We start from the raw sequence: 57,671 nt of genomic DNA, 5'->3' as shown, positions 1-57,671 counted from the left end.
TTTGACGGCGAAGTGCCGCCCGCTGTGCTGCCTGCCTGCGACCACTACGCCGGCAGTGAAAAACTGATGCTGAAATCGCTCGCGTTGCAGCAGCAACTGGGGCCGGTGTTCGATATCACGCTCGATTGCGAAGACGGCGCGCAAGTCGGCCGCGAAGCGGAACACGCGGAGCTGGTCGCATCGCTGCTGGGCAGCGAGCATGACCGCTTCGGCCGCGTCGGCGTGCGGATTCACGACTTCGCTCACGCGCATTGGCGCGACGACGTCCGCCTCATCCTCCGCGCCGCGAAGCGAGCACCCGCTTACATCACCCTGCCGAAAATCCGCAGCGTGCCCGATGCCGCCGAAATGGTCGCGTTCATCGAGGCCATGCGGCGCGAACTCGGCATCGCGCAGCCGGTGCCGGTGCAACTGCTGGTCGAAACCCACGGCGCGCTCACGCGCGTGTTCGATCTGGCCGCGCTGCCGGGCGTCGAATCACTCAGCTTCGGCCTGATGGATTTCGTCTCCGCGCACGACGGCGCGATTCCCGACACCGCCATGCGCTCGCCGGGCCAGTTCGATCATCCGCTGGTGCGGCGCGCGAAGCTGGAAATCTCGGCTGCCTGCCATGCGCATGGCAAAGTGCCGTCGCACAATGTCAGCACGGAAGTGCGCGACATGAGCGTGGTCGCCAACGACGCCGCGCGCGCCCGCAACGAGTTCGGCTACACGCGGATGTGGAGCATCCACCCGGCGCAGATCGAGGCGATCGTCGCCGCGTTTGCGCCGCGCGACGACGAGATCGCCACCGCTACCGAGATCCTGCTGGCCGCGCAATCCGCGCAGTGGGGACCGACGCGCTATCACGATACGCTGCACGATCGCGCGAGCTACCGCTATTACTGGTCGGTGCTGCGCCGTGCGCAATCCACGGGCCGCGCTGTGCCGCAAGACGCCGCGCCGCTATTCGCGGAAGTGGGCGCTAACGGACAGTCGGCACCGTGAGTGGCAAGGTTCAGGCAGCAGCGACGAACAGGCACATAGGAGAACGCGGGAGATGAGCGAGACGACGCAAGCCGGTGGTGCACAAGGCGGCAACGAACCCCAAAGCGGCTTCAAACCGAAGAAATCCGTCGCGCTGTCCGGCGTGACCGCGGGCAACACCGCGCTGTGCACGGTCGGCAAGACCGGCAACGACCTGCACTATCGCGGCTACGACATTCTCGATATCGCGAGCGCGTGCGAATTCGAAGAGATCGCCTATCTGCTGGTCCACGAAAAGCTGCCGACCCAGGCCGAACTGACTGCCTACAAGACCAAACTCAAGGGCCTGCGCGGCCTGCCCGCGAACGTCAAGGCCGCGCTCGAATGGATTCCCGCCGCCGCGCATCCGATGGACGTGATGCGCACCGGCGTGTCGGTGCTCGGCACCGTGCTGCCGGAGAAGGACGATCACAACCTGCCGGGCTCACGCGACATCGCCGACAAGCTGATGGCCTCGCTCGGCTCGATGCTGCTGTACTGGTATCACTATTCGCACAACGGCAAGCGCATCGAAGTCGAGACCGACGACGATTCGATCGGCGGCCACTTCCTGCATCTGCTGCATGGCGTCGAGCCGTCGAAGTCGTGGGTCGATGCCATGCACGTATCGCTGAACCTGTACGCCGAGCACGAGTTCAACGCATCGACGTTCACCGGCCGCGTGATCGCGGGCACGGGCTCGGACCTCTACTCGGCGATCACCGGTGCGATCGGCGCGCTGCGCGGGCCGAAGCACGGCGGCGCCAATGAAGTCGCGTTCGAGATCCAGTCGCGCTATCAGAGCCCGGACGAAGCCGAGGCCGATATTCGCCGCCGCGTCGAGAACAAGGAAGTGGTGATCGGCTTCGGCCACCCGGTGTACACGATCTCCGATCCGCGCAACAAGGTCATCAAGGAAGTCGCGAAGAAGCTCTCGAAGGAAGCGGGCAACACCAAGCTGTTTTCGATTGCCGAGCGGCTCGAATCGGTGATGTGGGACGCGAAGAAGATGTTCCCGAATCTCGACTGGTTCAGCGCGGTCTCGTATCACATGATGGGCGTGCCGACGGCAATGTTCACGCCGATCTTCGTGATCGCGCGCACGGCCGGCTGGAGCGCGCACATCATCGAGCAGCGCGTCGACAACAAGATCATCCGGCCGAGCGCGAATTACACCGGACCGGAGAATTTGAAGTACCTGCCGCTAAATAGGAGAAAATAGCGGTCGCTGTGCGCTTTCTAAGCGCGTGCAGTTCAACCCGCGCGGCCGCCAGGACCGGTAGCCCGCGCAATGTTTAACTGAAATTAGATAGAAAGGTTTTCTCCATGAAAAAGCTGATGATCGCCGCCGTGATTGGCGCCCTGTCCACGACGATGCTGACCGTCGCGACTGACGCCGCCGCGCAAACGGCGACCACCACCAAGCCGGCTGCCAAGGCCGTCGCAAAGCGCCCGCAGCCGCGCCGCCTGATCAAGCGTAAGGAAAACCCCGCCAAGGAAGCGAAGGTCGATCCGGTACCGGACGGCGCGGAAAAGTGGGCGTGCAAGGACGGTCTGGCTTTCGAAATGAAAGGCGACATGAAGCGTGACCAGATCGTCACGGTTCACTGGGCGAACAAAAATTACAATCTGCCGCGCGAAGCGACCACCACGGGCGCAGACCGTTTCCACGATGCCGCCACGGGCATGGATCTGGTCGTGATCCCGACCAAGGCCATGCTGTTCCAGGACAAGGACAGCTCGCGTCTGGCCGACGAATGCAAAACGATGGCAATGATGCAAGGCGCACCGGCTCCGACGCAATCGAACGCGATCAACAAGGCTAACTAATCACCGTCGTCAGGAACAGCTCCCCGATGTCCGCTCCGATCTCCAACGTGCGACCCGACCCGGACCCCGTCCTCGTCGATATCGTCGATTACGTTCTGGATTTTCCGATCGACAGCACGCTCGCGCTGGAAACCGCGCGTCACTGTCTGGTCGATACGCTCGGCTGTGGACTCGAGGCGCTTTCCTACCCGGCCTGCGCCAAGCTGTTGGGACCGATCGTGCCGGGCACGATCGTCCCCAACGGCGCGAAGGTGCCCGGCACGTCGTTCCAGCTGGACCCGGTTCAGGCCGCCTTCAACATCGGCGCGATGATCCGCTGGCTCGACTTCAACGACACGTGGCTTGCCGCCGAATGGGGTCATCCGTCGGATAACCTCGGCGCAATTCTCGCGACGGCCGACTGGCTCTCGCGCACTGCCATCGCAGCCGGCAAAACGCCGCTGACGATGAAAGACGTCTTGATCGCGATGATCAAGGCGCACGAAATTCAAGGCTGTATCGCGCTCGAAAATTCCTTCAACAAGGTCGGGCTCGATCATGTATTGCTGGTGAAGCTGGCGTCGACGGCCGTGGTCGGCCAGTTGCTCCGCCTCACCCGCGACGAACTGATCAACGCGGTGTCGCAGGCGTTCGTCGACGGGCACGCGCTGCGCACCTATCGCCATGCGCCGAACACCGGTTCGCGCAAATCGTGGGCCGCGGGCGATGCGACCTCGCGCGCCGTGCGCCTCGCGCTGATTTCGAAGACCGGCGAGATGGGCTATCCGTCGGTGCTGAGCGCGCCGACGTGGGGCTTTTACGACGTGCTGTTCAAGGGCAAGCCGTTCCGGTTCCAGCGCCCGTACGGCTCGTACGTGATGGAAAACGTGCTGTTCAAGATTTCTTTCCCGGCCGAGTTTCACGCGCAAACCGCAGTGGAAGCCGCGATGAATCTGCACGCGCAACTCGCTGCGTGCGGTAAGCGCGTCGAAGACATTCAGAAAATCACGATCCGCACCCACGAAGCCGCGATCCGCATCATCGATAAAAAAGGCCCGCTGAACAATCCGGCCGACCGTGATCATTGCATCCAGTACATGATCGCCGTGCCGCTGATCCACGGCCGCCTGACGGCCGCGGACTACGAAGATTCGATCGCGCAGGACGCGCGTATCGATGTGCTGCGCGCAAAGATGGCTTGTGTCGAAGACGCGCGGTTCACGAAGGATTACCACGATCCGGAGAAGCGTTCGATCGCCAATGCACTGACGCTCGAATTCAACGATGGATCGAAGTTCGACGAGGTCGTAGTCGAATACCCCATAGGTCATAAGCGCCGTCGCGAAGATGGCATCCCGTTGCTGGTCGAGAAGTTCAGGACCAACCTCGCGCGGCGCTTTCCGGTCAGGCAACAACTGGCGATTCTCGACGTGTCGCTCGATCAGGCAAGGCTCGAAGCCATGCCGGTCAACGAATACGTCGATCTGTACGTCATCTAGTTCAGTACTGTAGTTCCGCGATCAAACCAAGGAAAACACCATGGCCCACAACCTCCACAAAACGCTCAAGGAATTCGACAGCGGTTCCGGCAAAGGCAAGTTCTACTCCCTGCCGCAACTCGGCAAGGCACTGAACATCAAGATCGACCGCCTGCCGGTTTCGATCCGCCTCGTGCTGGAATCGGTGCTGCGTAACTACGACGGCAAGAAGGTCGCCGAAGAACACATCACGCAACTGGCAAACTGGAAGCCGACCGCAGCGCGCGTCGACGAAATTCCGTTCGTCGTGGCGCGCGTCGTGCTGCAGGACTTCACCGGCGTGCCGCTGCTCGCCGACATCGCCGCAATGCGCGGTGTCGCACAACGCGCCGGCAAGAACCCGAAGTCGATCGAACCGCTGGTCCCGGTCGATCTGGTTGTCGACCACTCGGTGCAGATCGATCACTTCCGTGAGAAGAACGCGCTCGATCTGAACATGAAACTGGAATTCCAGCGCAACAACGAGCGCTACCAGTTCATGAAGTGGGGCATGCAGGCATTCGACACGTTCAAGGTCGTGCCGCCGGGCGTCGGCATCGTTCACCAGGTGAACCTCGAGTACCTCGCACGCGGCGTGCACAAGAAGGCCGACGGCGCGGATACGGTGTACTACCCGGACACACTGGTCGGCACCGACAGCCACACGACGATGATCAACGGTATCGGCGTGGTGGGCTGGGGCGTGGGCGGCATCGAAGCGGAAGCCGGCATGCTCGGCCAGCCGGTGTACTTCCTGACGCCGGACGTGGTCGGCGTGAACCTGAAGGGCAAGCTGCGCGAAGGCGTGACGGCGACCGACCTGGTCCTGACCATCACCGAACTGCTGCGCAAGGAAAAGGTTGTGGGCAAGTTCGTCGAGTTCTTCGGCGAAGGCACGCGCTCGCTGTCGCTGCCGGACCGCGCGACGATCGGCAACATGGCGCCGGAATACGGCGCAACGATGGGCTTCTTCCCGGTCGACGAAAAGACGATCGACTACTTCAAGGGCACGGGCCGCACCGACGCGGAAATCTCGGCGTTCCAGAACTACTTCAAGGCGCAGAACCTGTTCGGCATTCCGAAGGAAGGCGACATCGACTTCACGAAGGTCGTGACGCTGGATCTGGGCACGGTCGCTCCGTCGCTGGCAGGCCCGAAGCGTCCGCAAGACCGGGTCGAAATCGGCAATGTGAAGTCGACCTTCAGCGATCTGTTCTCGAAGCCGGTCGCGGAAAACGGCTTTGCGAAGAAGGAAGCCGATCTGGACGCGCAATACACGACGAGCAACGGCGTCGACGTGAAGAACGGCGACATCCTGATCGCCGCGATCACGTCGTGCACGAACACGTCGAACCCGAGCGTGCTGCTGGCCGCCGGCCTGCTGGCGAAGAAGGCAGTCGAAGCCGGCCTGACGGTCGCGCCGCACATCAAGACGTCGCTGGCGCCGGGATCGCGTATCGTCACCGAATATCTGACGAAGACCGACCTGCTGAAGTACCTCGACAAGCTCGGCTTCACGCTGGCTGCTTACGGTTGCACGACCTGTATCGGCAACGCGGGCGACCTGACGCCGGAACTGAACGAAGCGATCACGAAGAACGACATCGTCGCGGCAGCGGTGCTGTCGGGCAACCGTAACTTCGAAGCGCGGATTCACCCGAACATCCGCGCGAACTTCCTGGCCTCGCCGCCGCTGGTGGTCGCTTACGCGATCGCCGGCAACATCACGCGCGACCTGATGACCGAACCGGTCGGCAAGGGCAAGGGCGGCCGCGACATCTACCTGGGCGACATCTGGCCGACCAGCGAAGAAGTCAACGATCTGCTCAAGTTCGCGCTGGACGCGGAAGCGTTCCGCAAGAACTACGCGCAGCTCACCAAGAAGGGCGACCTGTGGAGCAAGATCGAAGGCGAAGAAGGTCAGGTCTACGACTGGCCGAAGTCGACCTACATCGCCGAGCCGCCGTTCTTCGGCAAGGACTTCTCGATGACGCCGGCCGACAGCATCGCCCCGGTCAAGAACGCGCGCGCACTGGGCATCTTCGGTGACTCGGTCACGACCGACCACATCAGCCCGGCAGGCTCGATCAAGGAAGATTCGCCGGCAGGCAAGTGGCTGAAGGAAAACGGCGTGCAGAAGGCCGACTTCAACAGCTACGGCTCGCGCCGCGGCAACCACGACGTGATGATGCGCGGTACGTTCGCGAACGTCCGGATCAAGAACCTGATGATCCCGGCGAAGGCCGACGGCTCGCGCGTCGAAGGCGGCCTGACGATTCACCAGCCGAGCGGCGAACAACAGTCGATCTACGACGCAGCGATGAAGTACATCGACGCCGGCACGCCGACCGTCGTGTTCGCGGGCGAAGAGTACGGCACGGGCTCGTCGCGTGACTGGGCTGCGAAGGGCACGCAACTGCTGGGCGTAAAGGCCGTGGTCGCACGCAGCTTCGAGCGGATTCACCGTTCGAACCTGGTCGGCATGGGCGTTCTGCCGCTGCAGTTCAAGGGCTCGGACAGCGTGCAATCGCTCGGCATCACCGGCGAAGAAACGTACGACATCGAAGGCCTGGGCGCGGACTTCAAGCCGCAACAGGAAGTGACGCTGGTGTTTCGTGGCAAGGACGGCAGTGAGAAGCGCGTGCAAGTGCTGCTGCGTATCGACACGCCGATCGAAGTCGACTACTACAAGCACGGCGGGATCCTGCCGTTCGTGCTGCGCTCGCTGTTGGCTGCTTAAGCTCGGCTTGGTTAGCTCTGCAGCCGAAGCAAACGGCTTGGCTGTTTTGCAGGGGCTGCGTCCTGTGGAGGGCGCAGCCGATTTTGAAGCCCGACCTCTGGTCGGGCTTTTTTTATGGCCGGTCAGTATTGAGTGTTGGGTGTGTCGAAGGCGGTTGGGTTATCGGTGATTCGGCGTTGGGTCAGGTGGGTGTTCCAGTCGGGCTCGCCGGGAGCAAGGAGGCTGGCGTTGGCGGCGTTGGCGATGTTTGTGTTCGTTCGCGCCGTGACATGCGCGTGCCGCTGCTGCGCGGCCCAATCACGCAATGCGGCCTGTACGGTGACGTCGGCAGCGGGTGAGCGGACTATTTGTTCCGGTTGCGCCAACACGGCGGGCGGTATGGATGGACGTGGGGAGCGGCTCGGCGATTGGTGGTCGTCGGCTAGCGTTTCGATCGGGTAGGCCGCTGGTAGGTGGCTGTCGTGTGAGGTCGTGGCCGCGGCTTTGGTCCTGACGTTCACCTTGGCGGTGTAGCTGCTTGCCGTGTCGTAGGTCGATGCTCGTGCAGCCGGGCGTGGTTCGGCGTGCCGTGCGAAGAGTATCGGCGCGGCCAGCAGTTCCGTTTGCGGCGACGGTTTGGACTCGTTTCGAAGTCCGCCTGCTGATGCGAGCTTGGCTGGCGACGGTGCTATCTGTGCCACGTTCGGCATCAGCTCAGCGACCGGCTGCGCCGATTTGCCCAAGGCTCGTGGCCGGACCGCAACTGGAGCGCCTGGCGTCGTGACGGCCGGCTCCGCTATCGTCACCGCTGCCAACTTACCAGTGTCGCGCGCAGCATTGCTCGACAGCAGCCACGCGAGCACGATACTGCACGCGACGAAGAGCGTCGCCCCCAGCATATGGTCCAAACGGGACGCACGCTCGCGCGCTTTGTCCATCTCGAGGTAATTGCGCGCCTCGGCCAGTTCCGCCTCGAGGCGCGAGGAATAGTCGCGCGGTGGCGGCGACTTGTAGAAAAAGCGAAACTTCCGGCCCGGCGCAAACCAGGTGTGAGGTTCCGGCGGCGACATACGTCGCACGGTGTCCTGACATGCCGGTTGCGGCCGACGCTGTGTTGCCGGGCGCACCGGCTCCCGATACACGCCATAAGGTGGCGGCAAGCCACGGAGCAACCGCGCATTCGGGTGCGCCAGCCTGCCTTGAATCAAAGCCAGCGGTCGGTTCATGGGTGAGTGTTCCGGTGTGCGCGGGGCGGCGCTTCGAACTGCCTGACCAGGTTTCTCGTGCGGTCGATCAGCGCGTCGATTGAGTCGGCACTCTGTTCCAGCGGCGACACGCTCGCGTGGCGCAACGCCTCCATCAGACCAAGCGCGCCGACCAGACCCGCCGCCCCGCTCAACCTGTGCAGCAGGGCGCGCTGACGATCGGGATGGATCTGGAGATGCAGCAAGATGCTGAGGCGCGCGAGGTCGTCGTCCATCGCCTGGCGCCAGCCGTCGAGGAAGATGGGGAGATCCACTCCTTCGTCGGAAAGCGCGTTCAGATAGCGAGGTTCAAAAGGCTCGGGCAGGATGCTTGCTGGGCTTGAGGATGCCTCTCGAGATTTGGTGACTATCCGGGGACGCCGCGGCGGTGTATCACCTGGCTCGCGTCGCGACAATGGTGCCCACTGCTCGACTTTGAAGGGCGCGTCGAAGCTCGCATGAATGTCCGAAATTGGGCCGTTTGTGATTGAAAGCTCGCCTCGCATACGCTGAGCGAGTATGCGACACAGCGGCAAATAGGCGTCGGCGTCGGCGGCTTCGGCGGTGGCTTCGGCTTCACTGCCATCCGGTACCTTGCTCGTGTCCGTGCTCGGATTGCCGGCGACCAAGCCGAGATGCGGCCGCGGCGTGGCCGGTGTGTTCGTCGCCCCCGTTTCCATCACGCCGATGAGGATGCGCTGCGCTCTCGAATTCAGCGCGCCGATACGCACCACGAGCACGATCTCTCGATGCGCGCCGAGTTGAAGCGTTCGGTTTAACAGATGGAAACAAAGCTGGCCGAGCCGAGCGGGGTCGGCGAGGATCGTATGGGCTAGTTGACGATCGACGCTCGCACTCAGTCGCACGCCTTGTTGCGTCGCGGACGGCGCTAGCAGCGCGATGACGCCATCGATAAGCGCACGCAGGTCTGTGACGCTTTCCTCGATGATCACCGCGCGTGAGTCGAGCGGCGAGCTATCGAGCAGATCGTCGAGCGTTTGGCTCCAAGTGCGCAACGCGGATTGGACCACGGCTGACTGCCGGCGTTGTGCGGGCGTTGCAGGTATTGTGTCAAGCGAGCCGAGCAGGGCAGCGACTGCGGACAACGGCGCTTTCACATACCGGAGCGTTGCGTCGCGAAGCCACAACTGTGCGGCCATCACGTCGACGTTTGCCTCGCCGCTCGCTGCAATGCGGGCAGCCTGCGCTCCCGCTTCGGCGGCTTCGCAGCGGCGCGCCCATTCGTTCGTGATCTGTTTGTATTGTTCGATTGCTCGTTTGAGCGCTGCACGGGACCGCCACGTGCTGATGAGAGACAGGACTGCGGCAACTGCCAGCGCCAATGCCAGCGCCGGTATCCACGGCTGTCGTGCGCCGGGTGCAGCCTGGGCAGTGCGGGCGTCCGGCGCGCTCTGTGCAGACTGGTCGGTGAGGGCGTCTTTACTGTATTTTGAAGCAGACGTGTGTGGTGTTGTGCCGGGAATGGCGCCTTCGTGCGCCCAGGCGTCACGAGCCGGCGGCGCCTGGCTGGCCGCGGCGTCGTGTTCACCCGGCGCTGATGCCTGGCGCGAACCATTAGCGAGCACCATGCGTGATGCGCTGCCGATCGACGGTGTAGCGTTGGCATAAATCGGAAGCATGCACAGCAGTGCATACGCAAAGAGACAACCCAATAGCGTCGCCAAACGGATCGCCGTTTGCTGTCCACGATGGGCGTGCGAGGGAGAGAAGTTGTCGACGGCGAACGGCGCACGACGATGCACATCCACCAAAGAACCCCTCAGGCTCATGTCGTTCATAGCCCGCAAAACTCAATCGATCAACTTATGCAGCGAAGCAAACTCGATCAGCGCCGCCAACGACCCGAGTCCCAGTTTTTCCTGGATACGGCTCTTGTAGGTGCTCACGGTCTTGTCGCTGAGAAACAGACGGGTCGCGATTTCGCGATTGCTGGCACCACGCGCGAGGTGCTGCAACACCTCCACCTCACGCGTCGACAAGGACTTCAGTCTGCTCCCGACAGCGGGATCGGCCGTATCCGCCGGGAAGCAGTCATAGCCGAATAACACAGTTTTTAGCGCCGTAATCAGCTCGCTGATTTCCCGACCTTTGCTGACATAACCATTGGCTCCGGCATTGCGCGTATAACTCGCCATAACATGTTCTGGCTTGGCGGAGAGAACGAGAATACTGGTTTTCAGATTCTGCGCGCGAATGCGACGGATCAGGGATAAACCGTCTAGCCGCGGCAAATCGAGATCGAGAATGACCAGATCCGGACATTCGGTCAGCACCATTTTCAGCCCGTCTTCCCCGTCGCCGCATTCTCCCACCATGTCCAGCTCGGGATCGGCGTGGATCACGCCGGCTATCGTCCCCCGAATAATTGGGTGGTCGTCGATAATCACAATTCTCTTCATTTATAGCTCGCCTTTGATATTGAATCAATGGGCATAAAACGAATCGAACCAGCCCAAATTTAACCAGAGTTAAATATTAACAACGCTAACGGAAATATTTTTCCGCAACATACGGTGAATTTTCTGCAATATCGGAAAGATTTTTCCTGCATGAGCGATGGCAATTGCCTAGCTGCAATTTGCCATGACGATGCTTCGATCGATGTCTGAGAAACACCGGCTCACCTCGTGCGGTGGCGGTTTTGGTGAGCAGCAATCTGAGCACTGTTGACTCACAGGTACTCTTGCTCCGAACCCTGTAAGAGAAGAGCGCGAACATCGTTCGCGCTCTTCATGTTGATCTCAAGTACCACCGATAAAGGAAATGGTCGGCCATGCGGGCCCGGCCACTCCTGATTTCACTGGTCTTGCTGACCTTGCAGCAAGCGTCGGGATTGCGTGCGCTGACCCAGCGGCGCAACCGACTCCTGCCCGTTACCACGTGCAAAGTCGAGTTCGACGCGCCGGTTCGGTGCGAGGCAGTCAATCAACGCCTGACGGTTGCGGTCATTACACTGCACCACCGGATCTTCCTTGCCACGGCCACGCGCCATGATCGGTATCTTGACGCCGCCGTTCTGTAAGTACAGTTTGACTGTCTCAGCGCGCTTGGCTGACAACTGACGGTTGTAGCTGTCGCTGCCCAGACGATCCGTAAAGCCTTCGATGCGGATGCTCGTTACGTCGTCGACCCGTTCGAGGTCACGCACCAACTGGTCGAGCTTGACCTTGCCTGTCGGCAACATGCCCGCCAGATCGCCCCGATCGAACTTGAACGACGCGTCAGCTTGTAGCGTCACCTTCGACGGAATGATCGGATCGGTCTTGGCAACCGGCGGCGGTGTGCAGCTCTGGAGCGCGGCGCCGATGCCTGGCAAACCCCTCTCGACGCCATCGACGAGGCGCTGGCTCTCGTCGAAGTTCCGCGTCCACGCTTCGTGACCTGCGTGAATCATCTCGACTTCCGAACAGGCCGTCAGACGCTGTGCTTCCTGGCACTGCGGGAACAACGGCGAGGTCTTCGCAGCGAGAATCTGCTTCCACAGATCCGGCCGGATCATCGCAGCGGTCCGTAAATCCGGATTGTCGACGGAGAGTCCCTGCCCGGTTTCCAGCGCCGCAGTCAGGCGGTTGGCCTCGACCAGCGCCTCCTCGACGAAACCCCAACCGTCGTGCAACGAGCGCTCATCGGCGGCGGCGTCCAGCCAGCACTGCGCCTTGTCGCCGAAATAGTTATTCTTGCGCTCGCCCAGTGCGGTCAGACGCGACTTTACCGAGCGTAACGTGGCACCGTTCTTGATGGCGCTGTAGGTCGCGATCCACTGTGGCGTCACCGCGCCGGAGGCCTGATTCTGCGTCGCGGTGAATCCGGTTTGCAGAACCGTGGGGTCCTGGATCTGCAGCCGATCGCGTGTCGCGGACGACGAACATCCTGCGAGCATCGCGGCAAGCGCGATGGCAATTAACGAATACTTCATGTCTGTCTCTCATGGAAGGGTCGCACGGAAGCTTCCCGTGCGACCCAGACGGCTAACGTCTCAAGCTTCGATTCAAAGCCTTGCGGCCGTTACTTAGTTGCCGAGGACGATGCCGATACCAGCGCGGACGATGGTGCTATTGCCGCCCGAGGTGGACACGCCGAGGTTGTAGTTGATCGAGCCCTTCTCGTTCCAGCGAGACACGCCCAGACCCACAGCCTGGTAGCCGCGGTAGTTGGCAATGCCGGCGTTCAACGTGGTGCGACCCGGCAGATACGGCGTGACGATGTTCAGTGCCGATGACGAAGCGATACCCTTGGCCGCGTTGCGATCGATGTTATGAATCGAGTTGTTCATGTTGCCCATGGCACTGTTCAACTGATTCATGTTGACCGCATCGGTACCCTGCGTACCCGCCGCGACGTTGGTGATCTGGCGCTCCGCACCGACCGCTCCCATCGACACCGAGTTGTCGCGATCCGTCGTGGAGCCTGCACCCAGCGCGACCGAGTTGGTGTTCGGAGCCGTCGCGCCGGAACCCAACGCGACCGAACCGTTACCCGCCGTCACCGCGGCCTTGCCGATCGAGATCGACTCCGTGCCGGTTGCCGCAGCACCGCTACCGATCGCGATGGAGTCCGAGCCCGATGCGACCGCAGCGGTACCGCTGTCGCCCGCCCCCGGCGCGCCGACGTTGATGTACGTGCTGCCGCCCGTGCCATCGCCGGCCTGGAGGTTGTTCAACTGGCTTTGGAGACTCGAGAACTGCCCATAGTTGACCGCGTCCGTCGCTGCGGTGCCCTCCGCCACGTTCGTCAGCTTGACCGGTGCGAGAGCCCCCGTGCCGCCTAACGTCACCTGGCTCTTCGAGGAATCGTCGTAGGCAACGGCGTTTGCCGTGCCGCCACCGCCACCGCCATTGGTGTTGACATACGTGGAGACATACGACTGCATCTGCCCGACGTTGACGCCATCAGTCGCGTCCACGCCTGTTGCCACGTTCTTCAACTGGGTCGGTGTGCCGCCCGAGTTAAAGGTCAGCGTAGTCTTGCCGGCGTTGTCATACGTGACGAACGAGTTGGTCACGTTGCCCGACGAGTCGACGCTCAAGCCAGCGTCCTTCATTTGCTTGAGGTTCACGGCCTGGTCGTCTGCCGTAGCTGAGGCCACGTTTGCAATGGTCACCGGCGTCTTGGCGCCTACTCCGCCCAGAGTCAGCATGTCATGCGCTGAGGTGTCGTAGGCCACACCGTCAGCATTGCCACCCGTCTTGATTTTGTCATTCAGGGCGTTTACTACGGAGTCGACGCCACTGTACGAATTACCATCGATCGTGTACACGGGCTTGCTGACCTGGCCGTCCGAGTTCACCGTCGAGCCGCCACCCAACGCGGCGGCTGTACTACTCATCGCGCCGTACAGTTGCGAACCGTTGATTGCCTGCTTGCTGCTCGACGCGACTTGCCCCGCGCCAACGTTCGCCAGCACCACCGGCACGGTTGAACCCGTACCGCCGAGCGTAACCTGTGTCTTGTTTGCATCGTCATACGCGACGAATGCGTTCGACAGGTTGCCGCTGGTATCGAACTTCGCGCCCATCGCCGTCAATTGGCCAACGTTCACGGCATCGTTGTTGGCAACACCTGCCGCCACATTCGACACCGTCACCGCCGCGCCGCCGTTGTTCAACGTAAGCTTGTCATGCGCCGGGGTGTCGTAAATGACAGCATCAGGCGAACCGCCGCCGGCGGCAGCATTGATCGCTGCAGTCATTTGACCCAAGTTTACCGCGTCGGTATTGCTGGTACCCTCTGCCACGTTGATGATCTGGCTTTGCCGGCCGGAGTTACCCACCGAGACAGCATTGGCACGGTCGGCAATCGCGCCGTAGCCGATCGCCACGCCGTTGGCTGCGCTAACCGTCGAGTTCAGACCCAGCGCCATGCCGCCCGTGGCGGCCTGGGCCGCGAACGAACCATAGCCAATCGCAACGGAACCGATACTCGTGGCACTTGCCGTCGTGCCCATTGCCGTTGCGTTCATGCCGCTAGCACGGGCGTTGTAACCGATCGACACCGCGTTGTCCGAGTACGCGCCAACCGATGCACCTTCGCCGATTGCCGTAGCATTGATGGACGCAATTGCAGCGGTCGTGCCGACCGCGGTCGATCCGCTGCTGCCGGCAATCGCGCCCGCGCCGACTGCCAAGGCCCCCTCACCCGTAGCGCTCGCCATCGGGCCAATTGCCATGGCGTTCAAATCGTCCGAAGCTGTCGTGTTGCCGCCCTGGACTACCTTCGAACTCACCGCGATATAACTCAACACTGCAGCCGAGGATTGCATCATCGACTTCACACCACTGGTAGACGCGGCGTTCGCCAGCAGCTGGGTCTGCAGCGCATCCAGTTGGCCCACGGTCGCCGCATCGGTCAGATTGATACCGTCCGCGACATGGGTGATACGCACTTCCTGCCCCTTGGCGCCGACAGACAGCGTGTTTTCCGCATCCGTGATTGCGTTCACGCCAAGCGCCGTCGAATTGGCAAAGGCTGCCGTAGCGCCTGCGCCGATTGCCAACGAATTCGCCTTGGTCGCGAGTGCGTTGCCGCCGATTGCAATCGACTCGGTGCCGCCAGCCTGCGCTGTGCCCGCGCTCGACACGACCTTGACGTATTTCAGATTGGTAGAAAAGTTCGTGTTGATCTGGTCGAGCTGGCCATCGACAGCGGACAGGGCCGAACCAACATCGGCATAGGTCGAGCCAGTAATCACGTACGACGGCTGGGACAGTGTGCCATCCGCTAGAAGGCTTGCCTGGCCGCCGAGCGCCTTGGCGGTCGACTGCGCCACGTTGTAGAGCTGAGCGCCATTCACTGCGTCGCTGCTAGACGCAGCGAGCTGACCTTTGTCGACGTTCGTCAACAGAACCGCATCGGTCGCACCCGCACCGCGGAGCGTGATTGTATTCTTCGTCGCATCGTCGTATGCAACGAAGGTGCTCGTCACCGCACCACTGCTGTCGACGTTCGCGCCCAGCGCTCGCAACTGCGACAGATTCACTGCGTCGGTGTTATTCGTAGCATTCGCCACGTTGATGATCTGGCGCTCCGAACCGGCCGCCCCCACCGACACCGCGTTGGCACGGTCCGCAACCGAGTTTGCGCCCAGCGCCACCGAGTTGGCTGCCGTTGCGCTGGCTGCGCCACCGACCGCGACCGCGTCGACCCCGGTTGCCGAGGAGTCCGCAAGCGTGGAATTCGCGTGGAAATACTTGATGCCCCCACCCTCAACAACGATGTTGTTGAGGACGTCGCCCATGTTCGTCACGTTGCCCGCGACGTTCGCGAGATTGCCGGCCACATTGGCCACGTTCGCGTTCGTTTCGTACAGCTGGCTGCCATTTACCGCTTCCAGGCTCTTGTCCGAGAGCTCGCCCGCCTTCACATTCGCGATTGTCGTGCCATCCGTACCCTTGAGCGTGATCGCGCCGAGTGTCGCATCGTCGTATGCAACGAAGGTGCTCGTCACCGCACCACTGCTGTCGACGTTCGCGCCCAACGCTCGCAACTGCGACAGATTCACTGCGTCGGTGTTATTCGTAGCATTCGCCACGTTGATGATCTGGCGCTCCGAACCGGCCGCCCCCACCGACACCGTGTTGTCACGGTCCGCAACCGAGTTTGCGCCCAGCGCCACCGAGTTGGCTGCCGTTGCGCTGGCTGCGCCACCGATCGCGACCGCGTCGACCCCGGTTGCCGAGGAGTCCGCAAGCGTGGAATTCGCGTGGAAATACTTGATGCCTCCACCCTCAACAACAATGTTGTTGAGGACGTCGCCCATGTTCGTCACGTTGCCCGCGACGTTCGCGAGATTGCCGGCCACATTGGCCACGTTCGCGTTCGTTTCGTACAGCTGGCTGCCATTTACCGCTTCCAGGCTCTTGTCCGAGAGCTCGCCCGCCTTCACATTCGCGATTGTCGTGCCATCCGTACCCTTGAGCGTGATCGCGCCGAGTGTCGCATCGTCGTATGCAACGAAGGTGCTCGTCACCGCACCACTGCTGTCGACGTTCGCGCCCAACGCCCGCAACTGCGACAGATTCACTGCGTCGGTGTTATTCGTAGCATTCGCCACGTTGATGATCTGGCGCTCCGAACCGGCCGCCCCCACCGACACCGTGTTGTCACGGTCCGCAACCGAGTTCGCGCCCAGCGCCACCGAGTTGGCTGCCGTTGCGCTGGCTGCGCCACCGATCGCGACCGCGTCGACCCCGGTTGCCGAGGAGTCCGCAAGCGTGGAATTCGCGTGGAAATACTTGATGCCTCCACCCTCAACAACGATGTTGTTGAGGACGTCGCCCATGTTCGCCACGTTACCCGCAACGTTGGCGAGATTGCCGGCCACATTGGCCACGTTCGCGTTCGTTTCGTACAGCTGGCTGCCATTTACCGCTTCCAGGCTCTTGTCCGAGAGCTCGCCCGCTTTCACATTCGCGATTGTCGTGCCATCCGTACCCTTGAGCGTGATCGTGCCGAGCGTCTTATCGTCGTACGCGACGAAGCTATTCGTCAGATTGCCGCTGTCGTCGACGTTCATGCCCAATTGCTTGAGCTGGCCCACGTTGACGGCGTCGCTGTCGCCCACGCCGTTGGCCACGTTCGACAGCGTCACTGCCGGCGCTGAAGCGTCCGTACCGCCCAGCGTCAGTTTGTCGTGCGCCGGCGTATCGTATTGCACCGAGTTGCCTGCCGTAGCCGCGAGGGCCGAGCCGACATCAGCATAGGTCTGTCCGCCGATCGTGAAACTCGGCTTCTGGATCGTGCCATCCGGGTTCACCGTTGCGCCGCCGCCGATCGCAGCAGCCACCCCCGACAGCTGGCTGACGTTCACCGCATCGGTGCTGCTGGTACCCGCCGCCATGTTGACGATCTGGCTCTGCCTGCTGGCGTTACCCACCGACACCACGTTGGCGCGATTCGCGATCGCGCCCGAGCCGATCGCCACGCTGTTCGCAGCACTAACCGTCGCATTGACGCCCAGCGCCAAGCCGCTCGTGGCCGCCTGACTGACGAACGAGTTATAACCGACAGAGACCGAACCGGGACTCGTGGCGCTGGCGTAACTGCCGAGTGCCAATGCGTTGGTCGAACTGGCACGCGTGTTGTAACCGATGGACACAGAGTTGTCCGACAGCGCGCCAACAGTCGCACTCGCACCGATTGCGGTCGAGTTCACCGACAGCGCTCCCGCGCCTGAGCCGATTGCCGTGCTCGAATCACTGCCTGCGGCAGCACCGGCGCCGACGGCCAATGCGTCGACTCCAGTCGCCGCTGCGACCGGACCGATCGCCATGGCGTTCATCACATCCGCAGCGGACGTGGCCGAACCCTGGGTCGTGTACGAACTCACCGCAATGTAGCTCAACACGGAAGCCGAGTTCTGCATCATCGACTTCACGCCACTCGTCGCCGTACCCGTAATCTGAGATTGCAACGCGTCCAACTGCGCCATCGTAACGGCATCGGTTGGATCGATGCCATTGGCGACGTGGGTAATGCGCATTTCCGCGCCTCTACTGCCGACAGACACCGTATAGGATGCGTCCGTGACAGCATTCACGCCGATAGCCGTCGAGTTGTCGAACATTGCCGTCGCGCCAGTACCGATCGCAAGCGTCCGGGCCTTGGTCGCCACAGCGCCACCGCCAATCGCCACCGATTCGGCACCACTTGCCAGTGCAGCGGGCGCCGTCGATACGACTTTGACATACTTCGCAGCGCCAACCAGATCACCCGCTGCTGTGTTGATTGCGGACAGCGCGTCGCCGATATTGTTGTACGTGGTGCCGCTGACCAGGTAGCCCGGCGCAGTGATCGAACCGTCCGAATTGACCGACGCACCGGAACCCAGAGCGGAAGCAAGTCCGCTGGCACTCTTGTACAACTGATCGCCGTTGACTGCGTCAGTGCTGCCCGACGAAACCTGGCCAGCGGCCACGTTCGTCACGAGAACCTGTGGGGCCGTCGTCGCGCCGCCGAGCGTGAGCATGTCGTGCGTCGCCGAGTCGTAGACGACCGCGTTGGGCGAGCCCGGCCCGGCGCCGAGAGAGGCGATAGCCGCCTTCATCTGCGCCAGGTTGACCGCATCGCTGTCCACCGAACCTGCCGCCACGTTGATGATCTGACGCTCCGCGCCAGCCGCACCCACCGACACGGCATTGGCGCGATCCGCCGTCGAGTTGGAGCCCAGCGCGACCGAATTGGCTGCCGAGGCGAGGGCCGCGCCGCCGATCGCCACCGAGTCCGTTCCGACTGCCGAGGAATCGGCCAGCGTCGAATTAGTATGGAAATACTTGATGCCATTGTCGAAAAGACTCGGTCCCAACGCGCCCACGTTGGCCGCCAGTGTCGCCAGGTTCTGGTTGGTCTGGTACAACTGCCCGCCGTTGACCGCGTCGGTGCTAGACGCGGACGAGATGTCGCCCTCCGCCACGTGGGTGAGCTTGACCTGCGCCGTGTTGCCCGCGCCGCCAAGCGTCACCGTATCGCGAGCGGACGAGTCGTACGCCACCATGAGCGGCGAGCTCGCGAGGCCATTCGCCACGAGGTTGTTGACAATGTTCGTCACGCCAGCAACGTTGTTCGCGACCTCGGCCACATTCTGGTTAGTCCTGAACAGCTGCGAACCGTTCACGGCATCCATACTGCTGGCGCTGGAGATGTCGCCATCCGTCAGGTTCGTGATCTTCGTGCCGGTCGCGCCCTTGAGCGTAATCAGGCTGGCTACGGGAGTGTCGTACGTCACCGGATTGTCGACGGGAATGCCGGTGCCGCCGCTCACGCCGCGGATAGCCGCATCCAGCTGGGCGACGTTGACAGCATCGGTAGACGCCGAGCCTGCAGTCACGTTGGTGATCTGTCTCGTGTAGCTTGTCACGCCGTCCGGCGACAGATAGCCGACCGATACCGTGTCGGCACGGGTAGCCTGCGAGCCTGCGCCCAGGGCAACCGAGCTGGCTGCCAATGCAATAGCGTTCGCGCCGTATGCGCTGGAATCGGTCTGGAGCGCCCTTGCCGATGGTCCGGACGCCACCGAGTTGAGTCCGGTGGCCTGCGCATCAGTCGACGAATCGCTCGATGCGGAATTCGCCTTGAAATAGCGCGTGGCTTGATAAAGCTGCTGGCCGTTCACTGCGTCCGTGCTATCCGACGAGACGTCACCCGCTGCCAGATCGGTGACCTTGTTGCCCGTCATGCTGACGTTATTGAGCATGCTGATGCCGCCCGTGCCCTTGAGCTCGAGGTGGCCATCGTCATAGCCGGTGACGCGGGCGGTGATGTTGTTGGTGTTGAAGCCCCATGCGCCGTTGTCGGTTGCCGCGTTGTTCAACGAAAAGGACATGCCAGCACTATTCTCACCGGTCGAGGAGCAATCCATGACACCGACAGCGCTCGACAGCGGCCCCCATGAGGACCCCACCCCACCTGCGCCGCCCGGGCACAATTCCAGACCGCCGTTGCCTGTTGACGCCTGGGCTACCGCGGTACCCGGCAACATGGCCGCGCCGATGGCCATCGCGATCGGCATGAACGCAGCCTTGAGCGGCACCGCCAGTCGGCTTGCCGTTTCCGTTCGGGACGTGATAGTCCGCGAGGATGCAGTTCCCGTTCCGCAATGTGTCCTGGCAGTCTCGGGTGCAGCCACCCACGTTCCGGAAACGTCATTCCAGACGCTGATATACGACTTATTCATACATTCCTTGAATAAAGGGCAAGCCCCGCTTGCAGTTCGATTTGAGAAATCGTGCGCACACGCCTCCCGCAAAAAAACTGGCCGGCGCTTTTAAGGCTCGACTAAAGTTTTTCACGCGTCGCAAATTTAACTGGCAGCCCTATCCATAAAAATCAGGAAATGCGTAAACTACGTAGGAATTGTCCGTATAAACACGGGAAAAATCGCAATCACTGGCATTAAGCACGCCCAGCTTGAATCCGAGCCGTTTAAACGAATCTAAAAAAATCTTGTTTGCGCGCTCTCTCGTGGCGCCTTTACAACAGCAGCGTGTGGACGACCGATTGAAATCGCGCAAGGTGCCACAGACGAGCGCCGCGGCCACCATCAAGATCGAAGGGGCCGAACGATCGCCTTAGCCGGCAGGGATTTCGGGCCGCTCCCGCTCGCACCGGGAAACGCGCGGCGATGCGCTGCGCCACGCGCACGATGCCGGACGTTAGCCTGTTCACGCTCCGACATCGATGAAATGCTCCGATGTTCATCTGTTTTTTTTGACCGCACGTCATGCGAAATTGCGTCATTGAGATTCAGAACTTTCTTCGATTTTCAAGATAAATACATTCCTATACTTCGTCCCGACACGTTGCCTGCGTTTTTAGGGGCATTAATTATTAATTAATTTCACATGTAACGCCAAAAATCGGCGCAAACGTGTTCAGCCGACACCCATTTTTTTAATACAAATCATGAAACTCTCACACACTTGCCGTCGCAACAAACACCTCGGCCAGGGCATGACGGAATACATCATCATCGTCGCCCTGATTGCGGTGTCGGCCATTGCCGTGTATTCGCTGTTCGGTCGGACGCTGCGTGACCAGACCGCTGGCCTTGCAATGGAAATGTCCGGCCAGGATGCGGGGGATAACATTTCGACCGCGAAAACCAATGCGAACACAGCGACGACGAAGGCGGAGACCGCGAAGAACATGGGCACGTATAACGGGAACAACTAAAGCGAACAAAAAGTAACCTCACCGAAATCAGCGATATCCACCATGAACCGCTCTGCCCGCGAGGGCAGGGCCAGGGTCGCCAGCGCTAGCGGGCAGGCGCTGGTCCCTGCACTGCTGTTTCTGCTGGTCGGTTGCATCGGCCTTTATGTGGCGTTCGACTCGCTCCAGATGACCAGCGCCAAAATCAAACTTCAGAACACGGCCGACGCCGCCGCATACAGCGCAGCCGTGCTGCAGGCACGCGACTACAACTTCTCCGCGTACACGAACCGCGCCATGATCGCCAATCAGGTCACGGCCGCGCAGGTGGTCGCATTGAAATCATGGATCGACGAACTCGACGCGACCTACTCGCAGTCGAATCTCGACACGACGGTCACCACGCTGGCGGATCATCCTGCGCAATGGAGTACACCGAAACAGATCGGCAAAGCCGACATCGCGCCGGTGCGTGCCGCGCTCGACGCGCTGCTGCCCACGGTCGCCCGGGACATCGGCGAGCTCAATCGCGCGCTGAGCGTGGCGCAGGCCAACTATCACACCGCCGTCTTCACCGCGGTCCCCGACACGGCCGACGCAATCGCGCAACTCAACCAGCCTGACACGCACGTCACCGCCGGCTACTTCATCAGCGATCGCAACGCGGCGCAACTGGCGGCGTGGTCCTCGTACACTGCCACCGTCACGCCCGCGGGCAACCTCGGTCAGGATGACTTTGCCGACGTGGTGACGAACCCTGACACCCTCGACGGTTTCGTCAAGAATCGTGACTCGGTGCGCAGCGTCGCGCCGAACTTCCAGCAACTGAACGACAGCGCCAACAAAATATGCGGCGCCAACAGCACGTTCACCATCAACGTGACGCACGACGGCGGCACCCAGCTTCGCAGCGACAAAGCCGGCTGGCAGTCCATCGACGCAAGCACCGCGCTCCTCAGAATCAGCTGTATCGGGCCGATCGAATCCATTGCCGGTCACGGCGGCAGTGCGAACGGCAACATCACCAGCTTCATGACCCACCCGCCGTTCGTGGCGGCGGAGGACTGGGAAGGCTATGGCGGCTACTTCAACTTCGGCTACACCGGCACGTCGGTGCCCGGCCGGGTGCCGAGCTCAATGGCGGAACAGTTCAGCCAGACCCCCGGTCCTTCGCTCGACCCGGTGAACGGCGGCCTGCTGCCTTATCAGGAAGTGCGCGGCACACAGCTCGCCGCCCAGGCGCCACGCATCACGATCGAAGTGACGCGCAACACCGATACGCTGCTCAAGACCACCGGCCTGCAAGGCGGCGGCATCATGAAGGTCGACATCGATGCGCCCAGCGGCGCAATGCGCGCGCTGTCGAGCGCCCATGCCTATTTCGTGCGGCCCGATGAAACCTCTTCCGGCGTTTCCATCATCGGCGGCCTGTTGAACGCCGATCAATGGGCGCGCCCTGACCAGAAGACCGAATACCCGAGTCTGTTCAGCCCGTACTGGCAAGCCGCGCTTGCGCCGGTCAGCGCCAGCGAACGCGCCGCGGCTCAGCAAAGCCAGATGTCAGTCGCCTCACAGCCCTGATCCCGAGCTTCATACGCAATGAGACAAGGTCAAACCTACGTAAAAGCCGCCGCGCAATCGGGTCAGGCGATGGCGGAATTCCTCGTGTCCATGGTCATGGTCATGAGCGTGCTGCTGCTCGCGATCGTCATGCTCGGCAAGTTCAACGACGTACGCAACCGCACGCTGATGAGTTCCCGCTACGTCGCATGGGAGCGCACCGTGTGGACGGACAGCGACGGGAAGAAGAACCTCGCCGCCGATCCTGGCACCACGGAAGGTTGGTCGAGCACCTATGGCAGCGCCGCGTTGAGCGTCGCCAAAGCAGACGCCGAACTCAAGGCCGAAGTGATGCAACGCGTGATGGCCGGCGACGCCGCGCCGATCTCCAGCCTCGACCGCCAACAGACCCAGTTGGCCTCGTCCCAGCCGGCCATGTGGAAAGACTACGGCGGGCATCCTCTGCTGGCATCGGTGAATGACGTCGCGGTCGGCACCAGCGAGACAGCCGATCCCGCCAGCGCCCAGAGCGGCGTAGCCCTTGCCCAGTGGTCCGTTCCCACTGCTGCGGGGACACCCTACAGCGCGCACCTGAGCCTGCCGACGAGCACGCTGCAGTCCGGCTCCGTCAGCATTTCCATCGCGCAGAGCAGCGACGTGCTGAAGCGGCTCTGGCCAAAAGACGATCAGTTGCCCGCCTTCAGCGGCCTCACCTTCTCCGACACCAACGTATTGATGAGCAACGCCTGGGTGCCGGACGGCGCCACCAGCAACGAGCAGCTGTTCAGCGAGGCAGTACCGGCCGCGCACGCCACGCTCGTGCCATCGGGCGGTTATTCGGGGCTGCAGAAGTACGCCCCGGAAATTTCGACGCTTGAGTTCGGCCGCATCCGACGAGACGTCGTCCCGCCAGATCGTTTGAATCCATGACGTTCGAGCCGATGAAGCGTATGGCTCGCCTCGTGCGCGGCGCTTGCCTGGCAGGCGCGCTGATCGCCGGCATTCCGGCGGCCGATGCTGCCTGCAACAAGATGCCAGTGCAGCCACAGGGCACGGTGGCCATCGGCCGCGACATGATCGTCAACGGTGTGCCGGCCTCGGTCACAGGGATGCAATTCGCCGGCGCGGTGGACGACGTATCGAACGCATTCCGCGACTTCTGGCGTCGCGAAGACGTGCCGGCGAAAGGCCTGCCGAGTTCATCAGGATGGCTATTGAGCGCACTGGACGGCCAGTGCCTCTACGTGCTGAGCATTGCGCCGCAACAGCCAGGCGAGCGCACACGCGGACTCATGAGCGTGATCCGGCTCGGTGGCGGCCAGTCGGAGCATCGCCTTCCGGATGCCGCCGTGCCACTGCCGGAAGACGGCAAGGTGGTTTCGGATGTCGAGAGCCGCGACCCCGGGCAGACGGGGCGCACGTGGCAGCTCGACATCCTCGGGGACGCGCGCTGGAACGCGCAGCGTTATCGCAACCATCTCGCGACGCGCGGCTGGGTGAGCGTAGGCCACCAGCCGGACTATCGCTCCAGTGGCGCGGCATCCGCGCAAGACACGGCATTCGCGATGCGACACGGCAGCGATAGCGTGGACGTCAGTTTTTCGGATCGCGACGGCAAGACCGTCGCGGTCGTCAATGCAATAAGGAACCGCTGAGATGCAACAACCGGGACGTTTCCCTCTCTTCGCGACGCGGCGCAGCCGGCAGCGCGGCCAGGCGTACGCGGAATATCTCGTCGTCACCGCCGCGCTGATCGGCATTCTGCTGATGGAGACGGGCGACACCGTCGCACCGTTCACCGCACTCGTCACCGGCTTGAAGTCGTTGTTCGGCGCTTACAGCTTCACCCTATCGCTTCCCTGACCGGCCACGGTCGATTGTCCATGCTCAAGAAAATAAACCTCCGCTCGCTCTTCGCGAATTCCTGGGTACTGCTGTTCCTTGCTGTTCTGGTCGCAGGGGGTCTCACGTTCCTGCTCTACACGTACCTGAACGATCGCGAGACCAAACTCAAAGCGGACATCGCCGCGCAAACCGTGCGCTCGGGCGTGCAGGTCGTCGTGCCGGCGCATGACGTGCCCGTCGGCACGCCGTTGTCGAGCAGCGAATTCGTCGCCCGCGAAATTCCGGGCGACATGGTCTACGACGACATGATCCGCCCGGACGACTTCGGCCAATACCGCACGGCGCATCTCGTCAAACCGGTCCGACGTGGTCTGCCGCTGCGTGCCGGCGACATCGACGCGCTGCGCGGCCGCGACTTCTCGGACGCACTGCCTGCGGGACAGCGCGCATTGACAGTCGAAATCGACACGGTCAACTCGACGGCGCTGCTCCTTCGCCCAGGCAACCGGGTCGATCTGTACTGGCTCGGCAAAGTGTTCCGCGAAGACCATGCATCCGACGACAAGAAAGTCGCCCAACTATTGATGGCGAACGTGCTGGTGCTCGCAACCGGTCAGGACATTCGTCCGCGCGACGCGGGCGAAGCCGCCCAGCAAGACCCGGCGAATGCCGGCAACAACGCGATGAGCCGACAGCAAGGCATGGGCTACACGACCGTCACGCTGCAAGTGCCGGTCGACGACGTGCCCCGCGTCGCGCTTGCACAGCGGATCGGCGGCTTGCGCCTGATCCTGCGCAACGCCGACGACAAAGGCAGTGACGGTCCGCCACTGGTGCAGGAAAGCGACGTGTTCATCGACCCCACGCGAGGCGCGCCGACGCCCGGCGGCGGTCCGGCCGCTCAGGTCGTCGAAATGATTTCGGGCGGCGGTTCGAATGGCAGCAGCGTGCTGGTCGGTCCTGGGCCGCAGCCGGCTCCCGCGCAGTCGACTCGCACCGAGGGCACCGCGGCCGCCGCCCCGCAGAGCGAAACGGCACAGCGCGAGCCCAGCCTCTACGAGCAGGCCAACGCCATCGCTCAACAACTGCAGAAGGCCGTGGCACCCAGCCCGTCCAGGTAGAACTCAAGTACAGAGGCCAGGTTTCACGCCATGAAAGTCAAACACAATGCGGCGCGATTGCGTCATCGGGTCCTGCCGTCCGTCCTCATCGGCATCGTGATGTGCAGAGCCGCTCCGACCGCATTCGCGCAAGCCGTCTATCCGCCAGCCACTGCTTCGGGCGACGCGTTCGCAAGTACCCGTGTGCTCGAAATGTTCAGCGGCGAAGTGCGGATTCTCCATCTCCCCGGCACGATAAAACGTATCGCGATCGGCAACGGCAGGCTGCTCACCGCGAATGTGGTCGACGGCAGCCTGATGCTTCTCGGCGAACGGGACGGCATCACGTCGCTGGTGGTCTGGAACGAGAAAGGCATCGCGCTGCAAGCCACGGTACGCATCGCCAAAGCGGAAGTGAACGCGTCGGTGCAACAACTGCGCTCGGTGCTGAAGTCGGTGCCGGGACTGCAGATCGACCCCATCGGTTCGAATATCGTCCTGTCCGGTGTCGTGCATCGGGACATGGTGTCGATCGTCAAAGCCGCCACGCAAGACATGAAGAACGTGATCGACACCACCAAGGTCGATGAAGGCGACGCGCTAAAGAAGACGGTCCACTTCAAGGTGCAGATCATGGAAGTGACCCGCAACGGGCAAAGGAACCTCGGCATTGCGTGGGACAGCGCGTTCAACGGCCCGCAGGTCGCCGGCGCCGCGACCTTTGCGACGGGGGCGGCCAAAGCCGTCACCGCGGGCACGAATTATTTCCTCGCGGGCATCGCGTCGAACATCACGTCGCAGATCAACTTCGCCGTCAGCAACGGCGACGCGTACATTCTCGCCGCGCCCGAGCTGAATACGAAGAGCGGCGGAACAGCGAGCTTCCTCGCCGGCGGCCAGGTGCCGATACCGCAATCGGGCGCGTTGGGCACAACCAACGTGCAGTACAAGGACTACGGGATCAAACTGAACATCGTGCCGGTGGTCGACGCGAACAACATTATCTCGGCGCACCTGACCGCCGAGATCAGCCAGATCGATCCCACGGTGACCTACAGCGGCATGCCGGGCTTTCTGACCCGCAACACGAGTTCGGATATTTCGATGCGGGCTGGCGAGACGCTCGCAATTTCCGGTCTGATCAGCGCGGATGTGGCGAACAATTCCACCGGTATGCCGTTTCTCGGCCAATTGCCCATCATCGGCCAGTTGTTCCGCTCGGACGCGTTCCGCGCGAAGAAAAGCGATCTGGTGATTTTCGTGACGCCGCTCATCTCCGATCCGGCGCTCGATCCCAACACGAATCTGCTGGCGCGCGCCGACACCGTGGATCAGGCCTTCCGCAAGGAATACGGCAATCCCGAGCCGCTGGTGGCGGATGAGGAAAAGGCGACGCGCATCGTCGCGCCGCGCCAGCCGATCACGGCCACGCCCGCGTTTTTACCGGCGCCGCTGCGCAGCACGCCGGCGGTGGAGCAGACGCGGATGCCGGTTTCGGAGCAAGCGCCTGATCCGGCTTCCATTTCCGGGCGTGGGTCGTCTCAGACATCTGTCCCGCAACGTGATCCGCGTCGCTCGCCCGCGTCGGTGAGCGGGGCGACGCAGGGGCCTGCATCAACGCTCCCTTCCAACCAGGCATCGAAGGACCTGCCCGCATCGGGCCGTGCCTCGCCGCCATCGACGCAATCGACGCAATCGACGCAATCGACGGCGGCTGCCAGCATGCCGCCAGAGGCCATCGCCGAAACGCTGCGCATGCTGATCGCCGCGCAGCACCCGCCTGCGGCGCCGAGCGCGCCACGCGACCCCGCACAGCCGGTTTTGAACGGCAAGGTTCCGCCGCAACAGGTCGGCGTGCTCGGCAATCCGGCCAACTGATCGGCGCAGTCAAAGAACATCATGCTCAATCTTCAGATTCACACGCGCCATGCGCCGACGCGGACATTGCAGATCGAACAGGGTTGCACGATCGGCAAGAATGCGAGCTGCGACATCGTCGTCAGAGGGATGCTCACGGGCAAGCTGCAGGCGCGCATCGTTCGGGAAAACAACGCCTATTACATCGAAGACCAGGGCGGCATCGTGGCGACGCTCGTCAACGGCTCGCCGATCACGCGGTTTGGTCCGCTGACCGAGGCGGACCAGATCGAGGTCGGCATGACGACGATCAGGATTGTTCGTGGCGTGGGCGCGGCGCAGCAGGCGTCGCAGGCTGCACACGCCGCGACGCAAGCCGCCCAGCTCGCGCACTCGGCACAATCAGCGTCGCTATCGCAACCAACCCAGCCGACGCAGTTACCACAAGCTCCCGCATCGACACACGTCGAGCCCTCGCTCACCGCTCGCGCTGCGGCACTCGCCCAAGGCGGCTCGCTGAACCCGGCCGCCGCCGACCGCTCAATCTCCGCCGTCCCGAGCGCCCCGGCCACGCAACCATCGCCCGGCGTGCCCGGCAACGCAACCACCACCCGCCCCCAGCCCGTCCTTGATACGCGTCGTCTACCTACGCGCAGTCTCTACGCCAAACGGACCGCGGCCGCCGCGCTACCCATTGCGCCGATCAACAGTCCGCTCGGCATCGAACTGCGCAAACAGGCGCACATGAAGGTCATCGCCGCGCTCGACCTGCGGCGTCTGAACGTCGCGCGCATGGAAGAAGACGAACTGCGCGAAACCGTCAGCGCCGCGCTCGACGATATCCTGAATCACGACCGCAGCTTCCACACGGCGGACGTCCCGCTCGCCACGCTGAAGAAAAGCGTGTTCGACGAAATTATCGGGCTCGGTCCGCTCGAAGAACTGATCGCCGATTCGAGCGTGTCGGAAATCATGGTCAACTGCCACAACGAAATTTTCGTCGAGCAGGACGGCCGCCTGACCCGATCGCCCGTCATCTTCACCGACGACCGCGCAGTGCTCGGCGCGATCGAGCGCATCGTCGCGCCAATCGGCCGCCGCATCGACGAAAGCTCGCCGATGGTCGACGCGCGTCTCGCCGACGGCTCGCGCGTCAACGCCGTGATCCCGCCGCTCGCGCTGAAAGGGCCGAGCATCACGATCCGCAAGTTCCTGAAACGCAAGCTGCAAGGCGAAGATCTGATCCAGTTCGGCTCGGTCTCGCCGGACATGCTCGAGTTCCTGCATACCGCCGTCGAGCAGGGCGCCAACATCATCATCTCCGGCGGCACCGGCTCGGGCAAGACAACCTTGCTGAACGTGCTGTCCAACTACATTCCCGACGACGAACGCATCGTCACCGTGGAGGACGCGGCGGAGCTGCAACTATCACAACCGAACCTCGTGTCGCTCGAAGCACGTCCCGCAAACATGGAAGGCAAAGGCGCGATCCCGATCCGCGATCTGGTGAAGAACTGCTTGCGGATGCGGCCCGACCGGATCGTGGTCGGTGAGTGCCGGGGCGGCGAAGCGCTCGACATGCTGCAAGCGATGAACACCGGCCACGACGGTTCGCTGACGACCCTGCACGCCAACACGCCACGCGACTGCATTGCGCGTCTCGAAGTCATGACGCTGATGGCCGGGCTCGACCTGCCGGTGCAGGCGATCCGCGAACAGATCAGCTCGGCGGTCGATCTCATCGTGCAGCAGTCGCGCTTTTCCTGCGGCTCGCGCCGCGTCACGCATGTGACGGAAGTGAGCGGTATGGAGTCGGGCATGATCACGCTGCAGGACGTGTTCGTATTCAAGGAAGAAGGCTTCGGCGAGGACGGCAAGATTCGCGGCAAGTTCGTGCCCACGGCGTACATCCCCGATTTCTATCAGGAGCTGATTCGCCGGCGCATTCCCGTGAATACCGACATCTTCACGCGCGTCAACTGAAAGGCCAGCTATGACGCTTTCCTTTATTCTCGCGCTCACGTTCGCCGGCTGCCTTGCGCTAATTTTGCTGGTCGCTCGCACCGGTACGGTCACGCTCAGAGCCGGTACGCGGCAGATGGCAGGCGAAATCGAGTCATCGCTCGCCGACGCCTTCGTGTTCGTGAACCGGCAGAAGGCTGCCGCATGGAGCCTGTTGCTGATGTTCGGCCTGCCGTTCGCGGTGTTTCTGCTGACTCACAGCCTGCTGATTGCCGCAGCCTGCGTGCCGATCGCGCTTGTGCTGCCCAGGCGGTATCTGGCGCGGATGCGTCGCAAGCGCATCGAGGCGCTCGAAAAGCAACTGCCCGACGCGCTGCTGATGATGTCCGGCGCGCTGCGCGCGGGCGCGAGCTTTCCGAGCGCGCTCGAAGCTGTGGTGCACGAGACCACCGCGCCGATCTCGCAGGAGTTCGATCTGCTGATGCGCGAAATCCGCCTCGGCATCGATCTGGACATCGCGATGCGCAACATCGAAAAGCGCATCCCGATCCCCGACCTTCTGATGATGACCGCCGCCGTCACGATCGCGCGTGAAGTCGGCGGCAATCTCGCCGAATCACTGGAGTCTGTCGCGCGCACGTTGCGCGAGAAACTGCAGATGGAAGGCAAGATCAGGGCGCTGACCTCGCAAGGCCGCATGCAAGGCATCGTGATGACCTGTCTGCCGCTCTTTCTGATGCTGGTGCTGCACTTTATGGAACCCACGGCGATGGCGCCGTTGTTCGGCGAACCGGTCGGCTGGGCCACACTCGCAGTGATCGGCGTGATGGAAATACTCGGCTACGCCTCGATCCAAAAAATCACCCACATCGACGTGTGACCTATGCTGCTATTCATTGCTCTTGTCGTCAGTATCGGCGTGATCGTGTTTGTCGGCATCGGCGGCAAATCGATCATCAACCTCATCGGCGCGGTGCCGCTGGAGAATCGCCTGTTTCTCGATCCGCTGCCGAAGTCGCTACGGCCGCTCTGGCCGCTCGTCAATTTCGTGGTCCATCATGTCGGCAGCCGGTTCAGCCCGAAGCTGGTCGAGAGAACCGATCTGCAGTTGCGGCTGACATCGCTCACGTTCCTGATGAACGCACGGCAGTTCATCGCGCTGTCGATCATCGGCGCGGCATTGGCCATGCTCGTCGCGCTGCTGCTGATGCTGCTGCTGGGCATGTGGTCAGTGCTGGCACTGATCGGCGCGGGCCTTCTCGGCTACTTCTACCCGCGCCTCTGGACCCGCGACGTGCGGCGGCGCCGCGTCGCGCAAATCCGCAAGCATCTGCCGCTCTATCTCGACTTCCTGACGCTCGCTGTCGAAGCCGGCCTGAACGTCAACGGCGCGATTCAGAAAGCGGTCGAAAAAGGTCCAACGGGACCATTAAGATGGGAACTGGAACACGTGCTGCGCGACCTCAAATCCGGCCTGAACCGCACGGAAGCGTTGCGCCGCCTGGACGACCGTTTGCGCATCAAGGAAGTGACCAACCTGGTGGGCGCCGTCGTGCAGGCCGAACGAATGGGCTCGGGTCTCGCGAAATCGCTGCGCTTTCAGTCCGAACAGCGCCGCTCGGAGCGCTTTCAGCGCGCGGAAAAGCAGGCGATGGAAGCACCGGTGAAGCTGATCTTCCCACTGCTGATGTTCATCTTTCCGGTCACGTTTATCGTGCTGGGCTTCCCGATCGCGATGAAGTTCGTCCAGGCGGGCTTGCTGTGAAGGCGGCTCGTCTCCACGTTCGCGGACGCGACTCCGGTGTCGAGGTGTCGATCACGGAAACCACCCGGGAACGGCTGCGCGGCCTGCTCAGCCGCGATCACCTTGCCCCCGGCGAAGCGTTGCTGCTCGAACGCTGCGGATCGGTGCATACGTTCGGCATGCGCTTTGCCATCGACGTGGTGTTTGTCGACCGGCATCGGCGCATCGTCGCGATTCATCGCGATGTGCCGAGGTGCCGCGTGCTGTTCAACCTTCGCGCGACCTTAACGCTAGAAATGCCGGCAGGTGGCGCGAGCCAGCATGGATTGTCCGTCGGCGATCCGCTCGTTTTCGAGGCAGTCTCGTGACCCGTCGCCATTTCAAATTCGGGCCACGAGCGTCGCGCCGCGCAGCCTGCGCCCATGGTGCGCGCAGGCTTCGGCAATCGGGTCAATCGATGGTGGAATTCATCGTGATTGCGCCGGCGTTGCTGTTCGTCTGTTTCGGCACGCTGCAGTTCGTGCTGCTGTATCAGGCGAAGTCAACGCTGGATGTCGCCGCGCTCGAAGCCGCCCGCGAAGGCGCGGTCAATCACGGCTCAGTGCAAGCGATGCGCAATGGTCTCGCACGCGGCCTCGCGCCGCTCTACGCGCGCAAGGCGAGCGCCGACGGCGCCGCCGAAGCGCTGGCGAAAGCGCAAACCGACGCCGCCGACTTCAGCGTGATCACGATCCTCAATCCGACGGTGGCGGCCATCAGGGACTATTCGCAGCCACGCTATTACGCAGACGAGGCGGCCACCTACATGGAGGTCCCCAACGATTCGCTCATGTATCGCGATTCGTCGATCCCGGCCGATGCGAAATCGGGCGTGAATATCCAGGACGCGAACCTGCTGAAAATTCATGTGCACTACTGCTATGACATGTATGTGCCGCTCGCCAACAAGGTGATTTACTACGCGGCCAACGTAATCGGCACCATCGGCACGGGCGGCCTCCTCACGCGCGAGCCGGCTAATCTGAACCAGGACCCGTATGGTTACCCAAAAAACGGCGACGATCTTTGCCGGACCCGACTCAAGGATGGCATCGAGACAGGCCGCTGGCCTCTCTCGCTGGATTCGGAAGCGATCGTACGCATGCAGTCGCCGCTTAGGGCGTCTGCGTTGAATGACTCGCCGAATCCTTCGGGCGATCCTGCCGCCTCCACCGGTAGCCATTCGTCGAATGCTGCGAACAACTGATGGCGAATCGCGTGGAGAAGAGATTGTCCGCGTTACATCGCGTGGTGTCGGGCGCAGCGTTGCGGGAGAAGAGGTCGTGTCGGTTGCCGGGGTCGCTTGAATCGCTGGCGCTCGCCGGCTTGATCGCAGCAAGCTGGTGCGTGCCGGGCTACGCGCTCGCCGCCGATAGCGCATCGGTCCACCTGCGCCGCACGTCGGGCGTGGTCATGATGATCGGCGGCATGACAGACGACAGCGACTCCGCAGCACCTCCCGCCGCAGCGCCACCGGAGGCCTCCTCACTTCCTGACGACACCAGCCCGCACTCCGTGCTACTCCAGCCCGGCGACTCGCGATTGACCGACGCGATGCGGCAAACGTCCGCATCGATCGCCGCCCGCGTGATGGCGCTCTCGCCGATCATCGAGGAAGCCGCGCACGTCGCGGATATCGACAGCGCGCTACTGATGGCCGTGATCGACGTGGAATCCGGTGGCAACCCGCAAGCGGTGTCGTCCAAAGGCGCGACCGGCCTCATGCAGTTGATGCCCGGTACGGGCCAACGGCACGGTGCATCCAATCTGTTCGATCCGCGCCAGAACATCGCTGCGGGTGCGCATTATCTGCGAGAACTCACGCGGCAGTTCGGCGAGCTGCCACTCGCGCTCGCGGCCTACAACGCCGGCGAAGGCGCGGTGCGAAAGTATGGTGGACAGATACCGCCGTACGCGGAAACGATGAGTTATGTGCCCAAGGTTATCGCGCGATACAGGTGGTATCGCGCGGCTCGGGCACCCGCGAGCAGTGCATCGGTACGGGAGGTGGCGGGGGACGTTCGCGGACGCTCGCTGGTGGTCCGCGCCGCAACCGGTAACTGACCGATTGTCTGGCAAGACCGGCGACAGGCGCGCATCGCTCAACTTTGTGCGAAACGGACGTCGCCCACCGCTGCGTCGATCGACAACTTGAGCTTCGCCAACGCGTCGACCAGCAACGGCATGAGCATCCCAACCACCGCTTGCTGCCGCTCACGCGCCGCCGCTTCGATTGCGGCGAGCAATGCAATGAGTTCGCCGCAATCGAGCAGACGCGCCGAACCCGCGATCCGATGCGCGGCGCCAGCCACGGCATCCCACGACGACGCAGCAACACTCTCCTGCAACGACGCGAGCGTCGTTCGATTGGTTTCGGCAATCATTTCGAGCAGACGTGCGGCGACCAGGTGATCGTCACACGCCAGTTCGAGAGCTTTCGCGTGGAGCGCACGCGCGCGGTACGCGGGCGTCGGTAGCATCATCGCGCCGGCGTCCCACGTCATTGCGTCGAAGCAATCCGGCAACGCCGCGCCAGATCGATCAGTTCCACCAACGATTTCGCACCGACCTTCTGCATGATGCGAGTCTTGTGGCTGCTGACCGTCTTGTTGCTGATAAACAGCGCGTCGCCGATCGCCTTGTTCGACATGCCTTTCGAGAGCATCTGCAGGATGACCAGTTCCTTATCCGACAGCAGCCTCACGCGCTCTTCCTCATCGAGGGACGCGCCGTGGGCGGGCGGCAGGCCGCTGGTGGTCGTGACCGGAAACACGGTGTAGCCGGCGAGGACTGCCTCCACGCCCCGCATGATCTCCTTCATCTCCTGCGACTTGCCGACGAAACCATGGACGCCGCAGCGCATCGCACGCGGCGCAAATGTGGCGGGGTCATGGCCCGACAGCACCAACACCCGGATCGACGGATGGACGAGCTTCAGCCGCGGAATCACGTCGAGTCCACTGATGCGCGGAATATCCAGATCCAGGATGGCGAGTTTCGGCGTGTGCTGGCGGGCCAATTCGACGGCGGTCTGTCCGTTGTCGGCCTCGATGACTTCCTCGATACCCAGCACCTGCATGAGTTGCATCTTGATGACCATACGGAACGCCGGATGATCGTCGATAACCAGAATAGTTGACATCTATGAACTCCCCCTCGAAACCTTGTCGACGCTGCTCGTCATCGTCAGCCTGGAAGCTACGTCGAACCGTGCGGTGTACCTGTTTTTTATTAGCGTCGTACAGGTCGGCCTATGAAGCCGCGCCTGCCAGTTCTATCTCGACCCGGCGATTGGGCGCGAGGCATCGCACCCGTTCGTCGCGCTTCGTTTGCCAGCATTCGGCTCGCGGATTCTCACTGCCTCGACCCTGCACGACGATCGGCCACGTCACGCCGCGCGTTCGTTGATACTGCTCGACGGTTCGCGCACGCAGCAACGACGGACGCTGGTTGTAGGCGTCGTCAGCCAGGCGGTCGGTGTAGCCGGTAATTGTCAGTTCGCGCGTGGCGTCGGCCTTTTTTAGATCTAGCGCGATGGCATCGAGACGGAGCTTGCCGCGTGGCAGCATCGCGGCGGCGTCGGCACCGTTGAAGCAGAACAGTGAGTCGCCCCGCAGCGTGATTTTTTGCGGCGCGTGTGCCAGCGCCGGTTCAGGCCGGAGCGCCTCCTTTGGCAGCGCCGTTTCCGCCGACTTGCGCAAGTTCTCCCGCACGTCGGGCAGGCGTTTCCCGGCATTGCCAAAACCGCGCATCCACGCGTCGTGCCCCGCTTGCATCAAGTCGACTTCGGCACACGCGAGCGGCGCCTGCGCTTGCGGACAATGAATCACGGCGGCGTCGGCCTTGATTGCATTGACGATGGTCCAGAGATCGGGGCGCACCATCGACACGGTACATAGCATGGGATTTGCAGCGGACACCGGCGTGCCGCGTTCGAGGTTCATCGTGATCATCGCCGCCTCGCCGATCGATTCCTCGACGAAACTCCTGTTGTCTTGCGTGTCGCGCGCCTGTCTGGCTGCATCGATCCAGCATTGCGCCTTTGCGTGGAAGTAGTCGGTCTTGCCGCCCGGCGTTTGATCGAGCCGCGCCTGCAATGACACCAGCGTGGCACGGCGGCTCTTGATCGAGGCGTAGATGTTGATCCATTGCGCATTGGCCGCGCCCGCGGCTTCGCTCTGAATGGCCCCGATGCCAGTTTTCAGCGCACTCCCCTCTTCGATGCCGAGCCGTTCACGCGCCGCATGGTCCGTGTAGCCGGCCAAGGCCAACGCACCGACCAGCGCCGTTAGCGGGAATTTCATGGTCTATCTCCGCCGAGCGCATTCTTTTTAGAAGGCTCAGAGTATGCAGACCCGCAGCCCCATCGGGAATGGGAGCAATCTTATAATTGCGTCAGAGAATTCAGAATCGCATCAGAGAAAAATCCGATCGCGATGCCGGACGGGAACCGGCCATCCTCCGTCGGCACCGACACCGCTCACGCCCTGACTGCCCGTGCGGCGTTGCGTCCGCGCAGCCATTCGAGCGCCAGCAGCAGGGACGTCGAGAAGATGATCAGAATCGTCGCGAGCGCGGCAATGGTCGGGCTGATGTTCTCGCGGATGCCGGTGAACATTTGCCGCGGCAGCGTGGTTTGATCCGCGCCTGCGAGAAACAGCGTCACGACCACTTCGTCGAATGACGTAGCGAACGCGAACAGCGCGCCCGAAATCACGCCCGGTGCGATCACCGGCAGCGTGATGCGGAAAAACGTCTTCAGCGGATTCGCCCCCAGCGACAAGCTTGCGCGCACCAGGTTGTAGTTGAACCCCTGCAGCGTGGCGGCCACCGTGGTGACGACGAAGGGCACGCCGAGCGACGCATGCGCGAGAATCAGACCGATGTAGGTATTGGCGAGCCCGAGCGGCGCAAAGAACAGATACATGCCGACGCCGACCACCACCACCGGCACGATCATCGGCGAAATCAGAATCGCCATCAGTAGCCCTTTACCGCGAAAGTTCGCCTTGGTCAGCCCGATCGCCGCGAGCGTGCCGAGCACGGTCGCGACCACCGTCGCCGAGGGGGCGACGATGAAGCTGTTTTTCGCGGCCATGCGCCACTCGTCGGACGCGACCAGGTTCTGATACCAGCGCAGCGACCAGCCCGGAATCGGATACACCAGAAACGTGCTCGACGAAAACGACAGCGGCACGATCGCCAGCACGGGCAGGATCAGATACAGCAGCGTCAGCACGACGAGCGCGCGCAGCGCGAAATACCACACACGCTCGACCAGTGACGTATGCGGCGCGAACAGGGGCTTGGCAAGTTTCATCGCAATGCGCTCCGTTCAGCCGAGGCTCAATGACGAACGCGTGAAGCGTCCGTAGATCACGTACAGCACGAGCGTCGCCGCCAGCAGCAAGCCGCCGAGCGCGCACGCCATGCCCCAGTTGATCGTCACGTTGGTGAAGTACGCGACGTAGTAGCTGACCATCTGATCGTTCGGACCGCCGAGCAACGCGGGCGTGATGTAGTAGCCGATCGCCAGAATGAACACCAGCAGCGCGCCCGCGCCGACGCCCGGATAAGTTTGCGGCACATACACGCGCCAGAATGCGGCGAACGGATGACTGCCGAGCGAGATCGCGGCGCGCTGGTAGGTGGGCGGAATCGACTTCATCACGCTGTACAGCGGCAGGATCATGAACGGCAGCAGAATGTGCGTCATCGAGATGTAGACGCCGGTGCGATTGAACAACAGTGCGAGCGGATCGTGCAGCAGACCGCTTGCCATCAGCGCCTTGTTCACGAGCCCTTCGCTTTGCAGAATCACGATCCATGCGGCGACGCGCACGAGGATCGACGTCCAGAACGGGATCAGCACGAGAATCATCACCAGATTCGCGCGACGCTCGGACAGCGTCGAAATCCAGTACGCGAGCGGATAGCCGAGCAGCAGCGTGAACAGCGTCACCGCCGCGCCGATCACGAACGTGCGGCTGAACACCTTGAGATAGATCTGCTGATCGGGATCGGTCGGGATGATGCGGCCGAACGCGTCCTGCTTGTGGTCCAGCGAAGCCAGCAAGTAAAACGGCGAGAGCGTGCCGGCGTTTTTCGCAATGGCCTGCCAGTACACGATGTCGTTCCAGCGTTCGTCCAGTTCGACGAATTTTGCGCGTACCTGCGGAGGTGTCAGATGCAAGGGCTGGCTGTTGTCGTCGACGAACGGCATCGCGTGCGCGGACTTCGCGACCAGCGAGCGAAAGCCCGGAATCTCCACGTTCAGACGCCGCGCGAGCGCGCCCATGCCGTCGCTGTCGGCGACCGCGGTGAGGTCGGTGGCGAGCGCGGCGAATGCGGCATCCGGCGGCGGCGTCTTGCGGTCCCAGTTGCTCAACGCGGTCAGCGTATGCGGCAACGCGTTGGCGACTTCCGGGTTCTGCGCGGCGCGCGTGAGCAGCGCGCCGATCGGCACGACGAAAATGAGCAGCAGGAAGATCGCGAGCGGCGCGATCAGCAGCAGCGCCATCGCGCGCTTTCTGGATTCCGCGGCTTTCAGTTCGCGCTTGAGGCGCCCGGTTGATTCAGGCGTCGAATCGGCGGCGATCGTCATCGTAGTCACACCTGTTCTCCCACGTCGCATCCGAGCGTGCGCGCCCGGTTTCGAATCCGCGCGCACGTTTTCATCTATCGATACGGCGCGGCCCCGCCCATCGCAAAGCCGCGCCCTCCTGCCTCGACCCGCTTACTTCGAAGCCCACGAAGAAAAGCGCTGCTCCAGCTCATCCCCGTGATCGGTCCAGAACGCCAGGTTCTGCAGCACCGCGTTCTTGCCGTTGGCCGGCGAATTCGGCAGATTCGCGAGCGTCTTCGGGTCGAGCGCCTTGATCGCCGCCACGTTCACCGGACCGTAGGCGATGTGCTGCGCGTAGTCCTGCTGCGGTTTCGACGACAGCGTATAAGCGATGTACTTCTCCGCCACCGCCTTGTTCGGCGAGCCCTTCGGAATCGCCCAGTAGTCGAGGTCGTAGATGCTGCCGTTCCACACCACCTTGAGGTTCTTGCCTTCCTTCTGCGCGGCGTCGATGCGGCCGTTATACGCGGTGGACATCACCACGTCGCCCGCGACGAGAAACTGCGGCGGCTGCGCGCCCGCTTCCCACCACTGAATGTTCGGCTTCAGTTCGTCGAGCTTCTTGAAGGCGCGGTCCTGACCTTCCTTCGTAGCGAGCACCTTGTAGACGTCCTTCGGCGGCACGCCGTCGGCCATCAGCGCGAATTCGAGGTTGTAGCGCGCGCCCTTGCGCATCGCGCGCTTGCCGGGGAATTTCTTCACGTCCCAGAAATCGACCCAGCCGTTCGGCGCGGTTTTGAGCTTGTCGGCGTTATACGCGAGCGCCGTCGACCACACGAAGAAGCCGACTCCGCACGTTTGCGGCGCTTCGGGAATCAGATCCGACTTCTTGCCGATTTTCGACCAGTCGAGCTTCTCGTATAGCCCTTCGTCGCAGCCCCGGCCGATGTCGCCCGATTCGACTTCCACCACGTCCCAGTTCACATGCTTGGCTTCGACCATCGCCTTCACTTTGGCCTGCTCGCCGTTGTATTCGACGGCGGTCACCTTGTTGCCGCTTTGCGATTCGAACGGCTGGTTGAAGGCGGCTTTCTGCGCGTCGCCATTCGCGCCGCCGAAGTTGACGACCGTCAGCTCGGCTGCATTGACCTGCGCGGCTCCCAGCGCGAGCGCGACAGCACCGACAGCGATGGCGCAGCGCGATTTCCCGATCTTGTTCATGGTGTGTTCTCCTTTGGTGGTGTGCATCAAGCTGAGTACAGTGCGACTTGTTATGTGCTGCTTTGCTTTGCCTTGCCTTGCCTGCGTCGAACCGCTATGCGTTCGACACGTTCACGCCGCCGCGAACACCCGCAGATGCTCGGGCGCAAACTCCAGTGCAACGGGTGCGCCGGGCGCGAAGGTGTCGAGCGCGGCCGTGCCGAGCGGCACCTTGACGAAGCACTCGTCCTGCTCGCGCACGCCGCATCGCATGCGCACGTGGTCGCCGAAATAGATCAGCCCGCGCGCTTCGCCGCTGAGCGCGTTGGCGCCCGGCCGCGTCGAACCGTTCGCGAGCTTCATGCGCTCGGGCCGGATGCAGGCGATCGCAGGGGCACCCGTACGCGCGTCGCCGATATTGCGCCCGGTCAAACGCGTGCCGTCGCTCAGATGAAACTCGCAATACTCGCCGTCGACATTCGCGATCGTGCCGCGCAGCTTGTTGCTGTCGCCGATGAAGTTCGCGACGAACTCATTGCAGGGCGATTCGTAGAGGCGATCGACGGTATCGAGCTGCTGCACGATGCCTTTGTCGAACACGGCGACGCGGTCGGACATGGTGAGCGCCTCGCCCTGATCGTGCGTGACGTACACGAACGTGACGCCGAGCTTCTCATGCAGCGATTTGAGTTCGTACTGCATGTGTTCACGCAACTGTTTGTCCAGTGCGCCGAGCGGCTCGTCCATCAGCACGAGCTTCGGTTCGAACACCAGCGCCCGCGCAAGCGCGATGCGCTGCTGCTGGCCACCGGACAGCTGCGCCGGATAGCGTTTCGCGAAGCTCTCCATGCGCACCATCTTCAGCGCGTTGTGGGTGCGATGCGCGCGCTCTTCCGCGGAATGCTTGCGCACGGTCAACGGATACGCGACGTTCTGCTCGACCGTCAGATGCGGGAACAGCGCGTAGTTCTGAAACACCATGCCGATGTTGCGCTTATGCGGCGGCACCGTATTGAGCAGCGTGCCGTCGAGCCAGATCTCGCCGCCGGTGGGAAATTCGAAGCCCGCCAGCATCATCAGACAGGTGGTCTTGCCTGAGCCGGACGGCCCGAGCAACGTCAGGAACTCGCCCTGATAGATATCCAGATCGAGCTGTTTGACGACCAGCGTTTCGCCGTCGTAGGTCTTGCGTACACCTCGAAAGCTGACGATCACGTCATCGGTTTTCATGCCTTCGTCTCCTGTCGATGGGAGTTAGCGCTTTAGCGCTTACTCCCGTCCCATGCAGTTTCATCGCGGTCGATGGGAGTTAGCGCTTTAGCGCTTACTTCCATCCCATGCAGTTTCATCGCGGTCGATGGGAGTTAGCGCTTTAGCGCTTACTTCCATCCCATGCAGTTTCATCGCGGTCGATCGGAGTTAGCGCTTTATCGCTTACTTCCATCCTATGCAGTTCTATCGCGGCCGATGGGAGTAAGTGCTTCAGCGTTTACTCCCATCCCATGCAGTTTCATCGCAGTGCGGTCCGGCAAGCACCTGCTGCATGGCAGCGGGATTGCATCGATTGCGTGGCTCACTATAGACCGTTACGGTTCTACAATATGGAACCATTTCATTATTCCGGATAGAACCACTTGGACACGGTGATCTTGTCGGACTGGCTCGCCGCGCGGCTCGATCGCGGCGCCGCCGAACCGGTCTACAGGCAAACGTTGCGGCTGATGCAGCAGGCCATCCTGACCGGCCAGTTGCCGCCCGGCACCAAGCTGCCCAGCTCGCGCACGCTCGCCGAAGACCTCGGCATCGCGCGCAATACGGTGCTGCACGTCTACGACCAGCTGACCGCCGAAGGCTATGTGATCTCGACCACCGGCAGCGGCACCTATGTCGCCGATACGCGCCCGGACGCAGCCGCGGTGAACACGCGCCGGAAGCCGGCGGTGGCGGAGGCCGGCGCACGCGGAGCATTGCCTGGGGAAATCCCGAAGCCGCCCAAACGCGACTTGAGCGACCTGTCGAATCGCGGACGACGCCTGATCGACCAGGCAGGCGTCTCCGCCAAGCAGTGGGGCGCATTCATGCCGGGCGTGCCGGACGTCGCGGAGTTTCCCGCGCGCACGTGGAGCCGCCTGCAGGCGCGCTTGTGGAAGGAAGCCAATCCCGATCTGCTCACCTATGCGCCCGGCGGCGGCTACCGGCCGTTGCGGCGGGCGCTGTCGGACTATCTGCGGGTCGCGCGCTCGGTGAATTGCACCGCGGACCAGATCATCATCACGACGGGCATTCATCAGTCGATCGACCTCGCGGTGCGTCTGTTGACCGATGTCGGCGATCGCGCGTGGGTCGAGGAGCCGTGCTATTGGGGCGCGCGCAGCGTGCTGCAATCCTCGGGAATCACGCTGGTGCCGGTGCCGGTCGACGACGAAGGCCTCAATCCGCGCGAACAGGATCTGCAACAGCCGCCGCGTCTCGCGCTAGTCACGCCATCGCATCAGTATCCGCTCGGCATGGTGATGAGCCTCGCGCGCCGCCGCACGCTGCTCGAATACGCGCGCCAGCACAACGTGTGGATCATCGAGGACGACTACGACAGCGAGTTCCGCTACGGCAGCCGTCCGCTCGCGTCGCTGCAGGGACTCGACGACGCCGGTCAGGTGATCTACGTGGGCAGCCTCGGCAAGATGCTGTTTCCGGGCTTGCGCATAGGCTACATGATCGCGCCGGAGCATCTGGTGGATACGTTTCGCACCGGCGTCGCGGAGCTGTATCGCGAAGGGCAGTTGATGCAGCAAGCCGTGATGACCGACTTCATCATGGACGGGCATCTCACGTCGCACGTGCGGCGCATGCGGGCGCTCTACGGCGAGCGCAGGCAGATTCTGATCGACGCGATCACGGCGCGCTTCGGCAGCGAACTGCCCGTGATGGGCGACGAGGCGGGTCTGCACCTGGTGCTGGGTCTGCCGGACCACGCGAACGATCGCGCGGTGACGGCCGCCGCGTTCGACGCCGGGGTGATCGTGCGGCCGCTTGCGAGCTACTACAGCGTCGATCCGCCGCCACGGCGCGGACTGCTGCTCGGCTATGCGTGCGTGGCGAACGACAAGATCGGCCCCGCGTTCGACACGCTCGCGCGCGTAATCGAGCAGACCGCGTTGAAAGCGCCGACGCGCGCCGCGTAATCGACGAGCGGCGCGTCACGCCACGGCACGCGTGGCGTCGCAAGCCGCTCACACCGCTATTTCAGACCGAAGTCCACGCGCGTCGTCGCGCCCTTGTCCTTGATGCCGTCGGCGTTCAGCTTCGGCGCGACGATGAACACCCGGCTGCTGTCGATCTTGCCGTCCAGATACTGCTGCACGCTCTGCGCGCGTTGTTGCGCGAGCTGGCGCAGGCTGGCTTCGTCGATCGGCGCGTTGGCGGCCAGCGCGCTCTTCATGTCGTCGTCCGGCACGCTTTTGGTCAGGCCCACGAAGTTGCGCGGCTTCTTGAAGTCCGCGGCCTTGTAGGCCTTCGTCAGGTATTTGTCGTACTCCTTGGGATCGATCGTGACGGTCGACAGATCGACGCTCTCGCCGTTGCCCACCACGTCCTTGATCTTCTGTTGCTTGACGAGGCGCTCGACGTATTGCGTGCGCAACGCCGGTTCGTCGACGGCCGGATCGACGCGGCCGATCAGATCCATACGCACCGAGGTCTTGTCGGCCAGCGCCTTCACGATCGTGTCGAGCTTTTTGGTGTCGTCATCCGAGAGTTTCGCCGAGCCCGGCTCGAACTCGACATAGCCCAATTCCTCGCCGCTGCCGCCGAATGCGTTGGCGATCAGCGAGAACGGCGCGGTCACCGCTTTCTGCAACAGATTGAGCACCGCATGCCAGATCAGGCCGCCGACGCTGAACTCGGGATTCGACAGCGAGCCCGACACCGGCAGATTCACGTCGATTTCGCCGCGCGAGTTCTTCAGCAACGAAATCGCGAGACGCACCGGCAGTTTGGTCGCCGTGTCGTTGTCGATGTGGTCGCCGAACGTGAGCTGGTCGATGAACAGATGGTTGTCAGCGTTCAGTTGATCGTTGTCGAGTTTGTAGTGCAGATCGACGTTCAGCTTGCCCTTGGTGATCGGATAGCCGGCATATTTCGACGAATACGGCGTGAGGTTGGTCAGTTCGATATCGTGTGCGCTCGCGGTCAGATCGAGTGCCGGTTTGGCAATCAGCGGATTGACAGTGCCGCGAATCGACAACGGCCCGTTGGCCGCCAGTTTCGCGGCGATGTCGACTGGCGCGGGCGTGCTCGATTGCGTGCCGAACGCGCCGACCGTGCCCTGGATGCCGACCAGGTTCGCAGTGAAATTCGGCTTGATGAAGTTGTCCGTGTACGTGACGCGGCCCTGCTGCAGCACCAGTTGACCGAAGTGCAGCTTGACCGGGCTTTGCGGCGGCGTGGCGGCCGTGACCGTGGCGGGCACGGCAGGCGTTGCGGACGAAGCCTGAACCGGCGCGGATGCCGCTGCCACTGCCGATGCCGCGGGCGGCGTCAGGTTCACCGGCTCGGCACCGCTCTTGTCGCGCGTCAGCGATTGCGCGGCGCCGTCTTCATGCGCGACCACGTCGCTCAGATTCAGCTTGCCTTGCGCGTTCAACAGCACGCGTCCATAGAACTTCGTGAACGTCACGCGGCCCGCGTCCACCACCGTGCCGTGTTCGTCGTAGTCGGCCTTCAGGTTGGACAGCGCGAGCGAGCCCCATCCCGCGAACGGGTCCGAGGTCGCCTTGTCGAGCATGCGTACGTCGACGAGCGCCATGTCGCCGTGATAGTTCGCCTTCAACGACTTCTCTTGCGTCAGCGCGAGATCGCCGTTCGCATTGAGCAACGCGCTCGCGATCACCGCGTTCAGCTTGCCGCCGAAGTACGGCTCGAACGCCGCCGCGTCGAGCCGGTTCGCGTTCACCTTGACGGCCACCTTGAGCGGCGTCGCCGTGACGTCGCCCTTCACGCCAAGCGTGCCCTTCTTGTTCAGCGTGGCCTGCAGATCGACCGGCAGCGGACGGCTCAGGTCGTCGCTGATCTGCTGCACTTTCAACTGCAGCGGCGTGACGCTCAGCTTCACCGGCTGCGGCGTGGTGTAATCGGTGAAATTGGCGGTCGCGTCTTTCAGCGTCAACTCGCCGATCTTGTAGTGCCACACGGGCCCCTCGGCGTGCGCCTTTTTGGCCGCGTGAACCGCGGTGCGCTGCTGAGCGGTTTCGTGCGGACCGGCAAGCGACGCGAGGTTGATGCTGCCGTCCTTGAGCCGCTGCGCGTCGATCGCGAGGCCGGTCGTGGCGACGCTGGTGACGTCCGCCGTGCGCGCGCTCAGGTCCACCTGCTTGACCACCACACTGCCCTGCGCGAGCGACACCACCGGCTGCTTGTCGCCACGCGCGGCCAGCTTCAGCGATTGCAGATCCAGTTGCGTATCGGCGACCATCACGGCCGCTGGCGACTTCGACCAGTTCGTGTCGATGTTCGTGGTCACGGACAGCGCGCCGTCCGTCACTTGCGCGGCGGTCGCGGTGTCGAGATAGGGCTGCAACTGCGGCAGTTTCAGCGACTTCAGATCGAGCTTCGCGCTGGCCGTTTTCGCGGCGAGCCCGAGATTGCCCTCGGCGGCGAGCGAACCGGCGCCGGCCTTGAAGTCGGTGTTCAGCGTGTAATGCGCGGGCGCGTTGGCGAGCGTCGAAAAATCGTTCAGCGTCACGGCGAGTTTTTGCAGACCCACGTCAACAGGACGGGAGGCCGCTTCGTCATGCACGTTGACCGTGCCGTCGTTGAGCACGAAGCGTTTGATCGACAGGTCCAGCGGAACGGGTTTTTCGGCGGTGTTCGTGTTCGTCTTCGCGCCGGACGCTGCTGCCGGTGCGCTCGCCGCCGGTTGCTGCGCCACCGCTTCGGTGCCGGACGCGCTCGCGGACGCCGCCGCGTGCGGCGCGGCCGGCGCGGGCGCGAACATCCGCTCGACGCTCAGCACACCGTCCTTGTCACGCGCGAGACTCGCGCTCGGCGCATCGATGCGGATCTCGTCGAAGTGATAGAGGCTCTTCAACGGCTCCAGCGTCGCGGCGGCGACGTGCACCGCGCGCGCCGCGAAAAACGGCGCCTTGCCCTGATCCCGCACGTCCACGTCGTTCATATCGACGGTGCCCGCCACGCGCAGCGAGGGCGCGTCGTTCGACATCACGAAGTTGAGCTTCAGATCGGTGGACAGCTTGCCGGACTGCACGATCACCGGCAGCTTGGTCGGCACATAGGACATCAGGCGCGGCACGTCGAGCCCGTCGAAACGCAGCGAGACTTGCGACTCGCGCGACGCCGCAAACGGCTTGGTCTTGCCGTCGATGGCGAGCGGACTGCCGTCGATGCGCGCGCGCAGCAACGGCTCGACGAAGATATCGGTTTTCGAAGGCAGCGTGGCGATGAACGGAATGCCGAGCTTCCATTGATCGATGACGTGCGTCGCGCCGAGCAGCTTGTCGTCGAACGTGATCTGGCCGTTTTCGAGGCGGATGTTCGACACCGAAAAGAGCGTCGGCTTGCTATCGGGCTTGGCCGGCTGGCTCGCGAACTTCTCGATCAGATCGGTGAAATTGAAGCGCTGCGCATCGTAGCGAACGATATGAAAGCGCGGCGAGTCGAGCTGCACTTCGTCGACGATCGGCGCGCCGCGAAACAGCGAACTCCACGACGGCTTGACGATGAGCCGCTCAATATCCACGAAATCGCCCGCGCCGCCCCGCTCGCCGATATGCACGCGATCGGCTTCGAGCCGCAGCGTGTATGGATTGAGCGCGATGCGGCCGATCGTGGCGGGACGATCGAGCTGCTTGCTGAGCTGTTGCTCGGCGACGTGGCGAATCAGCGGCGGCGCCGCGAAAAAGCCGAGCAGACCGAACAATACGAGAAAGATCAGCAGACCTATGAGGACGCGCCGCGTACGGCGTGACTGCGCGACTTCGCGCACGGTCTGTATGGAAGATGCTAGTGATGCTTTATTGAGGCTTGCCATGCTCGGTTTTGGGTAGTGCGGCGGCAAGCCCGCCGCGAAAACGAAAATCCCGCAAGCGGCAGTATAAGGTGTGAACGTGGTGTGGGATAGGAATGTCAGCCGCGGCTTCAGGATTCGGCCGGGTAATTGCGCCGTCTGCCCATCGCGGCACAGCGATGAACAGACGGCGTGCGATGCGTCAGCGGGTGCGTTGCTGTCATCTCGCCGACGAAATGCGCCGGCAGATTTCATCGGCGCGTTTCGTCGGCGCAACTATCTCAATTTCATCAACACAGTTGACCGAAGCATTTCACTGACGCACGACTGCCGGCGGTTGCCAGCTGCCGTCGGTGGCTTGCGGTTTCGGTGCATAAAGGCGCAGCACCAGTTGCATATCCGTGCGCGGCGCCGGCAGCCAGTTGCCGTTTCTCGCGCGCGTGGACGACACGGTCACGTCGAGCGAACCGTCGCGATTGCGGCGCGCGCCGTTGCGGTCGCCGACCGCGAGACGCGCCGGCGCGCTTTCGCCCAATGCGCCGTCCCGCGTGTAGGCGGTGATCGACCAGAAGCCGCGCACCGGCGGCAGCTGGTTCGGCGCGAAGTGAATCACGTAGCGATTCGCGCCGTTCAGCGGATGGCCGTCGCTGTCCTGGGTGACGACCGCGCGCACTTCGTCGTCGCGCGTGCCGATGCCCGGTTGCGCCCTCGCGGCGTAGGCGCGCAAGGCGTAGTCGGGACCGTAGTTGCCCACCCCGTCGCCGAACCAGCTCCAGCCATTGCCGGTCAGCACGTTGGAAGGCGGTGTGCCGACGCGCTCGTGGCCGTCGGCGAGACCTGCCTCGACCGCGTCGCGCGCGCGCGGCAGCTTCACCGGATTGCCGGGCGTCACGCCAAGGTCCGCGAGAATTTTTAGCGCGTGGGGATCGGCCGGTGTCGGCGGATTGTCAGGCAACGCGTCCGCGAGACGGCTGAAGAAGCCGTTTGCGTCGAGCGCGGCCACCTGCGCGGCGGGCGTGCCGGCGGCGGCCGGCGCGCTATCGGCGTTGCCGCGCGGCGGCGCGACCGGGGCCGAGCGCGAATCGGCCGCGTAGGCGCTCAGCGGCGCGACGCGAATCGCACGTTGCAGTTTGCGGACCGCCGCCAGATCGCGCGCGCCGCTCGACTGGATGCGCACGCTCACCCATGCGTTGGCGGTCGGCACGTCGACGCGCTTCACACCGTTGGGCAGTTCGCCCTGCCAGCCCGGGCCGACGAACGCGATGGTCTGCGCCTTGATGCCCTTCGCGGTGGTCGCGAACTGCGGACCGGTCGACCACACCACATTGGTCCACATGTCGAGCACGCGGGCATCGACATAACGGCCGTGCGAGTCGGGCAAGGACATGAGCACCGGCTCGCTGCCGACGTCGAGCCAGCCGGTCGAGTCGAGCGTGTCGACGCCCGGCTGCGGCGGGTTGGCCGCGCCGATCGGCGGCAGCGCCTGGGCGTGACGCAGCGTATTGAGAGGCGCCTGGCCCGGATCGGTGCCGACCGCGGCGTCGCGCGCCACCCCCATCAGCACGAGCGGATAGCCGAACACGTACGAATCGGCGACTTCATCCTTGATCCAGCCCGCAGTCTTGGGCGTCGCGGACGGGGTCGACGCGCAACCGGCCAGAAAAGCGAGGCCTGCGAACGATGCGCAGGTCCAGTGAATCGAAAATAGTTCTCGGCGATTTTTTATCATTCGTTCAGGTGGCGGAACGTGCGGTCCTATGGGAGATGCCGGTGCGCAGCGATGCCTGCATGCGTGGTCTCCCAAAGCCCAGCGCAGCCAGACCGCAATTCGCGATGCCGACAACATCGGGTTGTATCGTATCCTTGCTAACCAGGCAAGCGCAAAGGCGGAGATCGCGCTTTATCGCACACTGGAGCGGTCCATTTAAGCTGCGGTTGACGCTTTTATGCAGATTCGGTCCGGCTCGCGGCACCTGCCGCGCTTGCCAAAGCACCGATGTTTTTTGGTCCCCTTTGCGTCTTTTCGCCCTTTCGTATCCGGAGCGCTTCAATGTATATGCCCGCCCATTTCGAAGAGAACCGTCCAGAGGTTCTCCACCGCCTGATCGCCGAGCAGCCGTTCGGCGCGCTGATTACGAACGGTCCGAACGGGCTCGACGCGAATCATTTGCCGTTCGAAGCGCAGCTCGTCCCTACAGGGGACGACGCGTCGGCACCGCAAAGCCGCTACCTCCTGCGCGCCCACGTCGCCCGCGCGAACCCCGTCTGGAAAGAAGCCGCCACGCATCCCGACGCCCTCGTGATCTTCCAGGGCCCCGCCGCTTACATCTCGCCGACGTGGTATCCGAGCAAGCATGAAGCGCATCGCCAGGTGCCGACGTATAACTACATCGTGGTCCATGCGCACGGCCGGATCGTCGTGCGCGACGACGAGCCGTTCGTGCGCGGTCTCGTCGCCCGGCTCACCCGCAAGATGGAAGCCGCAGAAGCGGTGCCGTGGAAAATGGGCGACGCGCCCGCCGATTTCATCACGCAGATGCTCGGCGCGATCGTCGGGATCGAAATCGAGGTCACGCGCCTCGTCGGCAAATGGAAGCTCGGCCAGAACAAGGATGCCGCCGACCGGCGCGGCGCAGCCGACACGCTGCTCGCGCGCGCCAGCGATCAACAGCAGGCCGTCGGCCAGGCGATGCTGGAAGCGCCGCCGGCTTTCTGAGCGAACGGTTGCGACGGCGGATCGGCCGCATCGTCGGTCCTTGACTTTCCCATCATGGGAAGGTCGATACTGGATTCACGACGCGGCCCAATGCCGCCACGAGCTTGCCGACCATGACCGACCTTGCCGATCCGCAGCGCACCGCTGCCACGCCCTCTTCCGCTCCCGTCCAATTCGCCGAACTCGATATCGGCGGGATGACGTGCGCCTCGTGCGCGATGCGCGTCGAGAAAGCGCTCGCCAAAGTGCCGGGCGTCACGCGCGCGTCGGTGAATCTGGCCACTGAGCGGGCACGGGTCGAAGGCGATGCGACCGTCGATGCCGAAGCGCTTGCCAACGCCGTGCGCAAAGCGGGCTATGAAGCCACGCTGTCCGCAGGCCCCGACGCGACCCCGGTTGAAACACCGCGAACCACTGAACTGGCGATCGGCGGCATGACCTGCGCATCGTGCGCGACGCGGGTCGAGAAAGCGCTCGCCAAAGTACCGGGTGTCACGCACGCATCGGTGAATCTGGCGACTGAAACCGCCACGGTCAATCTCAGCGGCACGGGCTCCGGCCCGGATGCGCTGATCGCCGCCGTCAAGAAGGCCGGCTACGAAGCGACCCTGATCGCGTCGCCGGAGACCGCGGCGCTCGCCGACTCGACCGGCCAGGCCCCCGCCGTGGCGGATCGCAAGCGCAGCGAGGCTCGCCGCGAACTCGCCGCCGTGCTCGCGTGCGCCGTGCTGACGCTGCCGCTCGTCGTGCCGATGGTCGGCGAATGGTTCGGCGTGCATGCAATGCCGCCGCCGTGGCTGCAATTCGGGCTCGCCTCGATCGTGCAGTTCGTGTTCGGCGCACGCTTCTATCGCGCGGCTTACCGGGCCGTGCGCGCGGGTGCGGGCAACATGGACCTGCTGGTGGCGCTTGGCACGTCGGCGGCGTATGGCATCAGCGTCTACGAACTCGTGTCGCATCCCGGCGACATGATGCATTCGTATTTCGAAGCGTCGGCGGTCGTGATCACGCTGGTGCGCTTCGGCAAATGGCTCGAAGCGCGTGCGAAGCGTCAGACCACCGATGCGATCCGCGCGCTCAACGCGCTGCGCCCCGAGCGCGCGCGCATCCGCGTCGGCGGCGGCGAGCGCGAGGTGCCGCTCGCGCAGGTACAGGTCGGCACGGTGGTGATCGTGCGGCCGGGCGAACGTGTGCCGGTCGACGGCGCGGTGCTCGAAGGCCGCACCCACATCGACGAATCGCTGATCACCGGCGAAAGTCTGCCGGTGCCGAAACAACCTGCTGATACCGTCACGGCCGGTTCGATCAACGGCGAAGGCGCGATTGCCGTGACGACCTCCGCGATCGGCGCCGAAACGACGCTGGCGCGGATCATCCGCCTCGTCGAAAGCGCGCAGGCGGAAAAAGCGCCGATCCAGCGGCTGGTCGACCGCGTCAGCGAAATCTTCGTGCCGGCGATCCTTGCGATCGCGCTGCTCACGCTGATCGGCTGGCTGATCGCCGGCGCAGGCGGCGAAACCGCGATTCTGAACGCGGTTGCCGTGCTGGTGATCGCCTGCCCCTGCGCGCTCGGGCTGGCGACGCCGGCGGCGATCATGGCCGGCACCGGCGTCGCCGCGCGGCACGGTGTGCTGATCAAGGACGCCGAGGCGCTCGAAACCGCGCATCGGGTGAGCATCGTCGCATTCGATAAAACCGGCACGCTGACGCTCGGCCAGCCGTCGGTGACGGCGTTCGAACCGATTGGCGGGATGGGCCGCGACGAAGCGCTGGCGCTGGCCGCCGCCGTGCAACGGCACAGCGATCATCCGTTGGCGCGTGCAGTGGTGAAGGCGTATGAAGCCGCGACGGCGGTTGCTGCGGGTGGGGCAACGGCTGAAGTGGTCGATGCGGCTGAAACCGCTGAGATGCCGCAGACACCCGCGCACGCGACGTCGACAGTGCGGAGCGCAACGGCCCGCTCCGCAACGCCGTTGGCCCATGACCGCCCTGCAACGGCCCCCGCGCTTCACCCACACGTGCCCCAAGCCACCGCCGCACGTGCGGTCGCCGGCCGTGGCGTCGAAGCGGACGTCGGCGGCCGCACGCTCGCGCTCGGCAGCACGCGCTGGCTCGACGAACTCGGCATCGTGTTGCCGCCCACGCTCGCTTCGCGCGCTCACGAACTCGAAGCCGCGGGCAACACGGTCTCGTGGCTCATGCAGCGTGATCGGGAAGCGCCCGTCGCGCTCGCGCTGATCGCGTTCGGCGACACCGTCAAACCGACCGCACGCGCCGCCGTCGAACGGCTGGCGCAGATGGGCATTCACAGCGTGCTCGTCACCGGCGACAACCACGGCAGCGCCGCGAGCGTCGCCCGCGCGCTCGGCATCGACGAATTCCACGCCGGCGTCCTGCCCGACGACAAGGCCCGCGTGGTCCGCGATCTGAAAATCCGTCGCGCGGGCATCGTCGCGATGGCCGGCGACGGCATCAACGACGCCCCCGCGCTCGCCGCCGCCGACATCGGCATTGCGATGGCGACCGGCACCGACGTCGCGATGCACGCCGCCGGCATCACGCTGATGCGCGGCGATCCGGCGCTGGTGGCCGATGCCGTCGACATCTCGCGCAGGACCTGGCGCAAGATCCAGCAAAACCTCTTCTGGGCCTTCGTCTACAACCTGATCGGCATTCCGCTGGCCGCGTTCGGTTTGCTGAATCCGATGCTCGCCGGCGCGGCGATGGCGTTTTCGAGTGTCAGCGTCGTCACCAACGCCTTGCTATTGCGCACCTGGCGCGGCGGGCACAGGCACTCAGGGCGTTAGAAGCATTAGCAGCGCTTCAGGAGCGCATCGAGCACCCGGCGGGCGCCCGCGCCCTTCAAAGGCGCCCCCCCGGCGTCACATGCATTACGAATTACTTTCGACATCCCTAAAGGTAAGCGAAGTCGCAGCCGTAAACCAGACAACGACGCCGGCATGCCTCCCCATGACCGGCGCTCTCGCTTGTCCCCCTTACTCAGCGACTGCCCATGGACTTTCTCTTTTTGCGCCGCGCCAGCGTCGGCGTCCGGCTCGCCGTGCTCTCGTGCGTGCTGGTAGCGTTGCTTTTCGCCGCTTTCGCGTGGGCGCTCACGCGTGCCGCCGGCGGCCAGGTTCGCGATCAGGTGCTCGAACGTATCGCCGAAAAAGACCACTCGATCGCGGCAATGATCACGCTGTTCGACAAGGCGCTGTCCGCTGAAGTCGACCGCTCGATGGCGCTGCTCGCGAGCTTCCTGCCCACCGACTTCGCACTCGACGACACGCAGAAAGTCGACATCGGCGGCATCGCGACGCCGACCTTCAAGGCCGGCGACAAGGTGCTGAACCTGGACTTCACGATCCCTGACCAGTTTCTCGAGCGCAGCGGCGCGGTCGCCACCGTGTTCGCGCGCAGCGGCGACGACTTCGTGCGCGTGACGACCTCGCTGAAGAAACAGGACGGCTCGCGCGCGATCGGCACGCTGCTCGACCGCAAGGGACCGGCCTATGCGCCGCTGCTCGCGAACCGCTCCTATACGGGATTGGCCGCGCTGTTCGGAAAACGTTTGATCACGCAATACCGGCCGATTACCGATGCGAGCGGTCGCGTGATCGGCGCGTTGTTCGTCGGCGTGAACGTGGACAAGGAGATTCGATCGGTCGAGGACGGCATCCGCAATCTGAAGATCGGCGCAAGCGGTTATTACTTCGTGCTCGACGCGTCAATGGGCGCGGATCGCGGCAAGCTGCTCGTGCATCCGGCCGCAGCCGGCCAGAAGGCGGACGACGCGAACGCGCCGTATCAACGCATGCTCGACATGAAGCAAGGCCAGCTCGACTACCGCTCCGCCGACGCGACGCTCGGCGAGCCGGATGCGCGCGACAAATTCGTCTCGTTCGTCACCGTGCCGGAGTGGCAATGGCTGGTGGGCGGCGTCGCGCCGCGCGACGAAGTGCTGGCGGACGTCGTCGCGACGCGCAATCGCTTCGTGCTGCTCGGTCTTGCGCTGGTCGGCGTGTTCGCGATCGTGTTCCTGATCGCGGTGCGGCGCCTCGTCAGCCGTCCGCTCGACGAAGCCGCGAAAGCGTCCGAGCGCTTTGCCTCGGGCGATCTGAGCGTGCGCGTGGCGCGGCACGGCACCGCGCGCGCCGACGAAATCGGCCGCCTGATGCAGTCGATCGACGGGATCGGCGAAGGCCTCGCGCGTATCGTTTCGCAGGTGCGCAATGCATCGGCGGATATGTCGGAGGGCACCGAGAAGATCGCCACCGGCAGCGGCCATATCGCGGCGCGCATCGCCACGCAGGCGAGCAGCCTCGAAGAAACTGCCGCCAGCATGGAGCAGATCACGTCGACCGTGCAGCAGAACGCCGCTCACGCGACGCAAGCCAACACGCTCGTCACGCACGCCGCCGATGCCGCGCTCGAAGGCGGCCGCGCGGTCGAGCGAGTGGTATCGACGATGGGCGAGATCAGCCGCTCGTCGCAGAAGATCGCGGAGATCACGACGGTGATCGAAGGCATCGCGTTCCAGACCAACATCCTCGCGCTGAACGCCGCCGTCGAAGCCGCGCGCGCGGGCGAGCACGGCAAGGGCTTCGCGGTGGTCGCCTCGGAAGTGCGTGCGCTCGCGCAGCGCAGCGCGGCCTCGGTGAAGGAAATCGAAAGCCTGATCGCGAGTTCGACGGCGACGGTCAAAAGCGGTTTCCGGATCGCCGAAGAAGCCAGCTCGACCATGCAAGGCATCGTTCAGCAGGTCGGGCAGGTGCGCGCGATCATGAGCGAAATCAACGTCGCGTCGCGCGAGCAATCGGGCGGCATCGAGCAGGTCAACCTCGCCGTCACGCAGATCGGCGAGGCGACCCAGCAGAACGCGACGCTCGTCGGCGATGCGGAACTCGCGGCCGCCGAATTGCGCGAGCAGGCCGCGCGTCTTGCGCAAGTGGTCAGCGTGTTCAAGCTCGAACGCGGACGCGAGTGACCCGGCGGTCGCGCTGCCTGAAGCGCGGCGCGGTGTTCGTTGCCGCGCCGGCTGTGCTTCCGTTAGTGCGGCCGATGCGCGCGTCGCGTGTTCGCGCTACTACGACGCCGGCTTAAAACTCGACGTCCAGTTCGTCGATTTCTTCGACTTCCTGCTGCGCGTCGGCGATCCACTGCTGCATTTCGGGCAGCGCAATGACACGCTGTCCGTATTCGACGATTTCCGGATCGAGCTTCACGTCGTAAGTCACGAAACGCATCACCACCGGCGCGTACATCGCATCCGCCGCGGTGCGCTCGCCGAACAGAAACGGACCGCCGTACTGCTTCAGGCACTCGCCCCAGATCGTTACGATCCGATCGATATCCGACTGCGCGCGCGCCCACACCTTGAAGCCCGGAAAATGCGCCTTGAGGTTCATCGGCAACGCCGAGCGCAGCGAAGCGAAACCCGAATGCATCTCGCCGCAAATCGAGCGGCAGTGTGCTCGCGCGCGAATGTCCTTCGGCAGCAGCGCGGCTTGCGGTTTCACTTCGTTCAGATATTCGGCGATCGCGAGCGTGTCCCAGATCTCGATGCCATCGTGCACGAGGCACGGCACCAGAATCGACGGCGACAACAACAGCAGTTCGGCACGCGCGGCAGGATCGTCGATCGGCATCACGATCTCGTCGAACGGCAAGCCGCTGAACTTCGTCAACAGCCAGCCGCGCAAGGACCACGACGAATAATTCTTGCTGCTGATTGTGAGCGTGGTATTCGCCATACGTTTCTCCTCCAGATGACGCGCCCGGCCGACGCCTGAGCTCAGGCATGCACGCCGCCGTGCGCGCACGCACCAAAGCGCGGCACTTCCGGCCCGTTCCGTCGACTCGCGCAAATGCCATGCCAACGCGAGAACCGCGTCCCGGCCCCAAGGGCCGGCATGGCACATGACTTGCCTCTATTCGGGCTCCTTCCTTTCCTGCACTCGTGCGAAGGTTATGAACCTGTTCGCATACTCCGCATTCCAGGCCGGCGCCGACATGATGCTGCCGATACGGCACGGCGCGGCACTGATGAATCATTCGCTCGACGCGTGGCCCGCGTTCGGCGACACGTCGCACGGCCGCTCATTGCGCGCGGCCTGCGAGCTGTTGACGCTCGCCGGACTCACGCCCGTGCGGCCGCCGTTCGGCATCGACAGCGTGGTGACGGAAGGCAGGCAGGTGGCCGTCGTCGAAGAAATCGCCGCGCACACGCCGTTCTGTTCGCTGTTGCATTTCCGTAAGGACACCACGCTGTCTGCGCCGCAGCCGCGCGTGCTGATCCTCGCGCCAATGTCCGGCCACTTTGCGACGCTGCTGCGCGGCACCGTGCGCACCATGCTGGCCGACCACGACGTCTACATCACCGACTGGCACAACCCGCGCGACGTGCCGCTGAGCCAGGGCCGCTTCGGCTTCAACGAATTCGTCCAGCACGTGATCGACTTCACGGAGAAGATCGGGCCCGGCTCGCATCTGCTGGCGGTGTGCCAGCCGACCGTCGCCGCGCTCGCGGCGGTCGCGCTAATGGCCGCCGACGATCATCCCGACCAGCCGGCCAGCATGACGCTGATGGCCGGGCCGCTCGATACGCGCATCAATCCGACGCGGGTCAACGAACTGGCGAAGAGCAAACCGATCGAGTGGTTCGAGCGGAATCTGATCAGCGCGGTGCCGTTCGGTTTCGCGGGCGCGCATCGGCGCGTGTATCCGGGCTTCATGCAGTTGAGCGCGTTCATGTCGATGAACCTCGCCCGCCATGCCGACTCGTTCGAGACCATGTATTACGAGCGTGCGAAGGGCGATCCGGCGAAAGCCGACGCGATTCACACGTTCTACGAAGAATACTTCGCGACGATGGACCTGACTGCCGACTTCTATCTGGAAACCGTCGACACGGTTTTTCAGCGGCACGCGCTGCCGTTGCATGCACTCGAAGTGGAAGGGCGGCTGGTGGACCCGTCGAAGATCCGCCGGACTGCGTTGCTCACGGTCGAGGGCGAGAAAGACGATATCTGCGCGGTCGGGCAGACGCTTGCCGCGCAGGACATGTGCGACAAACTGCGGCCATATCTGAAGACGCATCATGTGCAAACCGGCGTCGGGCATTACGGCGTGTTCAACGGCCGCCGCTGGGAGCGGCACATTTATCCGCGCGTGCGGGCCGTGATCTACGACAACGAGCCGCGGGCGGTGCTGGTGAGTTCGCGGGCGCGCACGATCAAGCCTGTGCCGATGCCCGCTGCGACCGCAGCGGAGATGACCGCGGCGGCGCCGGTTGCCGCGGCGGTGGTTGCGGTGGAAGCGGATGCGCAGCTGGCGGCGGGCGGGGTGAATGGCTCCGGCGCGAATGCCAACGGCAGCGGCGGTTCAACCGCCGTTGCTGGTGCGCCAGCAAAACCGTCTGCGGCGCGAGCGCCCCGCAGACGGCCATCGGCGAGTTAGTGGGGGTGGCTGGGCCTGTCTGCTGCGCGGTACGTCGCGGTGCGGCGTATGCGCACGGTGTTGGCTGCGCTGACGGTTACCCCGCCGCCAGCGCCGCTCCCATTTCCATCAAACCGCAACGCTCTTCCACGGCTTCACCGCCGGCACTTCGCACGGCCCTTCGACTTCGATCGATTTGAAATCGGCAGGCGACACGATCTCGATGTACTCCATGTCTTCCGAGTAATCGAACAGATAGTGGACGATGCCAGGTGCCTGGTGCACGCAATCGCCGGCGGCGACCAGTGTTTCCTTGTCGCCGTACATGAAGCGCGCCCAGCCCTTCAACATGATCACAATGTGGAAGTCGGCCTCATGACGGTGCCAGCCGGTGCCTTGCTCTGGTGCGTGATTCGCCTTGACGAGTTGCGCGAGCACCTTGCCGCCGGTCGCCTGCGCGATGCCCAGATCGCGGTAGAGAAAAAAGTCGCGTAAGCCCTGATCCACGTAGGACGTGTCTTGCGGACGGACATGGCTGAATTGCGTGGCGAATTCGGTGGACATGATCGCGCTCCATGAGAGTGAGCCGGCAGTTGAAACGACGCGTTGGAGCGTCGATTGCAAGCATCAAGCAGGCCAGTTTTCTGGCGCTGGCCGGGTTCTGCGGCGGCACGCGATGGCGCGCGTTACTTCAAATGCTTCAGATGCCGCGCCGCATTGCGCGGCACGGCGTGGCGTACTTCAATCGTCGGGGTCGTCGCTCAGGCGGTTGGGCGGAACATCTGAAACATCTCGCCGATTTGCGCATAGTCGGCGCGATAGCCCGCGCGCATGATCGGCTGCGCGGCCTGAGTGTCGAACAGGCCGTCTTTCAGATACGCCTCGTTGATATGCACGCCGACCACCTGGCCGAGCGACAGATAGTTGTCCATCGGCTTGCCGTCGAGCGTATGCAGACGCACCACTTGCAGCAGCTTGCATTCGAGCGCGGCCGGCGATTCGGCGACGTGCGGCACTGCGACATTGCGGCCGGGCGCGGGCGTCAGGCCGGCGAGTTCGAATTCGTCGACGTGCGGCGCGACCGGCGCCGACGAACGGTTCATCTGTTCGGCGAGCGGCCGCGTCGCAAGATTCCAGACGAATTCGCCGGTGGCCTCGATGTTGTTGACGCTGTCTTTACGGCCCTCGCTGCTAAAGCCGATGATCGGCGGGAAAGTGGCGAACGCGCCGAAGAAGCTATAGGGCGCGAGGTTCAACGTGCCGTCGGTATCGCGCGAAGAAATCCAACCGATCAGACGCGGAGCGACGATGGCCTTGAACGGGTCGTGCGGCAGGCCGTGGCCGGCAGCGGGGTCGTAGAAGTAGTGGGACATGACGTGGTGGTGAGTTGGCGGGTGACGCGAAGTGACTAGTTATACCGCAGAGTGGCGAGAGTCGCTGCGGGCGTCTTGTGGCATGGAGCGGGAGGCGTTGCTGCTTTCTTCGATGCTGCGGCAAGGCTGTCACGAGGTGCCAGGAGCATGGTGCAAACGCGGCAGCAATGTCGTTGCAACGCGCGGCGCGGCGCGCCGGAGGTGTCAGGAATTTTGTGTGCTGAGGTCGGTTAAAAAATCTCAGCTCATCGCGGCGGTGAATCGCTCGCCGAACAGAATGGCGAACTGATTG

At 63.5% G+C, this 57,671-nt stretch carries 40 protein-coding genes (1 of these 40 running past the window's edge); 23 read left to right on the top strand and 17 right to left on the bottom strand.

Annotated features, from left to right (window positions below):
• From ACZ9H4_RS27510 to acnA, 5 genes are all read left to right on the top strand, one after another.
• Window positions 1-987 carry the 3' portion of an HpcH/HpaI aldolase/citrate lyase family protein gene (locus ACZ9H4_RS27510; protein ID WP_408150839.1) on the top strand. 30 nt of this gene lie to the left of the window's left edge, so 987 of the gene's 1,017 nt are visible here — the last part of the coding sequence; the start codon falls outside the window, past its left edge; the stop codon is at window positions 985-987.
• 52 nt (window positions 988-1,039) lie between these two features.
• On the top strand, window positions 1,040-2,227 hold the full coding sequence (prpC, locus tag ACZ9H4_RS27505) for a bifunctional 2-methylcitrate synthase/citrate synthase (protein ID WP_476121841.1): 1,188 nt from the start codon (window positions 1,040-1,042) through the stop codon (window positions 2,225-2,227).
• Window positions 2,228-2,331: 104 nt separating this feature from the next.
• Complete coding sequence (locus ACZ9H4_RS27500) at window positions 2,332-2,835, top strand: hypothetical protein (protein WP_408141737.1); 504 nt, start codon at window positions 2,332-2,334, stop codon at window positions 2,833-2,835.
• Window positions 2,836-2,861: 26 nt separating this feature from the next.
• Complete coding sequence (locus ACZ9H4_RS27495) at window positions 2,862-4,313, top strand: bifunctional 2-methylcitrate dehydratase/aconitate hydratase (protein ID WP_476121838.1); 1,452 nt, start codon at window positions 2,862-2,864, stop codon at window positions 4,311-4,313.
• 40 nt (window positions 4,314-4,353) lie between these two features.
• Complete coding sequence (gene acnA, locus ACZ9H4_RS27490) at window positions 4,354-7,071, top strand: aconitate hydratase AcnA (RefSeq protein ID WP_476121836.1); 2,718 nt, start codon at window positions 4,354-4,356, stop codon at window positions 7,069-7,071.
• A 122-nt stretch (window positions 7,072-7,193) separates the two neighbouring features.
• On the opposite strand, the gene ACZ9H4_RS27485 is transcribed toward acnA, so the two are convergent.
• The 5 genes from ACZ9H4_RS27485 to ACZ9H4_RS27465 all read right to left on the bottom strand — a co-directional run bounded on the left by ACZ9H4_RS27485 (window position 7,194) and on the right by ACZ9H4_RS27465 (window position 19,983).
• Window positions 7,194-8,276: a hypothetical protein gene (locus ACZ9H4_RS27485; RefSeq protein ID WP_476121834.1), complete on the bottom strand. Its 1,083-nt coding sequence runs from the start codon at window positions 8,274-8,276 to the stop codon at window positions 7,194-7,196.
• Window positions 8,273-10,093 carry a sensor histidine kinase gene (locus tag ACZ9H4_RS27480; protein ID WP_476121832.1) on the bottom strand — a complete coding sequence of 607 codons (1,821 nt, stop codon included), beginning with the start codon at window positions 10,091-10,093 and terminating at the stop codon, window positions 8,273-8,275. Before ACZ9H4_RS27480 ends, ACZ9H4_RS27485 begins: the two co-directional genes overlap by 4 nt.
• A 12-nt stretch (window positions 10,094-10,105) precedes the next feature.
• Complete coding sequence (locus ACZ9H4_RS27475) at window positions 10,106-10,714, bottom strand: response regulator (protein WP_408326551.1); 609 nt, start codon at window positions 10,712-10,714, stop codon at window positions 10,106-10,108.
• Between the two features lie 398 nt (window positions 10,715-11,112).
• The gene (locus ACZ9H4_RS27470) at window positions 11,113-12,231 is read right to left on the bottom strand and encodes an OmpA family protein (protein ID WP_476121830.1); all 1,119 of its coding nucleotides are present in this window, start codon (window positions 12,229-12,231) and stop codon (window positions 11,113-11,115) included.
• Between the two features lie 93 nt (window positions 12,232-12,324).
• Window positions 12,325-19,983, bottom strand: a complete 7,659-nt coding sequence (locus tag ACZ9H4_RS27465) for a YadA-like family protein (protein ID WP_476121828.1) — start codon at window positions 19,981-19,983, stop codon at window positions 12,325-12,327.
• A gap of 728 nt (window positions 19,984-20,711) precedes the next feature.
• Here ACZ9H4_RS27465 and ACZ9H4_RS27460 point away from each other — a divergent pair.
• The 13 genes from ACZ9H4_RS27460 (at window position 20,712) to ACZ9H4_RS27400 (ending at window position 33,131) form a co-directional block, all read left to right on the top strand.
• Window positions 20,712-20,981 (top strand): Flp family type IVb pilin, encoded by a 270-nt coding sequence (locus ACZ9H4_RS27460; RefSeq protein ID WP_408326557.1) that lies wholly within the window; start codon window positions 20,712-20,714, stop codon window positions 20,979-20,981.
• Window positions 20,982-21,023: 42 nt separating this feature from the next.
• The gene (locus ACZ9H4_RS27455; RefSeq protein WP_476121825.1) at window positions 21,024-22,541 is read left to right on the top strand and encodes a pilus assembly protein TadG-related protein; all 1,518 of its coding nucleotides are present in this window, start codon (window positions 21,024-21,026) and stop codon (window positions 22,539-22,541) included.
• A gap of 18 nt (window positions 22,542-22,559) precedes the next feature.
• Window positions 22,560-23,450, top strand: a complete 891-nt coding sequence (locus ACZ9H4_RS27450) for a hypothetical protein (protein WP_408141750.1) — start codon at window positions 22,560-22,562, stop codon at window positions 23,448-23,450.
• Complete coding sequence (locus ACZ9H4_RS27445; protein ID WP_476121823.1) at window positions 23,447-24,175, top strand: hypothetical protein; 729 nt, start codon at window positions 23,447-23,449, stop codon at window positions 24,173-24,175. The genes ACZ9H4_RS27450 and ACZ9H4_RS27445 overlap by 4 nt, the downstream gene beginning before the upstream one ends.
• 1 nt (window position 24,176) lies before the next feature.
• Complete coding sequence (locus tag ACZ9H4_RS27440) at window positions 24,177-24,383, top strand: hypothetical protein (protein WP_408141752.1); 207 nt, start codon at window positions 24,177-24,179, stop codon at window positions 24,381-24,383.
• 20 nt (window positions 24,384-24,403) lie between these two features.
• Window positions 24,404-25,486 (top strand): Flp pilus assembly protein CpaB, encoded by a 1,083-nt coding sequence (cpaB, locus tag ACZ9H4_RS27435; protein WP_408141753.1) that lies wholly within the window; start codon window positions 24,404-24,406, stop codon window positions 25,484-25,486.
• Between the two features lie 30 nt (window positions 25,487-25,516).
• A complete protein-coding gene (locus tag ACZ9H4_RS27430) occupies window positions 25,517-27,343 on the top strand; it encodes a type II and III secretion system protein family protein (protein WP_476121820.1) in 1,827 nt (608 codons plus the stop codon).
• Between the two features lie 21 nt (window positions 27,344-27,364).
• Window positions 27,365-29,305: an ATPase, T2SS/T4P/T4SS family gene (locus ACZ9H4_RS27425; RefSeq protein WP_476121818.1), complete on the top strand. Its 1,941-nt coding sequence runs from the start codon at window positions 27,365-27,367 to the stop codon at window positions 29,303-29,305.
• 10 nt (window positions 29,306-29,315) lie between these two features.
• Window positions 29,316-30,164 (top strand): type II secretion system F family protein, encoded by an 849-nt coding sequence (locus ACZ9H4_RS27420; RefSeq protein ID WP_408141756.1) that lies wholly within the window; start codon window positions 29,316-29,318, stop codon window positions 30,162-30,164.
• Window positions 30,165-30,167: 3 nt separating this feature from the next.
• Entirely contained in the window at window positions 30,168-31,049 is an 882-nt protein-coding gene (locus ACZ9H4_RS27415; protein ID WP_408326577.1) for a type II secretion system F family protein, read from the top strand.
• On the top strand, window positions 31,046-31,396 hold the full coding sequence (locus tag ACZ9H4_RS27410; RefSeq protein WP_408141758.1) for a DUF192 domain-containing protein: 351 nt from the start codon (window positions 31,046-31,048) through the stop codon (window positions 31,394-31,396). Before ACZ9H4_RS27415 ends, ACZ9H4_RS27410 begins: the two co-directional genes overlap by 4 nt.
• A gap of 89 nt (window positions 31,397-31,485) precedes the next feature.
• Entirely contained in the window at window positions 31,486-32,274 is a 789-nt protein-coding gene (locus tag ACZ9H4_RS27405) for a TadE family protein (protein ID WP_408154490.1), read from the top strand.
• Window positions 32,275-32,297: 23 nt separating this feature from the next.
• On the top strand, window positions 32,298-33,131 hold the full coding sequence (locus ACZ9H4_RS27400; RefSeq protein ID WP_408326580.1) for a lytic transglycosylase domain-containing protein: 834 nt from the start codon (window positions 32,298-32,300) through the stop codon (window positions 33,129-33,131).
• 38 nt (window positions 33,132-33,169) lie between these two features.
• Here the strand turns inward: ACZ9H4_RS27400 and ACZ9H4_RS27395 are convergent, their stop codons facing one another.
• The 7 genes from ACZ9H4_RS27395 to ACZ9H4_RS27365 form a co-directional block, all read right to left on the bottom strand.
• Entirely contained in the window at window positions 33,170-33,571 is a 402-nt protein-coding gene (locus tag ACZ9H4_RS27395; RefSeq protein WP_408326583.1) for an Hpt domain-containing protein, read from the bottom strand.
• Window positions 33,568-34,209 (bottom strand): response regulator, encoded by a 642-nt coding sequence (locus ACZ9H4_RS27390; protein WP_408326586.1) that lies wholly within the window; start codon window positions 34,207-34,209, stop codon window positions 33,568-33,570. Before ACZ9H4_RS27390 ends, ACZ9H4_RS27395 begins: the two co-directional genes overlap by 4 nt.
• A 109-nt stretch (window positions 34,210-34,318) precedes the next feature.
• Entirely contained in the window at window positions 34,319-35,371 is a 1,053-nt protein-coding gene (locus tag ACZ9H4_RS27385) for an OmpA family protein (protein ID WP_476121814.1), read from the bottom strand.
• Window positions 35,372-35,547: 176 nt separating this feature from the next.
• Window positions 35,548-36,387, bottom strand: a complete 840-nt coding sequence (locus tag ACZ9H4_RS27380) for an ABC transporter permease (RefSeq protein WP_408141764.1) — start codon at window positions 36,385-36,387, stop codon at window positions 35,548-35,550.
• Between the two features lie 15 nt (window positions 36,388-36,402).
• Window positions 36,403-37,671, bottom strand: coding sequence for an ABC transporter permease (locus tag ACZ9H4_RS27375; RefSeq protein ID WP_476121947.1), 1,269 nt, complete (start codon window positions 37,669-37,671; stop codon window positions 36,403-36,405).
• 132 nt (window positions 37,672-37,803) lie between these two features.
• Window positions 37,804-38,853 (bottom strand): ABC transporter substrate-binding protein, encoded by a 1,050-nt coding sequence (locus tag ACZ9H4_RS27370; RefSeq protein ID WP_408141766.1) that lies wholly within the window; start codon window positions 38,851-38,853, stop codon window positions 37,804-37,806.
• Window positions 38,854-38,964: 111 nt separating this feature from the next.
• Entirely contained in the window at window positions 38,965-40,062 is a 1,098-nt protein-coding gene (locus tag ACZ9H4_RS27365; protein WP_408141767.1) for an ABC transporter ATP-binding protein, read from the bottom strand.
• Window positions 40,063-40,466: 404 nt separating this feature from the next.
• Between ACZ9H4_RS27365 and pdxR the strand changes: the two genes are divergently transcribed.
• Entirely contained in the window at window positions 40,467-42,014 is a 1,548-nt protein-coding gene (gene pdxR / locus ACZ9H4_RS27360; protein WP_408326592.1) for a MocR-like pyridoxine biosynthesis transcription factor PdxR, read from the top strand.
• 56 nt (window positions 42,015-42,070) lie between these two features.
• Here pdxR and ACZ9H4_RS27355 read toward each other — a convergent pair whose 3' ends face one another.
• Window positions 42,071-45,877, bottom strand: coding sequence for a DUF748 domain-containing protein (locus tag ACZ9H4_RS27355; protein WP_476121811.1), 3,807 nt, complete (start codon window positions 45,875-45,877; stop codon window positions 42,071-42,073).
• 289 nt (window positions 45,878-46,166) lie between these two features.
• A complete protein-coding gene (locus ACZ9H4_RS27350; RefSeq protein ID WP_408141770.1) occupies window positions 46,167-47,582 on the bottom strand; it encodes a DUF1254 domain-containing protein in 1,416 nt (471 codons plus the stop codon).
• Between the two features lie 321 nt (window positions 47,583-47,903).
• Between ACZ9H4_RS27350 and ACZ9H4_RS27345 the strand changes: the two genes are divergently transcribed.
• From ACZ9H4_RS27345 to ACZ9H4_RS27335, 3 genes are all read left to right on the top strand, one after another.
• Window positions 47,904-48,569, top strand: a complete 666-nt coding sequence (locus ACZ9H4_RS27345) for an FMN-binding negative transcriptional regulator (protein WP_408141771.1) — start codon at window positions 47,904-47,906, stop codon at window positions 48,567-48,569.
• A gap of 113 nt (window positions 48,570-48,682) precedes the next feature.
• On the top strand, window positions 48,683-51,376 hold the full coding sequence (locus ACZ9H4_RS27340; RefSeq protein WP_476121808.1) for a heavy metal translocating P-type ATPase: 2,694 nt from the start codon (window positions 48,683-48,685) through the stop codon (window positions 51,374-51,376).
• Between the two features lie 206 nt (window positions 51,377-51,582).
• Entirely contained in the window at window positions 51,583-53,556 is a 1,974-nt protein-coding gene (locus tag ACZ9H4_RS27335; protein WP_408154508.1) for a methyl-accepting chemotaxis protein, read from the top strand.
• A gap of 112 nt (window positions 53,557-53,668) precedes the next feature.
• Here ACZ9H4_RS27335 and ACZ9H4_RS27330 read toward each other — a convergent pair whose 3' ends face one another.
• Window positions 53,669-54,322 (bottom strand): glutathione S-transferase family protein, encoded by a 654-nt coding sequence (locus ACZ9H4_RS27330; RefSeq protein ID WP_408141774.1) that lies wholly within the window; start codon window positions 54,320-54,322, stop codon window positions 53,669-53,671.
• A gap of 217 nt (window positions 54,323-54,539) precedes the next feature.
• Between ACZ9H4_RS27330 and ACZ9H4_RS27325 the strand changes: the two genes are divergently transcribed.
• The gene (locus tag ACZ9H4_RS27325) at window positions 54,540-56,027 is read left to right on the top strand and encodes a polyhydroxyalkanoate depolymerase (protein WP_408154510.1); all 1,488 of its coding nucleotides are present in this window, start codon (window positions 54,540-54,542) and stop codon (window positions 56,025-56,027) included.
• 108 nt (window positions 56,028-56,135) lie between these two features.
• On the opposite strand, the gene ACZ9H4_RS27320 is transcribed toward ACZ9H4_RS27325, so the two are convergent.
• Both ACZ9H4_RS27320 and ACZ9H4_RS27315 read right to left on the bottom strand, forming a co-directional pair.
• A complete protein-coding gene (locus ACZ9H4_RS27320; protein ID WP_168668791.1) occupies window positions 56,136-56,570 on the bottom strand; it encodes a cupin domain-containing protein in 435 nt (144 codons plus the stop codon).
• Window positions 56,571-56,767: 197 nt separating this feature from the next.
• The gene (locus ACZ9H4_RS27315; protein ID WP_121320117.1) at window positions 56,768-57,379 is read right to left on the bottom strand and encodes a flavin reductase family protein; all 612 of its coding nucleotides are present in this window, start codon (window positions 57,377-57,379) and stop codon (window positions 56,768-56,770) included.
• Between the last annotated feature and the right edge of the window lie 292 nt (window positions 57,380-57,671).

This window comes from Paraburkholderia sp. TE9906, from assembly GCF_056279605.1.
Note: the sequence above shows the minus strand (reverse complement) of the source record. Positions and strands in the feature narration are given on the sequence as shown.

Excerpts from the sequence above, each read along its gene's own strand:
- prpC (WP_476121841.1), top strand. The coding sequence starts at position 1,040 with ATGAGCGAGACGACGCAAGCCGGTGGTGCACAAGGCGGCAACGAACCC.
- ACZ9H4_RS27500 (WP_408141737.1), top strand. The coding sequence starts at position 2,332 with ATGAAAAAGCTGATGATCGCCGCCGTGATTGGCGCCCTGTCCACGACG.
- ACZ9H4_RS27495 (WP_476121838.1), top strand. The coding sequence starts at position 2,862 with ATGTCCGCTCCGATCTCCAACGTGCGACCCGACCCGGACCCCGTCCTC.
- acnA (WP_476121836.1), top strand. The coding sequence starts at position 4,354 with ATGGCCCACAACCTCCACAAAACGCTCAAGGAATTCGACAGCGGTTCC.
- ACZ9H4_RS27485 (WP_476121834.1), bottom strand. The coding sequence starts at position 8,276 with ATGAACCGACCGCTGGCTTTGATTCAAGGCAGGCTGGCGCACCCGAAT.
- ACZ9H4_RS27480 (WP_476121832.1), bottom strand. The coding sequence starts at position 10,093 with ATGAACGACATGAGCCTGAGGGGTTCTTTGGTGGATGTGCATCGTCGT.
- ACZ9H4_RS27475 (WP_408326551.1), bottom strand. The coding sequence starts at position 10,714 with ATGAAGAGAATTGTGATTATCGACGACCACCCAATTATTCGGGGGACG.
- ACZ9H4_RS27470 (WP_476121830.1), bottom strand. The coding sequence starts at position 12,231 with ATGAAGTATTCGTTAATTGCCATCGCGCTTGCCGCGATGCTCGCAGGA.
- ACZ9H4_RS27465 (WP_476121828.1), bottom strand. The coding sequence starts at position 19,983 with ATGAATAAGTCGTATATCAGCGTCTGGAATGACGTTTCCGGAACGTGG.
- ACZ9H4_RS27460 (WP_408326557.1), top strand. The coding sequence starts at position 20,712 with ATGAAACTCTCACACACTTGCCGTCGCAACAAACACCTCGGCCAGGGC.
- ACZ9H4_RS27455 (WP_476121825.1), top strand. The coding sequence starts at position 21,024 with ATGAACCGCTCTGCCCGCGAGGGCAGGGCCAGGGTCGCCAGCGCTAGC.
- ACZ9H4_RS27450 (WP_408141750.1), top strand. The coding sequence starts at position 22,560 with ATGAGACAAGGTCAAACCTACGTAAAAGCCGCCGCGCAATCGGGTCAG.
- ACZ9H4_RS27445 (WP_476121823.1), top strand. The coding sequence starts at position 23,447 with ATGACGTTCGAGCCGATGAAGCGTATGGCTCGCCTCGTGCGCGGCGCT.
- ACZ9H4_RS27440 (WP_408141752.1), top strand. The coding sequence starts at position 24,177 with ATGCAACAACCGGGACGTTTCCCTCTCTTCGCGACGCGGCGCAGCCGG.
- cpaB (WP_408141753.1), top strand. The coding sequence starts at position 24,404 with ATGCTCAAGAAAATAAACCTCCGCTCGCTCTTCGCGAATTCCTGGGTA.
- ACZ9H4_RS27430 (WP_476121820.1), top strand. The coding sequence starts at position 25,517 with ATGAAAGTCAAACACAATGCGGCGCGATTGCGTCATCGGGTCCTGCCG.
- ACZ9H4_RS27425 (WP_476121818.1), top strand. The coding sequence starts at position 27,365 with ATGCTCAATCTTCAGATTCACACGCGCCATGCGCCGACGCGGACATTG.
- ACZ9H4_RS27420 (WP_408141756.1), top strand. The coding sequence starts at position 29,316 with ATGACGCTTTCCTTTATTCTCGCGCTCACGTTCGCCGGCTGCCTTGCG.
- ACZ9H4_RS27415 (WP_408326577.1), top strand. The coding sequence starts at position 30,168 with ATGCTGCTATTCATTGCTCTTGTCGTCAGTATCGGCGTGATCGTGTTT.
- ACZ9H4_RS27405 (WP_408154490.1), top strand. The coding sequence starts at position 31,486 with ATGGTGGAATTCATCGTGATTGCGCCGGCGTTGCTGTTCGTCTGTTTC.
- ACZ9H4_RS27395 (WP_408326583.1), bottom strand. The coding sequence starts at position 33,571 with ATGACGTGGGACGCCGGCGCGATGATGCTACCGACGCCCGCGTACCGC.
- ACZ9H4_RS27390 (WP_408326586.1), bottom strand. The coding sequence starts at position 34,209 with ATGTCAACTATTCTGGTTATCGACGATCATCCGGCGTTCCGTATGGTC.
- ACZ9H4_RS27385 (WP_476121814.1), bottom strand. The coding sequence starts at position 35,371 with ATGAAATTCCCGCTAACGGCGCTGGTCGGTGCGTTGGCCTTGGCCGGC.
- ACZ9H4_RS27380 (WP_408141764.1), bottom strand. The coding sequence starts at position 36,387 with ATGAAACTTGCCAAGCCCCTGTTCGCGCCGCATACGTCACTGGTCGAG.
- ACZ9H4_RS27375 (WP_476121947.1), bottom strand. The coding sequence starts at position 37,671 with ATGACGATCGCCGCCGATTCGACGCCTGAATCAACCGGGCGCCTCAAG.
- ACZ9H4_RS27370 (WP_408141766.1), bottom strand. The coding sequence starts at position 38,853 with ATGAACAAGATCGGGAAATCGCGCTGCGCCATCGCTGTCGGTGCTGTC.
- ACZ9H4_RS27365 (WP_408141767.1), bottom strand. The coding sequence starts at position 40,062 with ATGAAAACCGATGACGTGATCGTCAGCTTTCGAGGTGTACGCAAGACC.
- ACZ9H4_RS27355 (WP_476121811.1), bottom strand. The coding sequence starts at position 45,877 with ATGGCAAGCCTCAATAAAGCATCACTAGCATCTTCCATACAGACCGTG.
- ACZ9H4_RS27350 (WP_408141770.1), bottom strand. The coding sequence starts at position 47,582 with ATGATAAAAAATCGCCGAGAACTATTTTCGATTCACTGGACCTGCGCA.
- ACZ9H4_RS27345 (WP_408141771.1), top strand. The coding sequence starts at position 47,904 with ATGTATATGCCCGCCCATTTCGAAGAGAACCGTCCAGAGGTTCTCCAC.
- ACZ9H4_RS27340 (WP_476121808.1), top strand. The coding sequence starts at position 48,683 with ATGACCGACCTTGCCGATCCGCAGCGCACCGCTGCCACGCCCTCTTCC.
- ACZ9H4_RS27335 (WP_408154508.1), top strand. The coding sequence starts at position 51,583 with ATGGACTTTCTCTTTTTGCGCCGCGCCAGCGTCGGCGTCCGGCTCGCC.
- ACZ9H4_RS27330 (WP_408141774.1), bottom strand. The coding sequence starts at position 54,322 with ATGGCGAATACCACGCTCACAATCAGCAGCAAGAATTATTCGTCGTGG.
- ACZ9H4_RS27325 (WP_408154510.1), top strand. The coding sequence starts at position 54,540 with ATGAACCTGTTCGCATACTCCGCATTCCAGGCCGGCGCCGACATGATG.
- ACZ9H4_RS27320 (WP_168668791.1), bottom strand. The coding sequence starts at position 56,570 with ATGTCCACCGAATTCGCCACGCAATTCAGCCATGTCCGTCCGCAAGAC.
- ACZ9H4_RS27315 (WP_121320117.1), bottom strand. The coding sequence starts at position 57,379 with ATGTCCCACTACTTCTACGACCCCGCTGCCGGCCACGGCCTGCCGCAC.